At 63.2% G+C, this 56018-nt stretch carries 50 protein-coding genes and 2 pseudogenes (1 of these 52 cut by a window edge); 27 read left to right on the top strand and 25 right to left on the bottom strand.

Translation table 11 applies throughout. The annotated features are described in order from the left end of the window. Together moaB and L1P09_RS07820 are read left to right on the top strand one after the other, a co-directional pair. Nucleotides 1–397, top strand: partial view of a molybdenum cofactor biosynthesis protein B gene (moaB, locus tag L1P09_RS07815; protein WP_009686260.1) — the 3' portion only. 143 nt of this gene lie to the left of the window's left edge; only the last 397 of its 540 coding nucleotides appear in the window; its start codon lies beyond the left edge, outside the window; it ends in the stop codon at nucleotides 395–397. Continuing rightward, nucleotides 381–1607, top strand: a complete 1227-nt coding sequence (locus L1P09_RS07820; protein ID WP_054904154.1) for a molybdopterin molybdotransferase MoeA — start codon at nucleotides 381–383, stop codon at nucleotides 1605–1607. Before moaB ends, L1P09_RS07820 begins: the two co-directional genes overlap by 17 nt. On the opposite strand, the gene L1P09_RS07825 is transcribed toward L1P09_RS07820, so the two are convergent. After that, the gene (locus L1P09_RS07825) at nucleotides 1596–2840 is read right to left on the bottom strand and encodes a glycosyltransferase family 4 protein (protein WP_054904155.1); all 1245 of its coding nucleotides are present in this window, start codon (nucleotides 2838–2840) and stop codon (nucleotides 1596–1598) included. The genes L1P09_RS07820 and L1P09_RS07825 overlap by 12 nt on opposite strands. 364 nt (nucleotides 2841–3204) lie before the next feature. Here L1P09_RS07825 and yegS point away from each other — a divergent pair, with 364 nt between their 5' ends. Continuing rightward, nucleotides 3205–4092 carry a lipid kinase YegS gene (gene yegS / locus L1P09_RS07830; RefSeq protein WP_054904156.1) on the top strand — a complete coding sequence of 296 codons (888 nt, stop codon included), beginning with the start codon at nucleotides 3205–3207 and terminating at the stop codon, nucleotides 4090–4092. Here yegS and L1P09_RS07835 read toward each other — a convergent pair. The 3 genes from L1P09_RS07835 to L1P09_RS07845 all read right to left on the bottom strand — a co-directional run bounded on the left by L1P09_RS07835 (nucleotide 4076) and on the right by L1P09_RS07845 (nucleotide 6496). Next, complete coding sequence (locus tag L1P09_RS07835; RefSeq protein ID WP_054904157.1) at nucleotides 4076–4735, bottom strand: response regulator; 660 nt, start codon at nucleotides 4733–4735, stop codon at nucleotides 4076–4078. The genes yegS and L1P09_RS07835 overlap by 17 nt on opposite strands. Further along, nucleotides 4725–5621 carry a sensor histidine kinase gene (locus L1P09_RS07840; protein ID WP_054904158.1) on the bottom strand — a complete coding sequence of 299 codons (897 nt, stop codon included), beginning with the start codon at nucleotides 5619–5621 and terminating at the stop codon, nucleotides 4725–4727. The genes L1P09_RS07835 and L1P09_RS07840 overlap by 11 nt, the downstream gene beginning before the upstream one ends. 365 nt (nucleotides 5622–5986) lie before the next feature. Beyond that, a complete protein-coding gene (locus L1P09_RS07845) occupies nucleotides 5987–6496 on the bottom strand; it encodes a hypothetical protein (RefSeq protein ID WP_054904197.1) in 510 nt (169 codons plus the stop codon). Nucleotides 6497–6822: 326 nt separating this feature from the next. Between L1P09_RS07845 and L1P09_RS07850 the strand changes: the two genes are divergently transcribed. Next, on the top strand, nucleotides 6823–7758 hold the full coding sequence (locus tag L1P09_RS07850; RefSeq protein WP_192439809.1) for a chemotaxis protein CheV: 936 nt from the start codon (nucleotides 6823–6825) through the stop codon (nucleotides 7756–7758). A 55-nt stretch (nucleotides 7759–7813) separates the two neighbouring features. Beyond that, nucleotides 7814–8617, top strand: a complete 804-nt coding sequence (locus L1P09_RS07855; RefSeq protein ID WP_054904160.1) for an MOSC domain-containing protein — start codon at nucleotides 7814–7816, stop codon at nucleotides 8615–8617. A gap of 64 nt (nucleotides 8618–8681) precedes the next feature. Here the strand turns inward: L1P09_RS07855 and L1P09_RS07860 are convergent, their stop codons facing one another. After that, on the bottom strand, nucleotides 8682–10607 hold the full coding sequence (locus L1P09_RS07860) for a transglycosylase SLT domain-containing protein (protein ID WP_232892062.1): 1926 nt from the start codon (nucleotides 10605–10607) through the stop codon (nucleotides 8682–8684). Between the two features lie 222 nt (nucleotides 10608–10829). On the opposite strand from L1P09_RS07860, the gene L1P09_RS07865 reads away from it, so the two are divergent. Continuing rightward, entirely contained in the window at nucleotides 10830–12758 is a 1929-nt protein-coding gene (locus tag L1P09_RS07865; RefSeq protein WP_110679572.1) for an ATP-binding cassette domain-containing protein, read from the top strand. A 125-nt stretch (nucleotides 12759–12883) separates the two neighbouring features. Here L1P09_RS07865 and L1P09_RS07870 read toward each other — a convergent pair whose 3' ends face one another. Next, on the bottom strand, nucleotides 12884–13324 hold the full coding sequence (locus L1P09_RS07870) for a universal stress protein (RefSeq protein WP_009686273.1): 441 nt from the start codon (nucleotides 13322–13324) through the stop codon (nucleotides 12884–12886). Between the two features lie 110 nt (nucleotides 13325–13434). On the opposite strand from L1P09_RS07870, the gene L1P09_RS07875 reads away from it, so the two are divergent. The 7 genes from L1P09_RS07875 to L1P09_RS07905 all read left to right on the top strand — a co-directional run bounded on the left by L1P09_RS07875 (nucleotide 13435) and on the right by L1P09_RS07905 (nucleotide 21847). Then, nucleotides 13435–13872 carry a hypothetical protein gene (locus L1P09_RS07875; RefSeq protein WP_235768713.1) on the top strand — a complete coding sequence of 146 codons (438 nt, stop codon included), beginning with the start codon at nucleotides 13435–13437 and terminating at the stop codon, nucleotides 13870–13872. A gap of 692 nt (nucleotides 13873–14564) precedes the next feature. Continuing rightward, on the top strand, nucleotides 14565–16712 hold the full coding sequence (fadB, locus tag L1P09_RS07880) for a fatty acid oxidation complex subunit alpha FadB (protein WP_029887012.1): 2148 nt from the start codon (nucleotides 14565–14567) through the stop codon (nucleotides 16710–16712). A gap of 31 nt (nucleotides 16713–16743) precedes the next feature. Beyond that, on the top strand, nucleotides 16744–17919 hold the full coding sequence (gene fadA, locus L1P09_RS07885; RefSeq protein ID WP_003248768.1) for an acetyl-CoA C-acyltransferase FadA: 1176 nt from the start codon (nucleotides 16744–16746) through the stop codon (nucleotides 17917–17919). A gap of 76 nt (nucleotides 17920–17995) precedes the next feature. After that, on the top strand, nucleotides 17996–18247 hold the full coding sequence (locus L1P09_RS07890) for a DUF1653 domain-containing protein (RefSeq protein ID WP_025754461.1): 252 nt from the start codon (nucleotides 17996–17998) through the stop codon (nucleotides 18245–18247). Between the two features lie 101 nt (nucleotides 18248–18348). Beyond that, complete coding sequence (topA, locus tag L1P09_RS07895; protein ID WP_054904164.1) at nucleotides 18349–20958, top strand: type I DNA topoisomerase; 2610 nt, start codon at nucleotides 18349–18351, stop codon at nucleotides 20956–20958. Between the two features lie 89 nt (nucleotides 20959–21047). After that, nucleotides 21048–21563: a DUF6586 family protein gene (locus L1P09_RS07900; RefSeq protein WP_054904165.1), complete on the top strand. Its 516-nt coding sequence runs from the start codon at nucleotides 21048–21050 to the stop codon at nucleotides 21561–21563. Nucleotides 21564–21613: 50 nt separating this feature from the next. After that, on the top strand, nucleotides 21614–21847 hold the full coding sequence (locus L1P09_RS07905) for a hypothetical protein (RefSeq protein WP_009686280.1): 234 nt from the start codon (nucleotides 21614–21616) through the stop codon (nucleotides 21845–21847). A gap of 56 nt (nucleotides 21848–21903) precedes the next feature. Here L1P09_RS07905 and sulA read toward each other — a convergent pair whose 3' ends face one another. Continuing rightward, the gene (gene sulA, locus L1P09_RS07910; RefSeq protein ID WP_009686281.1) at nucleotides 21904–22380 is read right to left on the bottom strand and encodes an SOS-induced cell division inhibitor SulA; all 477 of its coding nucleotides are present in this window, start codon (nucleotides 22378–22380) and stop codon (nucleotides 21904–21906) included. Between the two features lie 13 nt (nucleotides 22381–22393). Then, nucleotides 22394–23002: a transcriptional repressor LexA gene (lexA, locus tag L1P09_RS07915; protein ID WP_029887015.1), complete on the bottom strand. Its 609-nt coding sequence runs from the start codon at nucleotides 23000–23002 to the stop codon at nucleotides 22394–22396. Nucleotides 23003–23219: 217 nt separating this feature from the next. Between lexA and L1P09_RS07920 the strand changes: the two genes are divergently transcribed. Continuing rightward, nucleotides 23220–23927 carry a TetR/AcrR family transcriptional regulator gene (locus L1P09_RS07920; RefSeq protein ID WP_009686283.1) on the top strand — a complete coding sequence of 236 codons (708 nt, stop codon included), beginning with the start codon at nucleotides 23220–23222 and terminating at the stop codon, nucleotides 23925–23927. 83 nt (nucleotides 23928–24010) lie between these two features. After that, nucleotides 24011–25009, top strand: coding sequence for a beta-N-acetylhexosaminidase (gene nagZ, locus L1P09_RS07925; protein WP_172828394.1), 999 nt, complete (start codon nucleotides 24011–24013; stop codon nucleotides 25007–25009). Between the two features lie 100 nt (nucleotides 25010–25109). On the opposite strand, the gene L1P09_RS07930 is transcribed toward nagZ, so the two are convergent. The 3 genes from L1P09_RS07930 to mfd are packed head-to-tail and all read right to left on the bottom strand — an operon-like array spanning nucleotide 25110 to nucleotide 32463. Beyond that, nucleotides 25110–28427, bottom strand: coding sequence for a DEAD/DEAH box helicase (locus L1P09_RS07930; RefSeq protein ID WP_235768714.1), 3318 nt, complete (start codon nucleotides 28425–28427; stop codon nucleotides 25110–25112). Nucleotides 28428–28431: 4 nt separating this feature from the next. Beyond that, nucleotides 28432–29004, bottom strand: a complete 573-nt coding sequence (locus L1P09_RS07935; protein ID WP_235768715.1) for a CsiV family protein — start codon at nucleotides 29002–29004, stop codon at nucleotides 28432–28434. A gap of 9 nt (nucleotides 29005–29013) precedes the next feature. Continuing rightward, nucleotides 29014–32463: a transcription-repair coupling factor gene (gene mfd / locus L1P09_RS07940; protein ID WP_235768716.1), complete on the bottom strand. Its 3450-nt coding sequence runs from the start codon at nucleotides 32461–32463 to the stop codon at nucleotides 29014–29016. A 167-nt stretch (nucleotides 32464–32630) separates the two neighbouring features. Here mfd and L1P09_RS07945 point away from each other — a divergent pair, with 167 nt between their 5' ends. The 3 genes and pseudogenes from L1P09_RS07945 (at nucleotide 32631) to sthA (ending at nucleotide 35982) form a co-directional block, all read left to right on the top strand. Then, nucleotides 32631–34094, top strand: coding sequence for a glyceraldehyde-3-phosphate dehydrogenase (locus L1P09_RS07945; RefSeq protein ID WP_009686289.1), 1464 nt, complete (start codon nucleotides 32631–32633; stop codon nucleotides 34092–34094). A 76-nt stretch (nucleotides 34095–34170) separates the two neighbouring features. After that, nucleotides 34171–34384, top strand: a pseudogene (locus L1P09_RS26205) (FAD:protein FMN transferase); the annotation flags it as partial. Between the two features lie 203 nt (nucleotides 34385–34587). Then, nucleotides 34588–35982: a Si-specific NAD(P)(+) transhydrogenase gene (gene sthA, locus L1P09_RS07950; RefSeq protein WP_173890493.1), complete on the top strand. Its 1395-nt coding sequence runs from the start codon at nucleotides 34588–34590 to the stop codon at nucleotides 35980–35982. A gap of 42 nt (nucleotides 35983–36024) precedes the next feature. On the opposite strand, the gene L1P09_RS07955 is transcribed toward sthA, so the two are convergent. Continuing rightward, nucleotides 36025–36747 (bottom strand): glycerophosphodiester phosphodiesterase, encoded by a 723-nt coding sequence (locus L1P09_RS07955; protein ID WP_009686291.1) that lies wholly within the window; start codon nucleotides 36745–36747, stop codon nucleotides 36025–36027. A gap of 30 nt (nucleotides 36748–36777) precedes the next feature. After that, nucleotides 36778–37362 (bottom strand): PilZ domain-containing protein, encoded by a 585-nt coding sequence (locus tag L1P09_RS07960; RefSeq protein WP_054904167.1) that lies wholly within the window; start codon nucleotides 37360–37362, stop codon nucleotides 36778–36780. A gap of 93 nt (nucleotides 37363–37455) precedes the next feature. Here L1P09_RS07960 and L1P09_RS07965 point away from each other — a divergent pair, with 93 nt between their 5' ends. The 3 genes from L1P09_RS07965 (at nucleotide 37456) to L1P09_RS07975 (ending at nucleotide 40700) form a co-directional block, all read left to right on the top strand. After that, a complete protein-coding gene (locus tag L1P09_RS07965; RefSeq protein WP_047149820.1) occupies nucleotides 37456–38706 on the top strand; it encodes a lipoprotein-releasing ABC transporter permease subunit in 1251 nt (416 codons plus the stop codon). Nucleotides 38707–38713: 7 nt separating this feature from the next. Then, nucleotides 38714–39397, top strand: a complete 684-nt coding sequence (gene lolD, locus L1P09_RS07970; protein ID WP_172828393.1) for a lipoprotein-releasing ABC transporter ATP-binding protein LolD — start codon at nucleotides 38714–38716, stop codon at nucleotides 39395–39397. 61 nt (nucleotides 39398–39458) lie between these two features. Next, nucleotides 39459–40700 (top strand): lipoprotein-releasing ABC transporter permease subunit, encoded by a 1242-nt coding sequence (locus tag L1P09_RS07975; protein WP_235768717.1) that lies wholly within the window; start codon nucleotides 39459–39461, stop codon nucleotides 40698–40700. Nucleotides 40701–40744: 44 nt separating this feature from the next. On the opposite strand, the gene L1P09_RS07980 is transcribed toward L1P09_RS07975, so the two are convergent. Further along, nucleotides 40745–42097, bottom strand: coding sequence for a heavy metal sensor histidine kinase (locus L1P09_RS07980; RefSeq protein WP_054904169.1), 1353 nt, complete (start codon nucleotides 42095–42097; stop codon nucleotides 40745–40747). Next, on the bottom strand, nucleotides 42094–42774 hold the full coding sequence (gene cinR, locus L1P09_RS07985; protein WP_009686297.1) for a two-component system response regulator CinR: 681 nt from the start codon (nucleotides 42772–42774) through the stop codon (nucleotides 42094–42096). Before cinR ends, L1P09_RS07980 begins: the two co-directional genes overlap by 4 nt. A 199-nt stretch (nucleotides 42775–42973) precedes the next feature. On the opposite strand from cinR, the gene L1P09_RS07990 reads away from it, so the two are divergent. Both L1P09_RS07990 and queF read left to right on the top strand, forming a co-directional pair. Beyond that, nucleotides 42974–43519 carry a cupredoxin domain-containing protein gene (locus L1P09_RS07990; RefSeq protein WP_009686298.1) on the top strand — a complete coding sequence of 182 codons (546 nt, stop codon included), beginning with the start codon at nucleotides 42974–42976 and terminating at the stop codon, nucleotides 43517–43519. A gap of 68 nt (nucleotides 43520–43587) precedes the next feature. After that, entirely contained in the window at nucleotides 43588–44418 is an 831-nt protein-coding gene (gene queF / locus L1P09_RS07995) for an NADPH-dependent 7-cyano-7-deazaguanine reductase QueF (RefSeq protein ID WP_009686299.1), read from the top strand. A gap of 43 nt (nucleotides 44419–44461) precedes the next feature. On the opposite strand, the gene L1P09_RS08000 is transcribed toward queF, so the two are convergent. Further along, the gene (locus L1P09_RS08000) at nucleotides 44462–44725 is read right to left on the bottom strand and encodes a DUF4404 family protein (RefSeq protein ID WP_009686300.1); all 264 of its coding nucleotides are present in this window, start codon (nucleotides 44723–44725) and stop codon (nucleotides 44462–44464) included. 122 nt (nucleotides 44726–44847) lie between these two features. Continuing rightward, nucleotides 44848–45411, bottom strand: a complete 564-nt coding sequence (locus L1P09_RS08005) for a hypothetical protein (protein WP_054904170.1) — start codon at nucleotides 45409–45411, stop codon at nucleotides 44848–44850. Nucleotides 45412–45610: 199 nt separating this feature from the next. Here L1P09_RS08005 and L1P09_RS08010 point away from each other — a divergent pair, with 199 nt between their 5' ends. Then, nucleotides 45611–46318, top strand: a complete 708-nt coding sequence (locus L1P09_RS08010) for an MlaA family lipoprotein (protein ID WP_235768718.1) — start codon at nucleotides 45611–45613, stop codon at nucleotides 46316–46318. 60 nt (nucleotides 46319–46378) lie between these two features. Here L1P09_RS08010 and L1P09_RS08015 read toward each other — a convergent pair whose 3' ends face one another. Further along, nucleotides 46379–46678: a PilZ domain-containing protein gene (locus L1P09_RS08015; protein ID WP_009686303.1), complete on the bottom strand. Its 300-nt coding sequence runs from the start codon at nucleotides 46676–46678 to the stop codon at nucleotides 46379–46381. A 280-nt stretch (nucleotides 46679–46958) separates the two neighbouring features. Here L1P09_RS08015 and rssB point away from each other — a divergent pair, with 280 nt between their 5' ends. Then, entirely contained in the window at nucleotides 46959–48140 is a 1182-nt protein-coding gene (gene rssB, locus L1P09_RS08020) for a two-component system response regulator RssB (protein WP_029885859.1), read from the top strand. Then, nucleotides 48137–48619, top strand: a complete 483-nt coding sequence (gene rssC, locus L1P09_RS08025; RefSeq protein WP_009686305.1) for an anti-sigma factor antagonist RssC — start codon at nucleotides 48137–48139, stop codon at nucleotides 48617–48619. The genes rssB and rssC overlap by 4 nt, the downstream gene beginning before the upstream one ends. Before the next feature lie 82 nt (nucleotides 48620–48701). On the opposite strand, the gene L1P09_RS08030 is transcribed toward rssC, so the two are convergent. The 3 genes from L1P09_RS08030 to dusA all read right to left on the bottom strand — a co-directional run bounded on the left by L1P09_RS08030 (nucleotide 48702) and on the right by dusA (nucleotide 52748). Then, complete coding sequence (locus L1P09_RS08030; RefSeq protein WP_054904172.1) at nucleotides 48702–50552, bottom strand: alkaline phosphatase D family protein; 1851 nt, start codon at nucleotides 50550–50552, stop codon at nucleotides 48702–48704. A 71-nt stretch (nucleotides 50553–50623) separates the two neighbouring features. Beyond that, nucleotides 50624–51550 (bottom strand): transaldolase, encoded by a 927-nt coding sequence (gene tal / locus L1P09_RS08035; protein WP_054904173.1) that lies wholly within the window; start codon nucleotides 51548–51550, stop codon nucleotides 50624–50626. A 187-nt stretch (nucleotides 51551–51737) separates the two neighbouring features. Then, nucleotides 51738–52748, bottom strand: coding sequence for a tRNA dihydrouridine(20/20a) synthase DusA (gene dusA / locus L1P09_RS08040; protein ID WP_154211437.1), 1011 nt, complete (start codon nucleotides 52746–52748; stop codon nucleotides 51738–51740). Between the two features lie 435 nt (nucleotides 52749–53183). Here dusA and L1P09_RS08045 point away from each other — a divergent pair, with 435 nt between their 5' ends. Then, the gene (locus tag L1P09_RS08045) at nucleotides 53184–53372 is read left to right on the top strand and encodes a DUF1737 domain-containing protein (RefSeq protein ID WP_235768719.1); all 189 of its coding nucleotides are present in this window, start codon (nucleotides 53184–53186) and stop codon (nucleotides 53370–53372) included. A gap of 23 nt (nucleotides 53373–53395) precedes the next feature. Here L1P09_RS08045 and L1P09_RS08050 read toward each other — a convergent pair. The 4 genes and pseudogenes from L1P09_RS08050 to L1P09_RS08065 all read right to left on the bottom strand — a co-directional run bounded on the left by L1P09_RS08050 (nucleotide 53396) and on the right by L1P09_RS08065 (nucleotide 55763). Beyond that, nucleotides 53396–53703 (bottom strand): annotated as a pseudogene (locus L1P09_RS08050) (chorismate mutase). A 185-nt stretch (nucleotides 53704–53888) separates the two neighbouring features. After that, the gene (locus L1P09_RS08055) at nucleotides 53889–54587 is read right to left on the bottom strand and encodes an anti-sigma factor (protein WP_054904186.1); all 699 of its coding nucleotides are present in this window, start codon (nucleotides 54585–54587) and stop codon (nucleotides 53889–53891) included. Next, nucleotides 54584–55132: a sigma-70 family RNA polymerase sigma factor gene (locus L1P09_RS08060; protein WP_009686313.1), complete on the bottom strand. Its 549-nt coding sequence runs from the start codon at nucleotides 55130–55132 to the stop codon at nucleotides 54584–54586. Before L1P09_RS08060 ends, L1P09_RS08055 begins: the two co-directional genes overlap by 4 nt. A gap of 103 nt (nucleotides 55133–55235) precedes the next feature. Further along, nucleotides 55236–55763 (bottom strand): DUF3455 domain-containing protein, encoded by a 528-nt coding sequence (locus L1P09_RS08065; RefSeq protein WP_235768720.1) that lies wholly within the window; start codon nucleotides 55761–55763, stop codon nucleotides 55236–55238. Nucleotides 55764–56018 lie beyond the last annotated feature (255 nt).

The raw sequence follows: 56018 nt of genomic DNA on the forward strand, positions 1-56018 counted from the left end.
GGTATTGCTCAAGGACGACCTGTACAAGATCCGTGCACAGGTTGCCACCTGGATCGCCGACGAGCGCGTGCAGGTGGTGCTGATTACCGGCGGCACTGGCTTTACCGGCCGCGACAGCACGCCGGAGGCGGTGGCCTGTCTGCTGGACAAGCAGGTCGATGGCTTTGGCGAGTTGTTCCGGCAGATCTCCGTGCCGGATATCGGTACGTCCACGGTGCAGTCGCGGGCCTTGGCCGGCCTGGCCAATGGCACCCTGGTGTGCTGCCTGCCGGGCTCGACCAATGCCGTGCGCACCGGTTGGGACGGCATTCTTGCCGAGCAACTCGACGCCCGCCATCGGCCGTGCAACTTTGTCCCGCACCTGAAGCAGGCAATGGCCTGTGACAGCCGTGGCTGAGGTCAGTCAGCCACGGCCGCTGATGCCGGTAGAGCAAGCCCTGGAACAATTGCTGGCATTGGCCGAGTCGGCACCGATTCAGGAAACTGAAAGCCTGCCCCTGGCCGAAGCCGAAGGCCGGGTACTGGCGACCGACCTGGTGGCCTCGCTCGACCTGCCGCCCTGGCCGAACAGTGCCATGGACGGCTATGCCCTGCGCCTGGCCGACTGGCAGGGCCAGCCGTTGCCCGTCAGCCAGCGCATCTTCGCCGGCCATGCGCCACAGCCTCTGCAGCCGGGCACCTGTGCCCGCATCTTTACCGGCGCCCCGGTGCCGGCAGGTGCCGATTGCGTCGAGATGCAGGAAAACACCCAGGTGCTGGAGGATGGCCGGGTACGTTTCGTCGAGGCGCTGCGCGCCGGGCAGAACATTCGCCCGCAGGGCCAGGAAACCCGCAAGGGCGAGCAGGTGATGAACGCCGGCACGCGCCTGGGGCCGATCGAACTGGGCCTGGCGGCGACCTTGGGCCACGCCCGGCTCGAGGTGGTACGCAAGGTCAAAGTGGCGGTACTGTCCACCGGCGACGAACTGGTCGAGCCCGGGCTGCCGTTGGGGCCCGGGCAAATCTACAACAGCAATCGTCGGCTATTGGTCAGTTGGTTGCAGCGCCTGGGGTGCGAGGTGGTCGATGCCGGCATCCTGCCGGATGACCTGGCGCAGACCCGCGCCTGCCTGGCCGGACTGGGCCACGTCGACCTGATCCTGTCCACTGGCGGCGTGTCGGTGGGCGAGGCCGACTACCTCGGGGCGGCACTGCGCGAAGCGGGCGAGCTGGCGCTGTGGAAGCTGGCGATCAAGCCGGGCAAGCCGCTGACCTTCGGCCATTACCAGGGCGTGCCGGTGATCGGCCTGCCGGGTAATCCGGCCTCGACCCTGGTCACCTTTGGCCTGCTGACCCGGCCCTATCTGCTGCGGCGCCAAGGGGTGGGCAATGTCACGCCGCTGCGCTTCGACATGCCGGCGGGGTTTGACTGGCCCAAACCCGGTAGCCGCCGCGAATACTTGCGTGCGCGCATCGAGGACGGCCAGGTGCGCATCTACAAGAACCAGAGTTCGGGTGTGCTGCGCAGCGCAGCCTGGGCCGACGGGCTGGTGGAGGTGCGCGAAGGCAGCACGCCGAAAACGGGTGACAGCGTGCCATTCATTCCCTTCAGCGAACTACTTGGCTGAACGCCCCAGCCAGGCATCGGCCAGTGGCCCTGGCACCGGTGCTGCCTGGGTCAGGCGCATGTGCACGGTTTCCAGTTGATGAGCCGCCACGCTCCAGTCGTGGCGCTGGCGGGCGAACTGGCGCCCGGCCGCGCTCAACTGGCTCATGCGCCAGGGCTGGTTGAGCAACTGGGTGATCAGCAGGGCCAGTTGATCACTGTCATCGCTGCCCAGGTAATGCTCGCCGTTGTTCACCGCCAGGCCGGAAACGCCCTTGCCGGTACTGATGATCGGCAGGCCGGCAGCCATTGCTTCAAGGATTTTCACCTTCGAGCCACCGGCATAGCGCAGCGGCGCAAAAAACAGGGCTGAGCGGCTTTGCAGTTCACGCAGATCGGGGCGATAGCCGAGCCATTCGATCCGCGGGTCATTCCAGTGCAGCTTCCAGCTGGCCGGCATCGCATGCCCGGCAATCGCCAGGCGCACGGCCGGGTTGCTCAGCCACACCTGCGGCATGATGTCTTCCAGCGCCCACTCGATGGCTTCCAGGTTGGCGCCGTATTCAAAATTGCCGACAAACAGCAGGCGCTGGCTGTGCAGCGCCGGCTGCACCTGCTGGTAGAAATCACATTCCACGCCATTGACCACCACATTCACCGGGCGCCTGCTGATCTGCCCGATCAGCTCGGCGTCGTGAGCGCTGACGGCTACCAGCTCGGTGGGCTGGCCCAGCACGCGCTGTTCCCAGCGCCGGTAGCGCCAGCGGTCGAAGGCATTGAGCGGGCGTAGCCATAACGGCAGGCGGTCATGGCAGGCGCTGCCGGTAACCGACTCCAGGTTGTGTTCGCTGAGCATGAAGGGCAGGCCGCGGGCCTGCAGGGCCTTCTCGAACGGCTGGAAGCTATAGCTGTGCTCGATCTGGATCACGTCCCAAGGTTCCTCCAGCAACTGCTCGAAGCGGTGCCGCAACGCTGCGCAAAGGCCGTTGATGATCGCCCGCATGGGGTAGTCGATGATCGGCGAGGCCAGCAGGTTCAGCGGGCTATGCAGCGGCCTGCGCGGCAGGACTATCAGCCGTTCGAGGTACGGTTCGAGCGCCTCGCGTGCGGCGTCGCTGAGGGGTATCTTCGATTGCACCAACAAGGTGATGCGGTGGCCGCGCTGGGCCAGTGCCCGGATCAGGTGGTATTGGCGAGTCTTGCAGCCACTGGTGGTCGGCCAAGGCAGGTAAGGCAGTGTCCAGAGAATACGCATGACCGTGGTCCTCGCTGACGGCTGCAGAGGGCAAGACGCACCTGTCGGCCGGTTGCAGGTGAGGGCCGGGAGGAACGTCCGTGGCGGGCAAGCCAGGGCATTTTACAGTCAAAATGCTGACTCGCCTGTGCTCATTCGCTTGTAGGGTCAAAAACCTGTCAAAAGTGTCTCGACTCAGCATAGCCGGGCATTGTCGGCTGTGGAAAAAATGCCATTATCTTCACTACCAGCCGAGCCGGCGCTGCTGCTGGGAACACCGCCTGCCACGCGCGACACGCCGCTGGCTGTTTTTGAACGCGGCATGCAACGATCCACGCGTGCATGTGGTCGAGATAGGGTTGGTCAACCTCAGGGAGATGCGCCTATGCAAGCGCGCAAGGCAATGCTGGTCCTGCACGGCAAGCAGGCGATGAACGACGAACTGCGCGATGCCGTGCACGACATGCGCGACAGTGGCTGGGTGCTGGATGTGCGGGTCACCTGGGAGGCGGGCGATGCCCAGCGCCTGGTGACCGAGGCGCTGGCGGCAGGTTACAGCCACATTGTCGCCGGTGGCGGCGACGGGACCCTGCGCGATGTGGCCGAGGCCATGGGGCAGGCCGGGACCGATGCCAGCCTGGTATTGCTGCCGTTGGGCACCGCCAACGATTTTGCCAAGGCTGCCGGCATTCCGCTGGAGCCTGCCGCTGCGCTGGCCTTGTTGAATGAGGCGGCACAGCCCATAGACCTGGGCCAGGCCGGCGACCAGCTGTTCCTCAACATGGCCACCGGCGGGTTCGGTAGTCAGGTCACGGCCAATACGTCCGAAGACCTGAAGAAGGTCCTGGGCGCCGCGGCCTATCTGTTCACCGGCCTCACACGCTTCAGCGAACTGCAGGCGGCCTCGGTCGAGCTGCAAGGGCCGGATTTCCACTGGCAAGGGGATCTGCTGGCACTGGGTATCGGCAATGGCCGCCAGGCGGGAGGCGGGCAGGAGCTGTGCCCGGATGCGGTAGTCGATGATGGCTTGCTCGATATCGCCGTGTTGCCTGCCCCACAGGAAATGCTGGGCACGTTGCGTGACCTGCTGGCCGGTGATGGCCTGTTCGTCCGTGCCAGGTTGCCCTGGGTCGAGATCAAGAGTGCTCAGGGCCTGGACCTCAACCTCGATGGCGAGCCCTTGCAGACTACCAACTTGCGTTTCGAAGCCCGGCCCGCAGCGTTGCGCCTGCACCTGCCTGCCGGGTCGCCGCTGCTCAGTCGTCCAGGCTGATGATCTTTTCGCGCACGGCAAACAGTACCAGGCCAGCCACGTCATGAATTTGCAGGCGCTTCATGATTTGCGAGCGGTGGGTTTCCACGGTCTTGATCGACAGGCCAAGGCCAGTGGCAATTTCCCGGGTCGACTTGCCGCGCACGATCAGGCGCAGGATCTCCAGCTGGCGCGCCGTGAGGTTATGCCGGTCGCTGCCGCCCTGTGCGCCCGGCCTGTTGCGCTGCAGCGCCTGGTTGATGACGGTGTGGGCGATGGCCGGGCTCAGGTAGCGCTCGCCGTGGCGTACTGCCTCCAGGGCCTGCTCCAGCTCGGTGGCACTGGTGTCCTTGAGCAGGTAACCGTGGGCACCGCTTTCCAGGGCACGCATGATCAGGTCCGGATCGGTGTGCATCGACAGGATCAGCACCTTGCAGTTGCTGCCGCAGGCTCGCAATTGGGTCAGGGCGTCCAGGCCACTGGTCGAGCGCATGGAAATGTCCAGCAGGACAATGTCCGGCGCCAGTGCGCGCACCTGCTCAAGCAACTGGCTGCCATCCTCGGCCTCACCGACCACGCTGTAGCCGGGAATGTCGCAAACCAGCGCACGTACGCCGGCGCGGATCAGCGAGTGGTCGTCGACCAGCAGCAATCTACAGGTCATGGGCAACAGTACTCCTGGCGCGTTGCTGGGTGCGCGGTGGCCACGGGAACATCGCTTCTATCCGTGTACCCTGGCCAGGCTGGCTGGTGATCTGCAGGCTGCCCTGCAAGGCCGTTACCCGCTCCTGCATGCCGGCCAGGCCGCGCTGGCCGGCCTCGGCCGGGTGCCGGGCGGGAACGAAGCCGCGGCCATCGTCGTGAATCGACAACGCCAGCCCGGCAGGGGTGCGTTGCAGGCGCACAACCAGGTTGTGTGCCTGGGCATGGCGCAGCATGTTGGTGACTGCTTCCTGGGTGATGCGGAACACTGCCATGGCCACTGCATCGTCAATGCCGCCCAGGCGTTGGTTGCACGCCAGGCTCCAGTGTACGCTGCTGCTGCCCAGCGTGCGGACCAAGTGCGCGCGCAAGCTGGCTTCCAACCCAAGACTCGCCAATTGCCTGGGGTTGAGCAGGCTCGACACGTTGCGTACCGTGCCCAGGGTGTCATCCAGGGTGCTGTGCAGCGCATCGCAGTGGCCCTGCAACTCGGCCGGCATGCGCCGTTTCAGCCACTGCAGTTGCAGTTTGGCGGCAGTCAGCAATTGGCCAATGTCGTCGTGCAACTCCCGGCTCAGGTGTTGCCGCTCGTCTTCCTGCACCTTCAGCATGCGCTCGGCCAGTTCAGCCGGCCGCAGGCTGATCGACCTGGCCCCCAATCCCAACTGCAGGGTGGCGGCCAGCGTTGCGGCCAACTGCAAAAGCAGCAGGCCAGCCGGGATAGCAAGGTTGGCCAGGTACAGCATCAGGTTGGTAACCAGCGAGGCCACACACAGCCCGACCGTCAGCCAGCGCAGCAGGGCAACGCGGCAGCAGCTACGCATGTAGAATTTCAAGCGTGGGAGCATAAATAGGGAAGCCACTGAAGTATTGCTGATAGAGGCCTTGCACAATGCGGGTCAGAGGCTTTGGCGCAGTACTTCCGCTGTTTGGTCGAGCACCTGATGTGCAAACTTTTTTGTGATTGCAAGTGTTTGTGGGGGCGCATATTACCACTTCGTACGGTGTCGGTCGCGGCTGGGTGACGCTCCGAAACGCCTGTTGGCAGGGCGGTGCCGGGTGGCAAAGTGCCACCCGCGGATCCCGCTGCTCGCACCCGCGCTGCAACTAAGGCGGTAATGATTCAACTTGGCCTTCCTGAAACTTTGCGAACTTTGCAAGTTCGACCAGCGCAGGGCTTGAGTGCATGTAGTTAGTTGCACTTCTGGTCAGGTTAATGCGCGCGGTACGGCCGGCTGCCATGGCTGCCGGAGCGCATGACATCATGCGGGTGATCGCACGTTTTGCCTGCTTCATCGCAAGACGCGCAAGCAGGGGCAAGGGGTTGCTGCACGACCTTGGCCAGCTCGCCCAGCAGCACCAGTTGCTCGCCGATATCCAGGTTCAACCGCCCGGTTCGGCTGTCGAGCAACTCCAGTTGCCAGGCCAGCAGGGTCAGGCACGCCTCGATCGCAGGCAATGCCTCTGGCTGCAGGCAGCCGCTGTAGCAGGCCGGGGCCAGCAACTGGTGAAGCGCGGTGGCGTAATGGGCAACTTCGCGCGCGCCCAGGCGGGTGGCCTGCCCGGCGAGGCTGGCCAAGGTGCTGTCCAGGCAGCGGCAGGCGTCTGGATCGTTGTCGATCAATTCCAGATGCTGCAGGCATTCCTGGGCCTGGGTCAGCAGTACCTGGGCATCCAGCAGGAAGCCCTGCAGTGCGTTATCGAACGCTAAGGCAGTGTCCATGATCAGGTCCCCGCGCGTGGGGTAGGCGCAGGTGACGGGCACGCCGCAACGATAGCTAGCAAAAGCCTGACTCCATTCATGCAATGAGAATGGCGTCACATTAATGGCTAAAGGATATCGCGAATATCAGGTTCCACCTGACTGCCCCTAGGGGTTTCCCTGATGCGGGCTGCCGAATTCGAGCGGGGTGCCGGCAGTAAAGCATGATGGTAAAGTGATATCAATTGCCGGGTCGGCATTTTCCCGCAAGGGTCAAGGTGTGCGGGAAGCCGCCGATACAGGGAGGATCAATTCACCTTTTTCGACTCAAGCCTGGGGGCTTTCCAATGGCTGGCATTCTCGACACGGTAGACCAACGCACGCAACTGGTAGGTGAGAACCGCCTGGAAATCCTGATGTTCCGCCTGGCGGGCCGCCAATTGTTCGCGATCAACGTGTTCAAGGTTCAGGAAGTGCTGCAACTGCCCAAGCTCACCCTGATGCCCCAGCGTCATGCGTTCGTCTGCGGTGTGGTCAACCTGCGTGGGCAGACGTTGCCGGTGATCGACCTGTCCCAGGCCATTGGCATGCGCCCGCTGCAACCCACGCCCGACAGCACCATCATCGTCACCGAATACAACCGCTCGGTGCAGGCTTTCCTGGTAGGAGGGGTCGACCGCATCGTCAACATGAACTGGGAGTCGATCATGCCGCCGCCGTCCAGCGCCGGGCGCCAGCATTACCTGACTGCCATCACCAAGGTCGATGAGCAACTGGTCGAGGTCATCGACGTGGAAAAGGTGCTGGCTGAAATCGTGCCTTACAACGCCCGGGTTTCCGGCGACAAACTGGCCGACCCCGTGCTGGCACGGGCGCAAGGCCGCGAGGTGCTGCTGGTGGACGACTCCAGTGTGGCCCTGGCGCAGTTGCGCGACACCTTGTCCCAGTTGGGCATGAAACTGCATGTGGCCAGTGATGGCCTGAAGGCACTGCGCATGCTCAAGGGTTGGGCTGATGCAGGCGAGGACGTGTGTGAAAAGCTGCTGATGGTGTTCACCGACGCCGAAATGCCGGAAATGGACGGCTACCGCCTGACCACTGAGATTCGTAGCGATGCGCGGCTGCGCCAACTCTACGTGGTGCTGCACACATCGCTGTCGGGCAGTTTCAATGAATCCATGGTCAAGAAAGTGGGTTGCGACAACTTCCTTTCCAAGTTCCAGCCCGATCGCCTGGTCGACGTGGTCAAGCAGCGCCTGCTGCTGGATACGGCCACCGCGTGATCGCCACGCCTGCCCGGTATAAGCTTGGCATTTGCCAAGACGCGAGGCGGCAGGGATGTTTCTGAGTGAGTTGTACCGATACCCGGTGAAGTCGTGCCAGGCGCAGAGCCTGCGCGCTTCGCCGGTGGGGCTGCTGGGCCTGCAGGGTGACCGGCGCTGGATGGTGGTCGAGGCAGAAAACGGACGCTTCCTGACCCAACGTGCCTGGCCACGCCTTGGCCAGATCGCGGCGCACGATGACGGCTGCGGCCAGCTGCTGTTGCAGGCGCCTGGGCGCGCCTCGCTGAGGGTGGCAGTGCCACCTGCCGATGAGGGCCTGCGTGGCGTGACGATCTGGCGCGATACCTTGCGCGTGCCAGACGCCGGCGATGGCGCGGCGGCCTGGCTGAGCGAGTGGCTGGGCAAGGCTGTGCGCCTGGTGCATTGCCCGGAGCAGCGTGCCCGTTATTTGCCCAACGGTTATGGCTTCAACAGCGATCGCGCGGCTTTTCCGGATGGTTTCCCCTTGTTGCTGATCGGCCAGGGCTCGCTTCACGAGCTTGACCGCCGTGTGGGGCGGCCCATGGAGATGCTGCGTTTTCGACCGAACCTGGTGGTGCAGGGCGCCGAGCCTTTCGCCGAGGATGGCTGGAAGCGGATCCGCATTGGCACCCTCGAATTCCGGGTGCTCAAACCGAGTGTGAGGTGCATCTTTACCACTATCGACCCCGCCACCGGCGAGCGCAGTGAAGACCGTGAACCGATGGCCACGCTCAGGACCTTCCGCGAAAAGGATGGCGATATCCTGTTCGGGCAGAACCTGGCGGTGGATGGCAGCGGGTGGCTTGAGGTCGGGATGGGCGTGGAAATCCTGGAATAGCTGTGTGCTGGCACCGGCCTGTTCACAGGTGCCCGTGAACAGGCCGGCAAGGGCTCAGCGAACTTTACATGTCATCGAAATACCGCTCATGCCAATCCACCAGCGGCTGCGGTGCATTCAGTTTCTGCCCGTAGATCACTGAATACGACAGCACGTTCTGCACGTATTGGCGGGTTTCGTCGAACGGGATCGACTCCACCCACACATCGAAACTCAGGTGCTTGGCGCCCCTCAGCCACTGTCGCACGCGCCCGGGCCCGGCATTGTAGGCTGCTGAGGCCAGGACCCGGTTGCCGTTGAACTGGCTATGCACCTGGCTCAGGTAGGCGGCGCCCAGCTGGATGTTCTTGTCCGGGTTGAGCACTTGTGCCGGTGAGGCAAGCGGAATGCTGAACTTGCGGGCCGTTTCCTTGGCGGTAGCCGGCATCAGTTGCATCAGGCCGCTGGCGCCTACCGGGGAGCGTGCGTCTTCCATGAACGCGCTTTCCTGGCGGGTAATGGCGAATACCCAGCTCGAATGCAGGCCGCGCACATTGGCTTCGCGCACCAGGGTATCGCGGTGGGCCATCGGGAAGCGGATGTCCAGGTCGTCCCAGTACTGGGCCTGGCTGATGGTGCGGATGGCCGGGAAGTACCAGCGCAATTCATAACCCAGACGCGCCTGGGCCACCATTTCATCGCGGTTGAAGTGCCGGCTGACGTGGTACCACTCGCGGCGGCCTTCGACGATCTGGCCGCGGGCATGGAATTCCAGCGCCCGCTGGATGCCGGGTGTATTGCGTACTTTCTTCACCAGTTGCGGGCTCAGCAACAGGGGTTTGTTGTTCAGTTGGTACGGTGTCTTGGCCCGGTCGGCGGCGAGGAAACCATAGAAGTCACGCTCGCGCGCCACGTTCTTGTACAGCAGTGGGATCTGCGGGTTGTTCGGCTGTGCCAGCTCCAGGCTGCGCGCTTGCCAGTACTTCCAGCGGCTGCTGCTGGCCAGGTCCTGAGGCAGGCGGCGGGTCAGCTCGTAGGCGTCTTCCCAGCGGCCCAGGCGCAGCAGCAGGCGCAGGCGCCATTCACTGACGGTGTTGTCGCGCAGCTCAGGGTCGTAGCGGGTCATCAGGTCGAGCGCACGCGGGTCGTAGCGGCGGGCCAGGGTCAGGCCTATTTCGCGGGCGATGGCCACCTTTTCGTCGCGGGAGAAATGCATGCGCTGGGCGTAGTCGTCCAGCAGCGCCATGGCCCGCTCCGGGTCCTGGCGCGCCAGGCGGCGCAGGCCCAGGCTGACCACATCGGCCATCGCCTCGTTGGCCGGGGCAAAGCGCGATGGCTGGTTGAGCAGCTCAGGCTTCTGTGCCACGTCGACCAGCAGCCGGCCTTGCGGGCCGAGGGTGGTCAGGCCATTGATCAGGCTGTTGGCCAGGCTGTAATTGCGCGCCTGGGCCGCCAGCTTGATGCGCTGCCAGCGCTTACTCTCGGTCAGTTGGCCTTCAGCGGCCCACATGCCGAACAGTGTGTCGCACGCGGCAGGTTGCGACTTGCCCACGTTCCACAGCTTTTCGGCGGTGGCGTTGCCTTCGGCACGCAGGCCATGGCTGAGCTGGTACTGGCCGTTGAGGCAATCGAGCTCGGTGAAATTGAGCTTGGGGTCGTAGTACTTGACGAAGGTGTCCCACTCCCCGCGTTCGGCCAGCCAGCGCAACCAGCGCAGTTTCATCCAGTTGGCCTGGGGCAGGTCACCATGCTTGGCGAGGAACGCCTCGATTTCCTGGTTGCTGGCGCTTTTCAGGCGGGCAGTGAGCTCGTCGTAGGCCAGGTACGGGGTCAGCGGGTAGTCACTCAGAGCCTGGGCATAGCGTAGGTAAGGGCCTTTGTCGCCCTTGGCCAGCGCGCGCTTGGCTTCGTCGTAGTACTGGCGCTGCAGGGTGAGGTCGGTGGCCTGTGCCGCGCTGGTGGCAGCGGTCAGCAGCAGGCAGGAAGCAATTTGTAACAGGCGGCTGCGCATGATACGTCCGGGCAGTTGAACCATGGGAAAGTGACGGCGGAGCCAGCACTGTTGGAAGCTATTGGCTTAGCTTAGCCGTTTGCCGGCAGCGGGTGAAAGCACTGTGCTTGTATCGGCATATTAACGTCGACCGGATGTCGCCACGGGTGCATCGATTGGCCTGGCAGCTGCCGTCGGGGGCCCAACTCAGGTAGAATGCGCGCCCGATTTATGGAGACCAACATGACCCTGCTCAAATTCAGCGATGTGTCCCTCGCATTCGGCGCCATGCCGCTGCTGGACAAAGTGTCCTGGCAGATCGCTCGTGGCGAGCGGGTGTGCATCATCGGCCGCAACGGCACCGGCAAGTCGAGCATGCTGCGCCTGGTCAAGGGCGAGCAGAAGGGCGACGACGGGGAAATCTGGCGTGCGCCGGGCCTGAAGATCGGCGAACTGCCGCAGGAACTGCCGGTGGCCGATGAGCGCACGGTGTTCGACGTGGTCGCGGCCGGCCTCGACGGCGTGGGTGAACTGCTGGCGCAGTTCCACCACCTGAGCATGAACATCCAGGGCGACGATGACCTGGAAAAGCTCATGCATGTTCAGCACGAACTGGAAGCCCGCGACGGCTGGCGCCTGCAGCAGGTGGTGGAAAGCACCCTCAGCCGCCTGCAACTGCCTGCCGACAAGACCCTGGCCGAGCTGTCCGGTGGCTGGCGCCGCCGCGTGCTGCTGGCCCAGGCGCTGGTGTCGGAGCCCGACCTGCTGCTGCTCGACGAGCCGACCAACCACCTGGACATTGGCGCCATTGCCTGGCTCGAAGAGGCCCTGCGCGGGTTCAACGGCGCGGTGCTGTTCATTACCCACGACCGGTCGTTCCTGCAGAACCTGGCCACCCGCATCCTTGAACTGGACCGTGGCGGCCTGATCGACTGGAACGGCGACTACGCCAGCTTCCTGGTGCACAAGGAGGCCGCACTGGCCGCCGAAGAAACCGCCAACGCGCTGTTCGACAAGCGCCTGGCCCAGGAAGAAGTGTGGATTCGCCAGGGCATCAAGGCCCGCCGTACCCGCAACGAAGGTCGCGTGCGTGCCTTGAAGGCCCTGCGGGTAGAGCGTGGCGAGCGCCGCGAACGCCAGGGCAAGGCCAATATCCAGATCGAGGCGGCGGAAAAGTCCGGCAAGCAGGTCATGGTGCTGGAAAACGTGAGTTTCCATCATCCCGAAGGGCCGATGCTGGTCAAGGACTTCTCCATGGTCCTGCAGCGCGAAGACCGTATCGGCCTGCTGGGTGCCAACGGTACCGGCAAGACCACCTTGCTGAAGTTGATGCTCGGTGACCTGGAGCCCACTTCAGGCAAGGTCGAGCGCGGCACCAAGCTGGAAGTGGCCTATTTCGACCAGATGCGCCACCAGCTCGAGCTGGAAAAGACGGTGATCGACAACCTCGCCGAAGGCCGTGACTTCATCGAGATCGATGGGCAGAACCGCCATGTGCTCAGTTACCTGGGCGACTTCCTGTTCAGCCCCCAGCGTGCGCGCACGCCGGTCAAGGCGCTGTCGGGGGGTGAGCGTGCCCGCCTGCTGCTGGCCAAGCTGTTCAGCAAGCCGGCCAACCTGCTGGTGCTCGACGAACCGACCAACGACCTGGACGTGGAAACCCTCGAACTGCTCGAAGAGGTGCTGTCCAACTACAAGGGCACCGTGCTGATCGTCAGCCACGACCGGGCCTTCCTCGACAACGTCGTCACCAGCACCCTGGTGTTCGAAGGCGAGGGCAAGGTGCGCGAGTATGTAGGGGGTTATGAGGACTGGATTCGCCAGGGCGGCTCGCCGAAGCTGCTGGGCGTGACCGAGAGCAAGGGCGGCAAGTCGGCCCTCAACAGCGCGGTGGTGGAGAAGGTCGAGGCCAAGCCTGCGCCTGTTGCTGCGCCGGTGGTGGAAGAGGCATCGAAGAAAAAGCTCAGCTACAAGCTGCAGCGTGAGCTGGAGATGCTGCCGGGGCAGATCGACGCGCTGGAGCAGCGCATGGCTGAAGCCCAGGAAGAAGTGAATGCGGTGGGCTTCTATCAGCGGCCGATTGCGGAGACTTCGGCGGTGCTGGCCAGGATCGAGAAGCTGCAGGGTGAGCTGGATGTACTGGTAGAGCGCTGGGCTGAGCTGGAAGGCTGATAGTTGTTAGCCTGGTCCGGCCCTATCCCCGGCAAGCCAGCTCCCACAGGGACACCATAAGGCTTGAAATCCATGGTGCCTCTGTGGGGGCTGGCTTGCCGGCGATAGGGCCGGACCAGGTCGGCTCAGTCTTTCTTCTGCAAGCGTACCGCCAGCACGTCACATGGCGCACCGTGCAGCACGTCATTGGCCGTGGAACCCAACAGCAACGCCAGGCCGTGGCGGCCATGGCTGCCGACCACGATCAGGTCGCAGTGTTGTTCCTTGGCAAGCTGGTGAATTTCCTGGCGAGGTTGGCCGTAGGTCAGGTGCGAGTCGCCTCGATTAATGTCCGGGTACTTGTTGAACAACCGGTCCATGCGCTCTTTGGCCTGGTCGAACTGCTGTTGTTGCAGTTGCGACAGGTCCATCGGCACATCGCCGCCAAACGCCATGGCCATTGGCTCGACGATATGCACCAGCGATACCTTGGCGTTCGATGGGGCAGCCAAGGCCATGGCGCGCTTGATTACCGGGTCGCATTCTTCGGTCAGGTCGACCGCGACCAACAAATGTTCGTAGGGCATGAGCAGTACTCCTGACAATCGCGATAAAGGAAGTATGGTCGCTTTCGGGCGGGTCTTCCGTGAAAAGTGGCTAACCAGCTCATTTGCAACGCTTTATGGAATCTACTGATATGACGGTATTGCTGGTGGTGTCAATCCTTGCGCTGATTCTCAGCCCGTTTTCCTGGTTGCGCAGTTCGCGCAAGCAGAGCGAGCAGATGAAGCTGCGCCTGGAGGCCCGACGTATGGGGTTGGCCATGCAGCTGGCGCCACAGCAGTGGCCGCACTGGCTGGAGAAGGAGCCGCCAAGTCCTTGTCCGCAGTACCACCGGGCGCGCCGCCGTGGGCACCAGAACAGCTTCAGCTACTGGCAGGTCAGCCCGGGGGTGTGGTGGAACCAGTACCGCGAACCCTGCGAAGACCCGCGTTTCGTGGAGGCGCTGGCGCGCTTGCCGGCGAGCGTTTACAAGGTAGAGGCCGATGCCCGGATGATCGCGTTGTATTGGACTGAACGGGGCGATATGGCTGTATTGCAGGATGTTGCCTACGTCCTCGAAACCCTCGCCTGAGTTCAGCTAAACATGATCCCTTTAGGAGCAACTCTCTTTCTCAAAATTTGAAAAGCCTGCGCGATTCACCTGTAGGAGCGGGCAAGCCCGCGAAGCAGGCGACGCGGTGTCTGGCACCGGCTTTGCCGGTGTTCGCGGGCAAGCCCGCTCCCACAAGTGGAACGGTGAATGACCAGGTCTAATCCCCTCTCAAGACACAATGCCGCTCCTACAACGACAAAGCGGCGGCTTGGCATACCCCTGAAGGGGTGGGGTGCCAAGTCGCCGCTTTGCGTTCTGCTTTCGCAGAAAAGGCCAGGCAGGCCGGGTATTCATTCACGCAAGTGGCAGTGTAGCCATACCCGCTCGGCGCGCAAGCGAAAATGTGCAGCGCCTGTGCAATCGCGGGGGTCGATCGCTGGCATGAATGACCGGTGATCACTGTCATCATGATTTGCTGCGCGCACGGTACAAAATGACCACAAAGTCGCGTTTTCTTCGTGCTCGTGAGCATTTGACAACGCAGATCTTTTCGGAGAATGTGTGCACACCCAAATCAAACGGGCGTATGAATTGAGCGTTTGTATGTCACCACGCCAAGCCATACTTCCGACTAGCGCGCTGACGGGTGTGCCTGGGCGGGGCAGCTAGGCCTGCTTCCGCTGCAGCGATCGGCGTGTACAGTTCAGCTTCCATATCGTGGAGATCAGTTGATGATTTACGAAGGTAAAGCCATCACGGTTAAGGCTCTTGAAAGTGGCATCGTCGAGCTCAAGTTCGACCTCAAGGGTGAGTCCGTCAACAAGTTCAACCGCCTGACCCTGAACGAGCTGCGCGAGGCCGTAGGCGCCATCCAGGCCGACGCCTCGGTCAAGGGCGTCATCGTCAGCAGTGGCAAGGACGTGTTCATCGTCGGCGCCGACATCACCGAGTTCGTCGACAACTTCAAGCTGCCCGAGGCCGAACTGGTCGCCGGCAACCTGGAAGCCAACCGCATCTTCAACGCCTTCGAAGACCTCGAAGTGCCGACCGTCGCGGCCATCAATGGCATCGCCCTGGGTGGCGGCCTGGAAATGTGCCTTGCCGCCGATTACCGTGTCATGTCCAGCAGCGCCAAGATCGGCCTGCCGGAAGTCAAGCTGGGCATCTACCCGGGCTTTGGCGGCACCGTGCGCCTGCCGCGCCTGATCGGTTCGGACAACGCCATCGAGTGGATCGCTGCCGGCAAGGAAAACCGCGCCGAAGACGCCCTCAAAGTCGGCGCCGTCGATGCCGTGGTTGCGCCCGAGCTGCTGCAGGCTGGCGCCATCGACCTGATCAAGCGCGCCATCAGCGGCGAGCTCGACTACAAGGCCAAACGCCAACCCAAGCTGGAAAAACTCAAGCTCAACGCCATCGAACAGATGATGGCGTTCGAAACTGCCAAGGGCTTCGTTGCCGGGCAGGCCGGGCCGAACTACCCGGCCCCGGTCGAAGCCATCAAGAGCATCCAGAAGGCCGCCAACTTCGGCCGCGACAAGGCGCTGGAAGTCGAAGCGGCCGGGTTTGCCAAACTGGCCAAGACCTCGGTTGCCGAGAGCCTGATCGGCCTGTTCCTGAACGACCAGGAGCTCAAGCGCAAGGCCAAGGCGCACGACGAAATCGCCCACGACGTGAAGCAGGCTGCCGTGCTTGGCGCCGGTATCATGGGTGGCGGCATCGCCTACCAGTCCGCGGTCAAGGGCACCCCGATCCTGATGAAGGACATCCGCGAGGAAGCCATCCAGCTGGGCTTGAACGAGGCCTCCAAGCTGCTTGGCAACCGCGTCGAAAAGGGCCGCCTGACCCCGGCCAAGATGGCCGAGGCGCTCAATGCCATTCGCCCGACCCTGTCCTATGGCGACTTTGCCAATGTCGACATCGTGGTCGAGGCCGTGGTCGAGAACCCGAAAGTCAAACAGGCGGTGCTGGCGGAAGTGGAAGGGCAGGTCAAGGACGATGCGATCCTGGCCTCCAACACTTCGACGATCTCCATCAACCTGTTGGCCAAGGCGCTCAAGCGCCCGGAAAACTTCGTCGGCATGCACTTCTTCAACCCGGTGCACATGATGCCGCTGGTAGAAGTGATCCGTGGCGAGAAGTCCAGTGAAGTGGCTGTGGCCACCACCGTGGCCTATGCCAAGAAAATGGGCAAGAACCCGATCGTGGTCAACGACTGCCCGGGCTTCCTGGTCAACCGCGTGCTGTTCCCGTACTTCGGCGGCTTTGCCAAGCTGGTCAGCGCCGGTGTCGACTTCGTGCGCATCGACAAGGTCATGGAAAAGTTCGGCTGGCCAATGGGCCCGGCCTACCTGATGGACGTGGTAGGCATCGACACCGGCCACCACGGCCGTGACGTGATGGCCGAAGGTTTCCCTGACCGCATGAAGGACGAGCGCCGCTCGGCGGTGGATGCCCTGTACGAGGCCAACCGCCTGGGGCAGAAGAATGGCAAGGGTTTCTACGCCTACGAAACCGACAAGCGTGGCAAGCCGAAGAAAGTGTTCGACGCTACCGTGCTCGACGTGCTCAAGCCGATCGTGTTCGAGCAGCGTGAAGTCACCGATGAAGACATCGTCAACTGGATGATGGTGCCGCTGTGCCTGGAGACCGTGCGCTGCCTGGAAGACGGCATCGTCGAGACCGCTGCCGAAGCCGACATGGGGCTGGTCTACGGCATTGGTTTCCCTCCCTTCCGCGGTGGTGCGCTGCGCTACATCGACTCGATCGGTGTCGCCGAATTCGTTGCCCTGGCCGATCGCTATGCCGACCTGGGGCCGCTGTACCACCCGACCGCCAAGCTGCGCGAAATGGCCAAGAATGGCCAGCGCTTCTTCAACTGAGCGGTCAACGAGCTAGAGCGAGAGATTTGATATGAGCCTGAATCCAAGAGACGTGGTGATTGTCGACTTCGGTCGCACGCCGATGGGCCGCTCCAAGGGTGGCATGCACCGCAACACCCGCGCCGAAGACATGTCGGCGCACCTGATCAGCAAGCTGCTGGAGCGCAACGGCAAGGTCGACCCCAAAGAGGTCGAGGACGTGATCTGGGGCTGCGTCAACCAGACGCTGGAGCAGGGCTGGAACATCGCCCGCATGGCTTCGCTGATGACGCAGATCCCGCACACTTCCGCTGCGCAAACCGTCAGCCGCCTGTGCGGCTCGTCGATGAGCGCGCTGCACACCGCCGCCCAGGCCATCATGACCGGCAACGGCGATGTGTTCGTGGTCGGCGGCGTGGAGCACATGGGCCATGTCAGCATGATGCACGGCGTGGACCCTAACCCGCACCTGTCCTTGCATGCCGCCAAGGCTTCCGGGATGATGGGCCTCACTGCAGAAATGCTCGGCAAGATGCATGGCATCACCCGTGAGCAGCAGGACCTGTTTGGCTTGCGTTCGCACCAGTTGGCCCACAAGGCTACGGTCGAAGGCAAGTTCAAGGATGAAATCATCCCGATGCAGGGCTACGACGAGAACGGCTTCCTGAAGGTATTCGATTTCGACGAAACCATTCGCCCGGAAACCACCCTCGAAGGCCTGGCGTCGCTCAAGCCGGCATTCAACCCCAAAGGGGGCACGGTTACGGCCGGTACTTCGTCGCAGATCACCGACGGCGCGTCGTGCATGATCGTCATGTCTGGCCAGCGCGCCATGGACCTGGGTATACAGCCGTTGGCGGTAATCCGCTCGATGGCGGTGGCAGGTGTGGACCCGGCGATCATGGGCTACGGCCCGGTGCCATCGACCCAGAAAGCCCTCAAGCGTGCCGGGCTGACCATGGCAGACATCGACTTCATCGAGCTCAACGAAGCCTTCGCTGCACAGGCCTTGCCAGTGCTGAAAGATTTGAAAGTGCTCGACAAGATGGATGAGAAGGTTAACCTGCACGGCGGCGCCATCGCTTTGGGGCACCCGTTCGGTTGCTCTGGGGCACGTATTTCCGGCACCCTGCTCAATGTCATGAAGCAAAATGGCGGTACCCTCGGGGTGGCGACCATGTGCGTCGGCCTCGGCCAAGGTATCACCACTGTCTTCGAACGCGTCTGATCGCGCCGCTGGACAGCAACCGGGGCCTTGTGCCCCGGTTTTGTTTTTTCAGGTTTTATTCAGGAGGGTGTGCAACATGCAGATACAGCCAGGCGTCTACCGGCATTACAAAGGGCCTGAGTACCGTGTCTTCAGCGTTGCGCGGCACTCCGAGAGCGAAGAGTGGATGGTTTTCTACCAGTGCCTGTATGGTGACTACAGCTTCTGGGTAAGGCCACTTTCGATGTTCCAGGAGTCCGTCGAGGTTGACGGCGAGCAGGTGCCACGCTTTGCTTTGGTCAAGGCCGAAGAGGGGCTGCCCGGGTTGCTGGGCAAGTCGCACGCATGATCGTTCGAACTTGACCTCACACTTTTGCCACTATATATAGCGGTGCCGCGTGTCGGCACCTGACGCGTTTTTCATCTTCAGATTCAGGAATACTCCGATCCATGGGCAAATCGCTGGTCATTGTGGAATCCCCGGCCAAGGCCAAGACCATCAACAAGTACCTGGGCAACCAGTACGTGGTGAAGTCGAGTATCGGCCATATCCGAGACCTCCCCACCAGCGGTTCGGCCAGCGCAAGCAAAGAGCCGGCCGCCAAGCGTGGTAAGGCTGCGGGTGAGGCCCCGGCGCTTTCACCCAAGGAAAAGGCCCGTCGCCAGCTGGTGTCGCGCATGGGTGTCGACCCCGACCACGGCTGGAAAGCCAAGTACGAGATCCTGCCTGGCAAGGAAAAGGTGATCGAAGAGCTGCGCCGCCTGGCCAAGGATGCCGACACCATCTATCTCGCAACCGACTTGGACCGCGAAGGGGAAGCCATTGCCTGGCACCTGCGCGAGGCCATCGGTGGTGACGACGCCCGCTACAAGCGCGTGGTGTTCAACGAAATTACCAAGAAGGCGATTCAGGAAGCCTTCTCGCAACCGGGCGAGCTGGACATCGACCGGGTCAACGCGCAGCAGGCTCGGCGTTTCCTTGACCGTGTGGTGGGCTACATGGTGTCGCCGCTGTTGTGGGCCAAGATTGCCCGTGGCTTGTCTGCCGGTCGCGTGCAGTCGGTAGCGGTCAAGCTGGTGGTAGAGCGCGAGCGTGAAATTCGCGCGTTCATCCCGGAAGAATACTGGGAAATCCACGCCGACCTCGGCACCGCGAAAAACGCCAAGGTGCGTTTCGAAGTGGCGCGCGAAAATGGCGAGGCGTTCAAGCCGCTGAACGAAGCCCAGGCCATGGCCGCGCTGGAGAAGCTCAAGGCTTCCAGCTACAGCGTGGTCAAGCGCGAAGACCGCCCGACCAGCAGCAAGCCGTCGGCGCCGTTCATTACCTCCACCCTGCAGCAGGCCGCCAGCAACCGCCTGGGCTTTGGTGTGAAGAAGACCATGATGATGGCCCAGCGCTTGTACGAAGCTGGCTACATCACGTACATGCGTACCGACTCGACCAACCTGTCGGCCGATGCCCTGGACATGGCCCGCAGCTACATCGAGCGTGAGTTCGGCAAGCAGTACCTGCCGGATGCACCGCTGGTCTACGGCAGCAAAGAAGGCGCCCAGGAAGCGCACGAAGCGATTCGCCCGTCGGACGTGAATACACACCCGACCAAGCTCAGTGGCATGGAGCGCGACGCCGAGCGCCTGTACGAGCTGATCTGGCGCCAGTTCCTGGCTTGCCAGATGCCGCCGGCGCAGTACCTGTCTACCAGTGTCACCGTGGCTGCCGGCGATTTCGAGCTGCGCGCCAAGGGCCGTATCCTGAAGTTCGACGGTTATACCCGTGTGCTGCCACAGCAGAGCAAACCGGGTGAAGACGACGTACTGCCGGAAATGGTCCAGGGCGAAGCGCTGAAGTTGCTGCAGATCGACCCGAGCCAGCACTTCACCAAGCCGCCGGCACGCTTCACCGAAGCCAGCCTGGTAAAGGAAATGGAAAAGCGCGGCATCGGTCGCCCGTCGACCTACGCGGCGATCATTTCCACCATCCAGGATCGTGGTTATGTGACCCTGCACAACCGCCGCTTCTACTCCGAGAAAATGGGCGACATCGTCACCGAGCGCCTGTCGGAAAGCTTCTCCAACCTGATGGACTACGGCTTTACCGCCGACATGGAAGAGAACCTCGACGACGTGGCCCAGGGCGAGCGTGACTGGAAGAACGTGCTCGACGAGTTCTATGGCGACTTCAGCAAGAAGCTGCAGACGGCCGAGTCGAGCGAAGACGGCATGCGCGCCAACCAGCCGACCATGACCAACATTCCGTGCAAGGAATGTGGCCGGCCAATGATGATTCGTACCGCTTCCACTGGGGTATTCCTTGGCTGCTCTGGCTACAGCCTGCCGCCGAAAGAACGCTGCAAGGCGACCGTCAACCTGGTGCCCGGCGATGAGATCGCTGCGGACGACGAGGGCGAGTCCGAGTCGCGGGTGCTGTTGGGCAAGCACCGTTGCCCGATCTGTGCCACGGCGATGGATGCCTACTTGCTGGATGAGAAGCACAAGCTGCACATCTGCGGTAACAACCCGGACTGCGCTGGCTACGAAATCGAAGAAGGCAACTACCGCATCAAGGGTTACGAAGGGCCAAGCCTGGAATGCGACAAGTGCGGTAGCGAGATGCAACTGAAGACCGGCCGGTTCGGCAAGTTCTTCGGCTGCACCAACCCGGCTTGCAAGAACACCCGCAAACTGCTGAAAAGCGGTGAGGCAGCGCCACCGAAGATGGACAAGGTGGACATGCCTGAGCTCAAGTGCGAGAAGGTGGACGACACCTACGTACTGCGCGATGGCGCCTCGGGGTTGTTCCTGGCGGCCAGCCAGTTCCCCAAGAACCGCGAAACCCGGGCACCACTGGTCATGGAAATCGTGCCGCACAAGCACGAGATCGACCCGAAGTACCACTTCCTGTGCGATGCGCCGCAGAAGGACCCGGACGGCCGCCCTGCGGTGATCCGCTACAGCCGCAAGACCAAGGAGCAGTACGTGCAGTCCGAGGTCGATGGCAAGCCTACCGGCTGGAAGGCGTTCTACGACGGTGGCGCGTGGAAGGTAGAAGACAAGCGCTGAGCCTTCAGTGCTGTAATTGGGGCCGCTTAGCGGCCCCAATCATTTATGATGCAGAAACTTGCCTTGCAGCCTGAAGGGAGGGCACAGAAATGGCCCAGGAAACCTACACCCGCACCAACCAGAAACTGTTCTTTGCCGGCCTCGCCCTCGAGGCCATGGCCAAGGCCGAGCAAAGCCAGGCCATGAATGCCCAGGGCTTGGTACAGGCCGAGCGCGAGTCGGCGCTGTTTCACCTGTACGGCGCGCTACTGGGCATGTGCCATGAAATTGGTGCTTTCTACCGCCTGCCGGTGGTGGCAACTGTGGAGCAGGCACTGGCCGACGACAGCCTGAACGGTATTGCCATCCCCGAGGTGGCCGAGCTGCTGGAGCTGGCGCGCCAGCGTGAAACCTGGCTGGCGCAAATGCTCAGTGGTTATGCCGATTTGTTCCGACCACCTGTCGCCAGGAAAGCGCCAAAAACCGATGTTACTCAGCCGCTGATCCAAGCCGTGAACCTTGACGAGCCCGAGCAGCCAGCATTGTCCCGCGCCGAGCTGGAAAGCTGGCGCAATAACCTCAAAGGCCTGGTCAGGCGTTTTCGCGACGCGTTGAGTGAGTGCTGATCGCGGCAACGGCTGATACAATACTGGCCTTTCGCGGAGAACTGCCATTTATGTCTACGTCTTTTCTGGAAATTGTCGAGTTGCCTGATGGCCGCATCGAACTGCGTCGCGCCGAGGATGAAGGCTCACTGGTAACCTTGGATTTCTCGGAAGACGCCAAGGTATTTCTGCAGGGTCAGCATGTTGAAGTGGCCAAGGCCATGCTCAGCGTGGGTGTGCAGATGGCCGGTCGCCTGATGGAAGGTGAGGCTGAGCGTGATGAAGGGCCGCGGGTGCTGCACTGAACCCTGAGGGTGCAGCAGGTGGCTGGCGTTTTGAAGTAACAGGCAAAGCCTGAACATCAGCCGAGGCGGATGTTCAGGCTTTGTGCATTTCCGGTAGTGGCTGCCCGTAGCAGTTGCTGGCGGGCAGTGGCATTCACGCTACCCAGCCAGCTGACCACTGTGTGGCTAAGGCCCAGGCGCAGGGCTTCGCAGGCCAGCTGCAATGGGCTCTGATTGCTACGGGGTTGCAGCAGCAGGATCCGTTCACGGTTGAGGCCTGCGTCGCGCAGCCAGGCCTGGGTCAGGCTCGACGGCGGCGCGATCAGGGTCAGCCAGCGGGTCTCGTCTTCTTCGCTCAGCTCACGCAGTACGGGTGCCAGCAGGTTTTGGCAGTGCCCTTGGGCGCCACGCAGCGACAGTTCGCTGAAAAGCTCGGGGTCGCTGTGCTTGCGTGCCAGTTCGCTGGCCTTTAAGCCAGGAAGTACGGGTTGGGCAAGGAATGCTTCGAACAACGGCAACTGGGCTTGCTCGGGTACGTGAATGAACTGCTGCATGACGCCTCCTGGATCAGCGGCGAATGACGCCGACGCTCAAGCCCTCGATCACCAGTTCCTGTTCTTTCAGGTCGACTTCGATGGGGGCGAATTCGGGGTTTTCGGCCAGCAGCCAGACTTTGCTGCCTTCGCGCTTGAAGCGCTTGACGGTCACTTCGTCGCCGATGCGGGCCACCACGATCTGGCCGTTGCGTGCTTCACGGCAGGTGTGTACTGCCAGCAGGTCGCCGTCCAGGATACCGACGTCCTTCATGCTCATGCCGTGCACGCGCAGTAAATAGTCGGCCTGGGGGTGGAAGAAGGCGGGGTTGATGTTGCACGATTGCTCGATGTGCTGCTCGGCCAGGATCGGTGCACCGGCAGCCACACGGCCGATGATGGGCAGGCCGCTTTCTTCGGCCTTGGCTTCGAAGCCCGGGATGCGGATGCCGCGGGATGCACCTGGGGTCATTTCGATGGCACCCTTGCGGGCGAGGGCCTTGAGGTGTTCTTCGGCAGCGTTGGGCGATTTGAAGCCCAGTTCCTGAGCGATCTCGGCACGTGTGGGCGGGAAACCGTTGTCTTCCAGGCAACGCTTGATGAACGCGAGAATTTCGGCTTGGCGTGGCGTCAGTTTCAGCATGTTGGGTGCTCTGGCTTTTTGTACAGTGACTGGGATTATATACAGTACTGGATAAGCTTCAAGCCACACGTTGCAAGAAAAGTCGCACGCCCCCTCCCGGAGGCACGACGCGCGCTGTTTTCCAACGGCGACCGCCCGGTCACCGAGCCTTGACAGATGCAGGGCTGAAACGTATGTTTCAAACAACTGTTTGTCTGGCGGAGTAGTCGGAGTAGTCATGGCCCAATCGGAAACCGTTGAACGCATTCTCGATGCTGCCGAGCAGCTGTTCGCGGAAAGGGGGTTCGCTGAAACCTCGCTGCGGCTGATTACCAGCAAGGCCGGGGTCAACCTGGCGGCGGTCAACTATCACTTCGGTTCCAAAAAAGCGCTTATCCAGGCTGTGTTCTCGCGCTTCCTGGGCCCGTTCTGCGCCAGCCTCGAGCGTGAACTGGAACGCCGCCAGGCCAAGCCCGAGCACAAGCCAAGCCTGGAAGAGCTGCTGGAAATGCTGGTGGAGCAGGCATTGGCCGTGCAGCCGCGCAGCAACAACGACCTGTCGATCTTCATGCGGCTGCTGGGCCTTGCCTTCAGCCAGAGCCAAGGGCACTTGCGGCGCTACCTGGAAGACATGTACGGCAAGGTGTTCCGCCGCTACATGCTGTTGGTCAACGAGGCGGCTCCCCGTATTCCGCCGCTGGAGCTGTTCTGGCGCGTGCACTTCATGCTGGGGGCGGCCGCGTTCAGCATGTCCGGCATCAAGGCCCTGCGGGCCATCGCCGAAACCGACTTCGGTATCAATACGTCCATCGAACAGGTCATGCGCCTGATGGTGCCGTTCCTGGCGGCCGGCATGCGGGCGGACAGTGGCGTCACCGACCCGGCCATGGCCACTGCACAACTGCGGCCACGCACCAAGAGCAGCGCCGCCACGGCCAAGGCCTGAAAGCTGGGCGCGGCGGGGCGCTTGGGCTAAGCTAGCGCCGCTTCTGTTCAGTCTTCAATTAAGGAATACCCATGACCGTCAGTCTGCAAGGCTCCCTGATGGTGGACATCGCCGGTAAATGGCTGACCGCCGAAGACCGTCACCTGCTGCGCCAGCCCGAAGTGGCCGGCCTGATCATCTTCGCCCGCAATATCGACAGCCCGCGCCAGGTGCGTGAGCTATGCGCATCCATCCGCGCCATACGCCCCGATCTGATTCTGGCGGTGGACCAGGAGGGCGGCCGTGTGCAACGCCTGCGCCAGGGCTTTGTACGCCTGCCCGCCATGCGCGCGCTGGCCGACAACGACAACGCTGAATACCTGGCCGAGCAGTGTGGCTGGCTGATGGCGACCGAAGTGCTGGCAGTGGGCCTGGACCTGAGCTTCGCTCCGGTGCTTGACCTTGATCACCAGCGCAGTGCCGTGGTGGGCAGCCGCGCCTTCGAGGGCGACCCGCTGCGTGCGACGCAGTTGGCCGGGGCGTTCATCCGCGGCATGAATGCCGCCGGCATGGCGGCCTGCGGCAAGCACTTCCCGGGGCATGGCTGGGCCGAGGCCGATTCGCACGTGGCCATTCCCACCGATGAGCGCAGCCTTGCGCAACTGCGCCAGGCCGACCTTGTACCGTTCAGCCGCCTGAGCGGGCAATTGGCGGCGGTGATGCCGGCGCATGTCATCTACCCGCAGGTGGACGACCAGCCGGCCGGCTTCTCGCGCCGCTGGCTGCAGGACATTCTGCGTGGCGAGCTGGGCTTTGACGGGGTGATCTTCAGTGATGACCTGTCGATGGCCGGTGCCCATGTGGTGGGCGATGCGGCCAGCCGTATCGAGGCGGCATTGTCTGCCGGCTGCGACATGGGCCTGGTTTGCAATGACCGCGCGGCCGCAGAGCTGGCACTGAGCGCAGCGCAGCGCATGCAGGTCAGGCCCTCGCCGCGTATCGCCCGGATGCGCGGGCAGGGCTTTGCACGTACCGACTATCGCCAGCAGCCACGCTGGCTGGCGGCGTTGGGCGCGTTGAAAGAGGCGCAGCTGGTCGACTGACCTGTCGCCGCTGGAGCGGGTTTCTGGTTGCCAGTGAGATCGCCGCCGGCGCGGCGCTCGGCCTCACTGCCAGCCAACCCTCACGGCCGACCCGAGGGCATCAGCGCCCACGCTTGCCTGGCAACGGTGCAAACAGGGCATCGATCTCTTCATCCCCCAGCCGCCACTGCCCAGCCTGGCCGCCATCGAGCAGGCTCGCCGCCAGCGCGGCCTTCTCCTGCTGCAGTGCCTGTATTTTCTCTTCCACCGTGCCGCGGGTAATCAGCTTGAACACGAACACCGGTTTGTCCTGGCCTATACGGTAGGCGCGGTCGGTGGCCTGGTTTTCGCTGGCCGGGTTCCACCAGGGGTCGAAGTGGATCACCGTGTCTGCCGCCGTCAGGTTCAGGCCCACGCCGCCGGCCTTCAGGCTGATCAGGAACACCTCGCTGTCACCCTGCTGGAACTGCTGCACCGGCGTACGCCGGTCGCGGGTATCGCCGGTGAGCAGGCTGTAGCGGATCTGGCGCTTTTGCAGTTCCTGCTCGATCAGTGCAAGCATCGACGTGAACTGCGAAAACAGCAGTACCCGGCGGCCTTCGCTGAGCAGCTCATCGAGCATTTGCAGCAGTGCCCCCAGCTTGCCCTTGTCGGCCTGGTTACCCTTGCTCTCCACGCCTTTTACCAGGCGCAGGTCGCAGCACACCTGGCGCAGCTTGAGCAGCGCGTCGAGGATCACGATCTGGCTGCGCGCGGCACCGTTGCGGGCAATTTCATCGCGGACTTTCTTGTCCATGGCCACGCGTACCGCTTCGTAGGTGTCGCGCTGGGCGTCGCTGAGCTCGACCCAGTGCACCATCTCGGTTTTGGCCGGCAGCTCGGTGGCCACCTGCTCCTTGGTGCGGCGCAACAGGAACGGCCGGACGCGGTTGGCCAGGTGGGCCATGCGCTCGCTGTCACCGTGGCGCTCGATCGGCGTGCGGTAGTCCTGGTTGAAGCGCTTCAGTTCACCCAGCCAGCCGGGCATCAGGAAGTGGAAGATCGACCACAGTTCGCCCAGGTTGTTTTCCATCGGCGTGCCGGTCAGGCACAGACGCTGGGTGGCCTGCAGTTCGCAGGCGGCCAGGGCCGCCTTGCTGGTACTGCTTTTGATGTTCTGTGCCTCGTCCAGCACCAGCACGTGCCACGCGTGCGCGCGCAGGTGCTGCAGGTCGCGCGGCAGCAGCGCATAGGTGGTGAGGACCAGGTCGTAGTCGCCCAGCTTGGCAAAATGCTTGCTGCGCCCTGGCCCGTGCAGGGGCAGTACACGCAGGTCGGGGGCGAAGCGTGCGGCTTCGTCCAGCCAGTTGGGTATCAGGCTGGTCGGCATCACGACCAGGGCTGGGCTGACGAGGCGCCCGCTTTCCTTTTCCAGCAGCAGGTGAGCCAAGGCTTGCAGGGTCTTGCCCAAGCCCATGTCGTCGCCCAGAATGCCGCCGGTACCCATTTCGCGCAGGGCCTGCAGCCAGTTCAGGCCTTGCTGCTGGTAGGCGCGCAAGCTGGCCCGCAGCGCGACTGGCGGTGCGACCTGCAGGTCACGCGCGTCACGCAGGCGGCGCCCCAGGTCGCGCACATGCTCGCCACCTTGCCAATGCAGCGGCATGCCTTCGATCTGGTTCAGGCGCGCGGCGTCGGCGCGGTCCAGGCGCAGGGCCGGGCCTACGCTGCCTTCGTGCAGGTACAGCTCGCCCAGGGTGCCCATCACTGCCTTGATACGGCCATAAGGCAGGGCGACGCGCAAGGGCGAGGCATCCAGGCGGCCGCGGTTCAGGTCGATCAGCAGGTGCTCGTCGTCACTGCGCCGGGCCAGTTCGCTGGGGCGTAACAGCTCTGGGCTGCTGCGCAGCAATTGCAGCACGATCGGCAACAGGCTGTGGCGCTGGCCATCGACCACGATGCCCAGTTCCAGGTCGAACCATTCATGGCCCGGCGCTTCGTCGATGGTCGCGTACCAGTCTTCCACCTCTTGCAGTTCGAAGGCGAAATCGCGGTGGGTATCGATGGCCCAGCCGGCTTCGCGCAGGCGTGGCAGGCCTTCGCGGGCAAAGTGCAGCCAGGCTTCGTCGTCGGGCAGTTGATACATTTCCCCGGCACTGTCGGGCAATGCCTTGCTCTGCCGGGTTGCAGGCCTGAAGCCGAAGTCCCGCAGCACCTTGCGCAGGGCTTGTTCAGCCTGGGGCTGGCGGCGGATGCGCTGGCTGGTGTTGCCTGCAAGGCGGGTCAGCGGCTTGTCGTCGCTACCGCTGGCTTGCAGGCCGTCATAGTCGAATGCCAATGCGGCGCGATGTTGCATCTGCCGTTGCATGCGCCCGGTTTTCGGCATGTAGGCGGTGTACTCGAGGCTGCCGAGGGCCATCAGGGCCTGTGGCTGTATGTCCTCGATCACTTGCTCTCGCACGGGGGCTGGGGTCGGCACCTTGTGGCTCAGGGCATTGAGCTTGTGGCTCAGGGGGACGACAAGGTGTTCCGGCACATCGGGGGCGATGGTCAGTTGCACGGCCACATGCGGGTCAAGGGTGTGTTCGACCTTGCCCACCTCTTGCGCCTGCACATCGAAGTAGTACAGCGGCAGCAGCGGGATGACGCAGCGCAGCGGTTCCTCACCGCTGTACCACAGCCCGCGGTAGTTGCCATTGTCCTGGCGTACCCAGCGGAACTCGGCTGGGCGCGTCGGGCCTTCGTGCAGCAGGGGCATGTTGACGTCGAACAGCATGCGCCCGGTTTCCAGTGCGCGCTGGAACAGTTCGCCGCCTTCCTGGCCTTTGAGTTGGTAGCCGCGGTCCTGGCCGGCCCCCTGGTTCAATGCCGCAAGCAGGCGCAGGATGCGCGTGTCCTGGTCGGTGACGAAGCGCGGCGGCTCGTAGAGAAAATCGTAAAGCGACTGCACCCGGCTGAAGCGGATGCCGTCCTCGCTGCGTGTGCCTTTGCGCACCAGCAGCGAGCAGCCGGCAGTATCGGTCAGTTGCAGCTGGTAGCAGACCATGCGCCCGCGTTTGTCATCGGCTGCGCCGGCATGGGCCGGCGGCTGCTCCAGGCCACTGAGCCAGTGCTGCAGTTCGGCCGACAGCGTACCCGGCGGGCTTTGCACAGGCTCGGTACTGATGGTGGGGCCGCTGAGGGTGAACAGTACCGCAGCGCAATGCTTGCAGTTTTGCCGTACCGGGCAGTCGCACTCACCCTCGACGTGGCAGCGGCCGCCTGCAATGTGCAGTTCGATGGTTTGTTGGTAGACATTGTCACCGCTGCCTTCGCACCGGGCGGTGATGATCTGGCGGTAGATACCGTCCAGTTCCACCCGGCCTTCGTCGGCATAGCGTTCTGCGCGCTGCAGGGTGGCCTTGCTGAACGACTGGGTCCAGTTCGGGTATTGGTTCACCAACTCGGCGGCATCTGGCTTCATGCGCTTACTGCTCCATCATCTCCGGTTCCATGGCCGGCATTTTCGGCGTGCCCGGTGGCGTGATCTTCAGCAGCACCGCCAGGTGCCCACCGTCGAGGAAGGTCAGCTGCCCACCTTTGACGTTACTGTTGCTTTGCTTGAACTGCTCGCTTTGCAGCACGCTGCCGTTGCCATCCAGCTGGTTGACCCAGAAGTTGGCATCCACCGCGATAAAGCGCCCTTGGGCAATGCTCAGGTTGCCTTCGATAGGGAAATGGCCGAATTGCTCGGCGCCTTCGCCCAGGGCGATACGGCTGGGTTGGTCACCCACCTGCTGCTGCCAGGCCTTGTGCATCAGCACGGTGTAGTCGGCGGTCGCCTCCAGGCGGGTGGCTTCGTCTTCCAGCGCCGGGCGTTGCTCGGCGTCTTTGTGCAGGCGCGCAGCACCGCCGCTCCAGTCTTCCGGTGCGAACGGGCTGGTAAAGGCGGGCACGCTGTTCTGCCGCACCAGAATCATTTCTACCTGATACAGGCCTTCGGCGAAGGCGGCTGGCGCGAACAGCGCCAGCAGCAGGGTCAGGCAACGGATGGCACGCATGAATCTTCCTTAGGCAGGCTGTGGGGTCAGGCGCTCGAACAGCGCCTCCAAGGTGTTGAAGCGTTCGTCCGGGCGCTCCATTGGCACCAGGAAGCGGAACTGGGTCGCGCCTTCGAACTTGTAGCGTTTGGGCTGGCCCTGAATCAATTTGATCAAGGTCAGTGGGTCTACCGGGGTTTCGGCCTCGAACTCGAGCTTGCCGCCATTGGGGCCGGCATCGACTTTCTTGATGCCGAGCTTTTCCGCCTGCAGCTTGAGCGACGTCAGGCGCATGAGATTCTTGGTGGGTTCCGGTAGCAGGCCGAAGCGGTCGATCATTTCGACCTGCAGGTCCTTGAGGCCCTCTTCGTCGGCCGCCGAGGCAATGCGCTTGTACAGGATCAGCCTGGCATGCACATCGGGCAGGTAGTCTTCGGGGATCAGCGCCGGCAGGCGCAGGTTGATCTCCGGGCCGCCGCCCAGTGGCTGTTCCAGGTTGGGCTGGGTGCCCTTGCGAATGGCCTTGACTGCGCGCTCGAGCATTTCCATGTACAGGGTGAAGCCAACGGCCTGGATCTGCCCACTCTGGCCTTCGCCCAGCAGCTCGCCGGCACCGCGGATTTCCAGGTCGTTGGTCGCCAGCACGAACCCGGCGCCAAGGTCCTGGGTGTTGGCGATCGCTTCCAGGCGCTTTTCGGCGTCGGCGCTGACCTTCTGCCGGGTGGGCGTGAGCAGGTAGGCGTAAGCCTGGTGGTGGCTGCGGCCAACCCGGCCGCGCAGCTGGTGCAGCTGGGCCAGGCCGAACTTGTCGGCGCGTTCGATGACGATGGTGTTGGCGCTGGGCACGTCGATACCGGTTTCGATGATGGTCGAAGCCACCAGCACATTGAAGCGCTTGTGGTAGAAATCGCTCATCACCTGTTCCAGTTCACGCTCGCGCATTTGCCCATGGCCGATGCCGATGCGTGCCTCGGGTACCAGTTCGGCGAGGTCGGCTGCGCATTTCTCGATGGTTTTCACATCGTTGTGCAGGTAGTACACCTGGCCGCCGCGCAGCAGTTCGCGCAGCAGCGCCTCTTTGACGGTGCTCTTGTTCTGCTCCATGACGAAGGTGCGCACTGACAGGCGGCGCGCCGGCGGCGTGGCGATGATGGACAGGTCGCGCATGCCCGCCACCGCCATGTTGAGCGTGCGCGGGATGGGGGTGGCGGTGAGGGTGAGGATGTCGACTTCGCTGCGCAGGGCCTTGAGCTGCTCCTTCTGGCGTACGCCAAAACGGTGCTCTTCGTCGATGATTGCCAGGCCCAGGTCCTTGAAGCGTACGTCGTCCTGCAGCAGCTTGTGGGTGCCGATCAGGATGTCGATCTTGCCCTCGGCCAGGTCTGCGGCGGCGGCGGCGACTTCCTTGGCGGACTTGAAACGGCTCATCACTTCCACGGTCACCGGCCAGTCGGCGAAGCGGTCGCGGAAGCTGTTGTAGTGCTGTTGGGCGAGCAGGGTGGTCGGCACCAATACCGCCACCTGGCGGCCGCTGTGCACGGCAATGAACGCCGCGCGCATAGCCACTTCGGTCTTGCCGAAGCCCACATCGCCACAGACCAGGCGGTCCATCGGCTTGGGCGCAAGCATGTCGGCGCGCACGGCTTCGATGGCGGCCTGCTGGTCGGGGGTTTCCTCGAACGGGAAGCCGGCGCTGAACGTGGCGTAGTCGGCGGACGGGTCGGCGAAGGCGTAGCCTTTGCGCGCGGCACGCCGGGCGTAGATGTCGAGCAGTTCGGCGGCCACGTCGCGGACTTGTTCGGCAGCCTTGCGCTTGGCCTTTTGCCAGGCTTCCGAACCCAGCCGGTGCAGCGGTGCCAGGGCGTCGTCGCTGCCGGTGTAGCGGGCGATCAGGTGCAGGTTGGCGACCGGCACATAAAGCTTGGCGTTTTCGGCATATTCCAGGGTCAGGAATTCTGCAGCCTGGCCGTCGATTTCCAGCGTGGCCAGGCCCAGGTAGCGGCCTACGCCGTGGTCAATGTGCACCACCGGTGCGCCTTCGCGCAGTTCGGTAAGGTTCTTGATTACCGCGTCATTGGCGGTTTCGCCACGTTTGTCACGGCGCCGGCGCTGCATGACGCGCTGGCCGAACAACGGGCTTTCGGCGACCAGGGCAATGGCCGGGTCGTCCAGCAGCAGGCCTTCGTCCAGTGGGGCGATGGCGATGGCCAGGCGCTCGGCACCGGTGATGAAATCGTGCCAGCCATCAACGGTGTGCGGGCGCAGCTTCAGCCGTTCGAGCAGCTCCAGCAATACCTCGCGTCGGCCCGCCGATTCAGCGGTGAACAGCACGCGGCCGGGGAACTGGTCGAGGAAGCTGGCCAGCTCGGCCAGTGGCTGGTTGGCCTTGGCCTCGATCGCCAGGTTGGGCAGGGCGCGCGCCGGGAAGCGCTCGCGCCCTGCGCCGGCTTCCAGGTCGTCGCTGCTGACAACCACCCGCGGCCACTGCTTGAGCCGGGCGAAGCAGTCTTCGACCGGCAGGAACAGCTCGGCCGGTGGCAGCAGTGGCCGGCTGAGATCGCCACGGCGGTCTTCATAACGCCCGCGCACGTCGTTCCAGAAGTGTTCGGCGGCCTGTTCCACCCCCGGCAGCGAAAACACCTGGGTGTCCGCCGGCAGGTAGTCGAACAGGGTGGAGGTTTCTTCGAAGAACAAGGGCAGGTAGTACTCGATACCGGCGGGGATGATACCGCTGGCCAGGTCCTGGAAGATCGCGCTGCGGCGGAAGTCGACGTCGAAGCGTTCGCGAAAGCGTGCCTTGAAGCGGGTCACTTCGTCCTTTTGCATGGGGAATTCGCGCGCAGGCAGCAGGCGCACGGAATCCACCTTGTCTATCGAGCGCTGGGTCTCGGGGTCGAAGGTGCGCAGGGTCTCGATCTCGTCATCGAACAGGTCGATGCGGTAGGGCAGCTTGCTGCCCATGGGGAACAGGTCGATCAGTGCACCGCGCACGGCGAACTCGCCATGCTCATAGACCGTGTCGACGCAGCGGTAGCCGGTGGCTTCCAGCCGCGTGCGCATCTGCTCCACGTCGAGGGTCTGGCCCACGTCCAGCACCAGGCTGCTGCCCAGCAGAAAACGCGTGGGTGCCAGGCGGTGCAGGGCGGTGGTCACCGGCACCACGAGGATGCCGTGGCTCAGCTCAGGCAAGCGGTAAAGGCTGGCGATGCGCTGGGAGATGATGTCCTGGTGCGGCGAGAACAGGTCGTAGGGCAGGGTTTCCCAATCGGGAAACGGCAGCACCGGCAGGTCGGGTGCGAAGAAACGCAGCTCCTGTTCCAGGCGGTCGGCGGCCTGGCTGTCGGCCGTCAATAACAGGGTGAAGCGGCCAGCGCTGCTGGCGGCCTCGGCGATGGCAAGGCTGAGGGCGGCACCGGGCAGGTTGCCCCAGGTTTGTTTGCCGGCCGTGGCCGACATTTGCGGTAGGCGCAGAACTGACACGGGAGATTGCACTCCAAGCGTTGCGGCAAAGAGACCGATTGTACCGGTGACGGTGCCGGCTGTCAGGCTCCAAAGGGCATGAATGCTGGCTTGGCTCACTGCGACAGGCGCTCATTGCCGGTTCTGTGTTGGGGCGTCATAATGTAGCCCCTTTTTTCTGTCCCTACATGTGGAAGGTTCCCGTGACTCAGAAGCCCGACCAGTGTCTTGGTGAGTGGATCGATCGTGAAGCGCTGGCTGAAGCGATGATCCCGCTTATCGGTCAGCTCTACCGCAACAACAATGTGGTGAGCTCGATTTATGGCCGCAGCCTGATCAACCGTTCGGTTATCTCGATCCTCAAGGCGCACCGCTTTGCGCGTCATCGCCAAACCGACGAAACCGAACTGTCCGTCCACGAGACATTCCCCCTGCTCAAAGCCATGAGCGAGCTGAAACTGGGCGCCGCTTCGGTCGACCTGGGCAAGCTGGCCAACAAGTTCAAGCAGGAAGGCAATGGCCGCACTGCCGAGCAGTTCGTCCGTGAAGAGCTGGCCGACGTGGTTGGCCAGCAGAACGCTTCGGCACGCAAAGGCACTGACGTGGTGCTGTACGGCTTCGGCCGCATCGGCCGCCTGCTGGCGCGCATCCTGATCGAGAAGACCGGTGGCGGCGACGGCCTGCGCCTGCGCGCCATCGTTGTGCGCAAGGGCGCCGAAAACGACCTGGTCAAGCGTGCCAGCCTGCTGCGCCGTGACTCGGTGCATGGCCCGTTCGATGGCACCATCACCATTGATGAAGCCAACAACACCATCACTGCCAACGGCAACCTGATCCAGGTTATCTACGCCAAGAACCCAAGCGAAGTCGACTATACCCAGTACGGTATCGAAAACGCGCTGATCGTCGACAACACCGGTGTATGGCGTGATGCCGACGGCCTGGGCCAGCACCTGGCCTGCCCGGGCGCTGCCCGCGTGATCCTCACCGCACCTGGCAAGGGCGCGCTGAAGAACATCGTGCATGGCATCAACCACGGCGATATCACGGCCGATGACAAGATCATCTCGGCAGCTTCCTGCACCACCAACGCCATCGTGCCGGTGCTCAAGGCCATCAACGACCAGTACGGCATCGTCAACGGCCACGTCGAAACCGTTCACTCGTTCACCAACGACCAGAACCTGATCGACAACTTCCACAAGGGCAGCCGCCGTGGCCGCGCCGCGCCGCTGAACATGGTCATCACCGAAACCGGTGCCGCCACCGCTGCTGCCAAGGCACTGCCAGTGCTCAAGGGCAAGCTGACCGGCAACGCCATCCGCGTACCTACGCCGAACGTTTCGATGGCCATCCTCAACCTGAACCTGGAAAAGGCAACTACTCGCGACGAAATCAACGAGTACCTGCGCCAGACCGCAATGCACTCGGAGCTGCACAAGCAGATCGACTACGTTGCCTCGCAGGAAGTGGTTTCGACCGACTTCGTTGGCTCGCGCCATGCCGGTGTGGTGGACGCTGAAGCGACCATCGCCAATGACAACCGTGTTGTTCTGTACGTGTGGTACGACAACGAATTCGGTTACAGCTGCCAGGTGGTTCGCGTGATGGAAGACATGGCCGGTGTGAACCCGCCTGCATTCCCACGCTGATTCGCGGGTAAGGCAATGAAGAAACGGGAACCTTCGGGTTCCCGTTTTTTTTGCCTGCTTTTCATGTTGCTGCGGCCTTTGCAGGTGCGTACGCCCGGTAAATCACTTGGGCTCGGATGACGAGCGGCACTATTTCGAGGACAATGGCCGGCGCTATTGGCACCCCCTTTCGATGCCCGTGTCCGGCGCCCGGTGCGCATGACCGTGCCGCCGTTCGGGTGACTCGGGCCGGGGGTGGCTGCGTCTTCCTAGCTACGCCCGCGTTTGCGCAGGCGGTGAAAGGCGAATGAAAGCGCAAGCAGGGATGATTGCCGCCAGGGATCGGTAAAGCATATGTAGTGCGGGCGAAATTGGCCTACGACGCGACCAAGGGTTAATGTGCGCGGCGTTCACGCTTGATTAGACTGCACCCGAATTTTCTCATGGCGCCCCGGCGGCATGATCGCGTCCCGCGAGCGACCGTGGCTTGCGGGCCAGTTCTGAAGGAGTACGCATGGCTGTCTACAACTACGACGTAGTGGTGCTGGGTTCCGGCCCGGCCGGTGAAGGCGCGGCAATGAATGCCGCCAAAGCAGGGCGCAAGGTTGCGATGGTCGATGACCGTCGCCAGGTCGGTGGTAACTGCACCCACCTGGGCACCATCCCGTCCAAGGCACTGCGTCACTCGGTGCGGCAGATCATGCAGTTCAACACCAACCCCATGTTCCGTGCCATTGGCGAGCCGCGTTGGTTTTCGTTCCCGGACGTGCTGAAAAGCGCCGAGAAGGTCATCGCCAAGCAGGTGGCTTCGCGCACGGGCTACTACGCCCGCAACCGGGTTGACGTGTTCGTCGGTACCGGCAGTTTTGCCGACGAGCAGACCGTGGAAGTGGTGTGCTCGAACGGCGTGGTGGAAAAGCTCAATGCCAAGCACATCATCATCGCGACCGGTTCACGCCCCTACCGCCCGGCCGACATCGACTTCCACCACCCGCGCGTCTACGACAGCGATACCATCCTCAGCCTCAGCCACACCCCGCGCAAGCTGATCGTTTACGGCGCCGGCGTTATCGGTTGTGAATATGCTTCGATCTTCAGTGGCCTGGGTGTGCTGGTAGAGCTGGTGGACAACCGCGGCCAGTTGCTGAGCTTCCTCGACTCGGAAATTTCCCAGGCGCTGAGCTATCACTTCAGCAACAACAACATCACCGTGCGCCACAACGAAGATTATGAGCGCGTCGAAGGCCTGGACAACGGTGTGATCCTGCACCTGAAGTCGGGCAAGAAGATCAAGGCCGACGCCTTGCTGTGGTGCAACGGCCGTACCGGCAACACCGACAAGCTGGGCCTGGAGAACATTGGCATCAAGGTCAACAGCCGGGGCCAGATCGAGGTCGACGAGGCCTACCGTACCACTGTGCCGAACATCTACGGCGCCGGTGACGTGATCGGCTGGCCAAGCCTGGCCAGTGCCGCCCATGACCAGGGCCGCTCGGCCGCTGGCAGCATCGTGGACAACGGCAGCTGGCGTTTCGTCAATGACGTGCCGACCGGCATCTATACCATTCCGGAAATCAGCTCGATCGGCAAGAACGAGCAGGAGCTGACCCAGGCCAAGGTGCCGTACGAAGTGGGCAAGGCGTTCTTCAAGAGCATGGCGCGGGCGCAGATTGCCGGCGAGCCGCAAGGCATGCTGAAGATCCTGTTCCACCGCGAAACCCTGGAAATCCTGGGTGTTCACTGCTTCGGCTACCAGGCCTCGGAGATTGTCCACATCGGCCAGGCGATCATGAACCAGCCAGGTGAGCAGAACAACCTGAAGTATTTCGTCAACACCACGTTCAACTACCCGACCATGGCCGAAGCCTACCGGGTAGCTGCCTACGACGGCCTGAACCGGCTTTTTTGAGCGGCTCCGACCGGTGGCCTGAGCCGGTCGGAGAGACCGATTTCAACCCTGCCCGAGGGTGGTCTTGGCCAAACCGGGAAAGTCTGTAATCAGGCTGTCCACGCCAAAGTCAGCCAGCCGGCGCATCAGTGCCGGCTCGTTGACCGTCCACACCGACACGTGCAAACCCTGGGCCTGTGCTTTGAGCAGGCGTTCGGGGGTGCATAGCGTCCAGTTCAGGGCCAGCAAGTCGCAGCCGTAGTTCTGGGCGACCTTCAACGGGTCGAGCCAGGCGTACTCCGCCACCAGCCCACGCTTCACGTCTGGCACCAGCTCCTGGGCTGCACCCAGTACTTCGCGCGAGCTGGAGGTGATGGTGACCTTGTCCAGCAAGTTGTACTGCTGGGCCAGCTCGCGGATGGCCAGAACGGTGGTGGCAGCGCGCGTGCGCGAGGCGCTTTTCACCTCCAGTTGCCAGTGCTCGAACGGGCATTTCTGGAACAGCTCTTCCAGCGTGGGAATCGGGCAGGGCTGCACGTGGCCTGGCCCGCCCTTGCGGGCATCGACCTTGACCAGGTCGGCGGCCGGGTGTTCGACCACCTTGCCGCGCCGGCCGGTGGTGCGCTTGAGGGTGGCGTCGTGGATCACCATCAGCTGGTTGTCGGCTGACAGGTGCAGGTCCAGTTCGCAGCGGGTCACGCCGTGTGCCAGGCACTGCTGGAAGCTGGTCAGGGTATTTTCGGGTGCTTCGCCCTTGGCGCCGCGATGGCCGTAGATCAGGGTCACGTTCGTTCCTTCAGATCAGAGAAAACAGGTTCAGGATGCAGGGCTGTTCTGTTCCAGTTGCTGGCGCCGTTGCTGCTGCTGGCGCTGCAGGATGTAACGGGCCAGCAGTTGCCGTTGGGCGTCGGTCATGTCGATGAACTCGGTGCCGACGTCGTAACCGCCCCCCGTGCGCTGGTCGCAGTGGGTGACTTTACCGCGCAGCAGCAGGCCGTGGGCACGTGGCATCAGCACCATTTTCACCTTGACCCGGGTGCCGGGGGCAAGCGGGTTGCGCTGGGTGAATTCGATACCGCCTTCGGAAATGATCACTGGCTGGGGTTGCCCGACTTCGCCGAGCAGGGTCTGGGCAACCACTGCGCTGAGCAGGTCGAGGCGTTTGTTCTGCGCACGCAGGAAGGCGGCCAGGGTGCGGTCCTTGTCGCTCAGCTGGCGCAGCAGGTGCTGCGCCTCGAAGTCCGACAGGTGCAGCTCGCTGAGCAGGTTGAACAGTGGGGAATCATCTTGCAATACATCTGGGTCAAGGGCTTCGGCCGCGCTGAGGGGGCTTATTTGAAGTGCGATCCGATCGTCGATGCGGTAGTATTCGCGGCGATCTTCTTCGTCTAATGTCGTCATGGCGAACCCAAGGTAGCGGCGGTGGTCCGAGTGTAAAGCCGCCGTAGGCGCCTCGCCACAAGGACGTTCCCTTTCATCCGAACAAGCCCCGACATGTTCAGACCTCTTTTCGCATTTATCGGTACGCGTTATACCCGTGCCAAACGTCGCAATCACTTCGTCTCGTTCATTTCCCTGACCTCGATGATCGGCCTCGCCCTGGGCGTGGTGGTGATGATCGTGGTGCTGTCGGTGATGAACGGTTTCGACCACGAGATGCGTACCCGCGTGCTGGGCATGATCCCGCATGCCACGCTGGAGAGCGGCCAACCCATTGCCGATTGGCAGGCCCTTGCCCAACAAGTAAAGCAGAATCCGCAGGTGGTGGCGGTTGCGCCGTTCACCCAGATGCAAGGCCTGCTGACCCATGATGGCAAGGTGCAGAAAGTGCTGCTCAATGGCATCGACCCGGCCCGCGAGCGCGAGGTGTCGATCATCGACAACTTTGTCTTGCAGGGGCGCCTGGACCAGTTGGCGCCGGGTGAGTGGGGGATCATGATCGGTGACAAGGCGGCGGCCAAGCTGGGTGTGGCCATCGGCGACAAGCTCACCTTCGTCGCCCCCGAGGTCAGCGTGACCCCGGCCGGCATGTTCCCGCGCATGAAGCGCTTCACTGTGGTCGGCACCTTCCACGTTGGCGCGGGCGAGATCGACGGCTACCTGGGCTTGACCAACATCAGCGACCTGTCGCGCCTGCACCGCTGGAAGCCCGACCAGGTACAGGGCCTGCGCCTGAAATTCGACGACCTGTTCCAGGCGCCGCGGGTGGCCTGGAGCATCGCCCAGCAGTTGGGTGACCAGGCGTTCTACAGCCGCGACTGGACCCGTACCCACGGCAACCTGTACCAGGCGATCCGCATGGAAAAAGCCATGATCGGCCTGCTGTTGCTGCTGATCGTGGCGGTGGCCGCGTTCAACATCATTTCCACGCTGGTGATGGTGGTCAACGACAAGCGTGGCGACATCGCCATCCTGCGCACCCTCGGCGCGACGCCCGGGCAAATCATGCTCATCTTCATGGTCCAGGGCACGGTGATCGGGGTGATCGGTACCCTGATCGGCGCCGTGGTCGGCATTCTTGCCGCACTGAATGTCAGTGCCGCCATCGCCGGCATCGAGAAACTGATCGGGCACAAGTTCCTCAATGCCGACGTGTATTTCATCGATTACCTGCCGTCGCAGATCCAGGCCCAGGACGTGTACATGGTCTGTGGCGCGGCGCTGGTCCTGAGTTTCTTCGCCACCTTGTACCCGGCCTGGCGTGCGGCCCGCACCCAGCCTGCCGAGGCGCTACGTTATGAGTGAGTCGCGCATGAGTGATAAAGCCGTTCTGAGTTGCCGCAACCTGGGCAAGTCCTACGACGAGGGCCCGGAGTCGGTGCAGGTGCTGTCCGGCCTCAACCTGGAGCTGCACGCCGGTGAGCGCATTGCCATTGTCGGCAGCTCGGGCTCTGGCAAGAGCACCTTGCTGAACCTGTTGGGCGGCCTTGACCGGCCCACCCAGGGCAGCGTCTGGCTGGCGGGCGAAGAGCTGTCGGCGCTGGGTGAGCGTGCCCGCGGCCTGCTGCGCAATCGTGAATTGGGCTTCGTCTACCAGTTTCACCACTTGCTGCCGGAATTCACCGCCATCGAAAACGTGTGCATGCCATTGCTGATCGGCCGCACGCCCATCCCCGAGGCCCGCGAGCGGGCCGAAGCACTGCTCAAGCGCGTAGGCCTGGGCCACCGCCTCAACCACAAGCCGGCCGAGCTGTCGGGTGGCGAGCGCCAGCGTGTGGCCATTGCCCGGGCCCTGGTCAACCGCCCTGGCCTGGTCATGCTCGACGAGCCTACCGGCAACCTCGACCACCATACAGCCCAGGGTATTCAGGAGTTGATGCAGGAGCTGTCCAGTGCTTCGCGCACAGCGTTCCTGGTGGTAACGCACGACCTCAGCCTGGCGCGCCAGATGGACCGTGTATTGAAGCTCGACGACGGCCACCTGGTGGCAATCTGAGCGACTGTACGGGGCAACAGGCGTTGCCCCGTTTTCCTGTTTTCATTGGGTGATTTTGTACATGTTCAGACCCTTGCCCATTTTCATCGGCGCGCGCTACACCCGAGCCAAGCGCCGCAACCACTTCATCTCGTTCATCTCGATGACCTCGATGGTCGGCCTGTCGCTGGGCGTGCTGGCGATGATCGTGGTGCTGTCGGTGATGAACGGCTTCCAGCGCGAAATGAGCTCGCGCATCCTGGGCCTGGTGCCGCATGCCGCCATCCTCGGGGTGCAGCCACTGGACGACTGGCACAAGGTTGCCGATGCGGCGCTGCAGAACCCGGCAGTGATGGCCGCCGCGCCCATTACCGAAATGGAAGGCATGCTCTCGTACAAGGGCGCGATGCAGCCGATTCAGGTGAGCGGTATCGACCCGATCGAGGAGAGCAAGGTCTCCATCGTCGGCCAGCACATCGTCCAGGGCCGCTTGCAGGACCTGCAGCCCGGTGAGTTCGGCGTGGTCATCGGTGAGCTCACAGCCCGCCGTTTCCGCCTGAATACCGGCGACAAGCTGACCTTGATCGTGCCAGAAATCAGCAAGGAGCCGGGCGGTATCACCCCGCGCATGCAGCGCCTGACCGTGGTCGGCATCTTCAAGGTCGGCGCCGAACTGGATGGCTCGCAGGCCTATATCCATATGGCCGATGCTGGCCAGATGCAGCGCTGGGCGCCGGGCCAGGTGCAAGGCGTGCGCCTGAAGCTGCACGACCTGTACGCCGCGCCGCAGGTGTCCAAGGCCATCGCCGCCGGGCTGGGCGATGCCTACCGTGCCGATGACTGGTCGCACACCCAGGGCAGCCTGTTCAGTGCGATGAAGATGGAAAAGACCATGATCGGCCTGTTGCTGATGATGATCATTGCAGTGGCGGCGTTCAACATCATCGCCACCCTGGTGATGGTGGTGAACGACAAAGGCCCGGACATCGCCATTTTGCGCACCCTGGGCGCCACGCCAGCGCAGATCATGGGTACGTTCATGGTCCAGGGCAGCCTGATCGGTATTGTCGGCACCCTGATTGGCGGGGTGCTGGGCGTGATTGCCGCGCTGAACGTCAGCCAGATCGTCGGCTGGCTGGAGCGGGTGAGCGGGCAGCACATCTTCACCTCGGATGTGTACTTCGTCAGCAGTTTGCCGTCGCAACTGGAGGGGAGCGATGTGCTGATGATCTGCACCGCCGGCCTGGTGATGAGCTTCCTGGCAACCATCTACCCGGCTTACCGGGCTTCGCAGGTGCAGCCGGCCATTGGCCTGGCGGTTTGAGCCACAGCTGAAGGCTTGCGCAGCGGGCTGCAAGGCAGCCTATTTCACCGGCCTTCAGTGAATTCGATCACGAAGCGCGTCCACCCCTGCGCGCACTCCGCGCGAATGCAGCCGCCATGGGCCTGCACGATCGACCGGGTAATCGCCAGCCCCAGGCCGGCATGCTCGCTACTGCCTTCACGCCGTGCCGGGTCTACCCGGTAGAAGCGGTCGAACAGCCGTGGCAGGGCCGCGGGCTCGATGGCCGCGCCGGTATTGGCCACGCTGATGCTGGGCCCCGCTGCCAGGGCCACCCGTATCTGCCCGCCTGCCGGGGTAAAGCGCAGGGCGTTATCCAGCAGGTTGGACAGGGCCCGGCGCAGCATGTGCCGGTCGCCGTGCAGCATGGCCTCACCTTCGCGCAGCATCTGCACGTCGCCGTCTTCGGCCAGCGGTGCGTAGTATTCCAGCAGCGCATCCACTTCCTCATGCAGTGCCAGTGGCGCTTGCCCAGGCACCAGCAGCCCATGGTCGGCCTTGGCGAGGAACAGCATGTCATTGATCATCTGTGCCATCCATTGCAGCTCCTCCAGGTTGCCATGCAGGGCCTCGCGGTATTCTTCCAGGCTGCGCGGGCGGGTGAGGGTGACCTGGGTGTGGGTCAGCAGGTTGGACAGCGGTGTGCGAAGCTCGTGGGCGATGTCGGCGGAGAACGCCGACAGGCGCTGAAACGCATCGTCCAGGCGCTGCAGCATGGCGTTCATGGTGCTGGCCAGCTCGGCCAGTTCTACGGGCATCTGGGCCACTGGCAGGCGGGTGGTGAGCGAGCGAGCCGACACCCCAGCGGCCACCTGGCCCATTTGCCGCAAAGGCCGCAGACCGCTGCGGGCCGCCCAGGCGCCCAGCAGCGCGGTGGCCAGCGCCGACAGGCCGACGGTCAGCCAGATCAGGCGCTGCATGCCTTGCAGGAAATGCTGGTGGTGCGTGATATCAAGGTACAACGCCAGTTGTGGCGATGCGTTGCTGCCCGGCGCCAAGGGCGCGGTCAGGCTGCGGTAGTCCGCCCCTTGGGCATGCTGGGTGCCCAGCCCGGTCGGCAGCACTGCCGGCGGCAGGCCGCTGCTGCTGGCGAACCAGGGCGTGCCGTCGGCGCCGCTGATGCGCAAGGCCAGGTCGGCTTGATGGCTCAGCGCTTCGCGCAGGGCGGGCAGGCGCGCCTTCAGCGCTTCGGCGGTAGTGATGCCGTCCAGTTGCGTGCGCAGCAGCGACAGCCGTGAGGCGAGTAGTTGTTGATCCAGTTCGATGAAGTGCTGCTCACTGGCCCGGTTGAACAACAGGCCGGCGCCCAGCGAAACAGCGGCGGTGCACGCGGCGAACAGCAGCGCCAGGCGGCTACCGAGGGATACCCGGCGCATCACGCTGGCCGCTCTTCGAGTACATAGCCCATGCCGCGCACGGTGTGGATCAACTTGTTGGGGTGCGGGTCGTCGATTTTCAGGCGCAGGCGGCGGATTGCCACTTCGATCACATTGGTGTCGCTGTCGAAGTTCATGTCCCACACCTGTGAGGCAATCAGCGACTTGGGCAGCACCTCGCCCTGCCGGCGCAGCAACAGTTCCAACAGGGAAAATTCCTTGGCGGTCAGGTCGATACGGCTGCCTGCGCGTTCGGCGCGGCGGCGGATCAGGTCCAGGCGCAGGTCGGCCAGGCTCAGGGTGGTGTCCTGGCTCGGGCTGGCGCCACGGCGCAGCAGGCTGCGCACCCGCGCCAGCAGTTCGGAAAAGGCGAACGGTTTGACCAGGTAATCGTCTGCGCCCAGCTCCAGGCCATGTACCCGGTCCTCGACGGCATCGCGCGCGGTCAGGAACAGCACAGGCGTATCCCGACCGGCCTGGCGCACGGCCTGCAGGATCTGCCAACCGTCGCGACCGGGTAGCATCACATCCAGGATCAGCAGGTCGTGGTCGCCGCTCAGGGCCAGGAACTGGCCGGTCTCCCCATCGCTGGCCAGTTCGGTGGCGAAGCCGGCCTCGTTCAGGCCCTGGCGCAAGTACTGGCCGGTACGGGCCTGGTCTTCGACGATCAGCAGTTTCATAGAGGCACCAAGGTTTCAGCTGGCTTGCGGTGGTGGTGGAGACGGCGCGCCCCGTGCGTAAGCCGCTGGGGCGGCTGAAATGATACGTGACGGTGTGTCTGCATGCCCAACCTGACAAAGTTGTAATCTTGCTGTCAGCCAGTTGCCAGTCACCGGTGACTAATGTGGCTGCACCCTGTCGTGTATTCCCGGAGTCATCATGAAACGCCTGTTCCTCGCCGCCACCCTTGCCATGGCCAGCCTGCCGGCCCTAGCCGGCCAGGCCGGCACCTTTGCCTTCGGCGAGCCAGCCCCGGCGGCCAAGGCCACCCGCACTGTAGAGGTGGTACTCAAGGACATCGCCTTCGAGCCCAAGCGCCTGCAGGTAAAAGCTGGCGAAACCGTACGTTTCGTGCTCGTGAATGAAGGCAAGCTGCCACACGAATTCAACCTGGGCGACAAGGCCATGCACGCCGAACACCAGAAGGAAATGCTTGCCATGCAAGGCAAGCTGTTCAATGAGGGCATGAACCACCAGGGCATGGACCATGGTCAGGCGATGGACCCTGGGCAAATGATGGGCCATGAACAGATGAACGATCACGGCGGTGGGCACGCGCACGGCGGCGGCAACACGGTGCTGGTGATGCCTGGCCAGCGCGCCGAACTGACCTGGACCTTCCGCAAGTCGGCGCCTATCGAGTTCGCCTGTAATGTGCCGGGGCACTACCAGGCCGGTATGGTCGGGGCTCTGACCATCGAGTGACGGGGCCTGCAAGGCGGGGTGCAAAACCGGTAGACTAGGGGCAATTCCGAACCTCCAGGTCAGTTTACATGCATCCCGCTGCCGAACACTCCCCGCTGGGCAAAGCCAGCGAATACGTCGCTACCTACTCCCCGGAGCAACTGTTCCCGATCCCGCGTACGGCCAAGTGGGCCGAGCTGGGTGTTACCGCTCAGACCTTGCCGTGGCACGGTGTGGATTACTGGAACTGCTTTGAGCTGAGCTGGCTGCTGCCTTCTGGCAAGCCCGTGGTGGCGATTGGTGAGTTCGCCATTCCGGCCGATTCGCCCAACATCATCGAGTCCAAGTCGTTCAAGCTGTACCTCAACTCGCTGAACCAGACAGTCTTCGCCACCCTCGACGAGCTGCAGGCATGCTTGGCGAAGGACCTGTCGGCAGCAGCGGGCAAGCCGGTTGGGGTGAAGGTGCGCACGTTGGCAGAGGTCGAGGCCCAGGGGGTGGTGGCGTTGCCCGGCCTGTGCATCGATGCGTTGGACGTTGCCATCAGCAACTACGCACAGCCGCAGCCAGAGCTGTTGCGCTGCAGCCCTGAGCGGGTGGTCGAAGAAACCGTACACAGCCACCTGCTCAAGTCCAACTGCCCGGTTACCGGGCAGCCGGACTGGGGCAGCGTGGTCGTCGAGTACAAGGGCAGGGCGCTGGACCACGCCAGCTTGCTGACCTACCTGATCAGCTTCCGCCAGCATGCCGACTTCCACGAGCAGTGTGTGGAGCGCATCTACCTGGACTTGAAGCACTTGCTGCAGCCGGAGCACCTGACCGTGTATGCACGGTATGTGCGCCGCGGGGGGCTGGATATCAACCCGTACCGCAGCACCGGTGCTATCAGCCCGGATAACCAGCGGCTGGTTCGCCAGTAAGGGCTGGGAACGCAGAAGGGGTGCAATGCACCCCTTCGTGGTGTCAGATCCCCATGCTGTGCAACGAGTTGGCAATGCTGCGCAGGGTGGCGGTAAGGTCGGGGTGTTCGGCCTCGAAGCGCTCGATCGCCAGGTTCACGCCGTCCACCAGGTTGTTGTCCGGGGTGGCTTCCTCCAGTTTCAGCTGTGCCTCGATCTGGCGCGCTTCTTCGTGCAGTGCGGCCAGCTCTTCTTCCGAAAGCGGTACGTTACGGTCCAGTTGCTCGCGCAAGGTGTTCAGGCGCTCTTGCAATTCGCGGGCAGGCATTGGCTTTTCTCCATCAATGGCTTGGCTAGCCATGGACCTCAGCGAAGCGGCAAAGGTTCTGGCCTGCTTTCAGCGTAATCCACCTGCCGGCGCTTTGCATGATCCGCGTCAACATGGCTGTATCAGGGTTTTTCACCTTTGGCACGGCGCCGGGCGATGTCCTGCAGGCAGGTATCCAGCGCTTCCAGGTGGTCGATCACCGAATGCACTCCCAGGCTGAACAACGCCAGGGTCGCCTTGCCGCGCGCCAGGTCCTGCTCCGCAGGGGGCAGCGCTTGCCATTGGGCGGAACCGGGTTCGCACAGTGGGCTGCAGGCAGCCAGGCCGATCGTCCACAGCCCGGCGTTGAGCCCCGCCTGCAGCAACCGCGGGTCGCCGCTGACCAGTACACAGCCTGCCAGGCGCTGGCTGCCCAGCTGCATCAGTGCTTGCCAGCAGGCATTGGGTGCTGGCAAGCCCGGGTCGATCACCGTAAGCCCCGGTAGCCAGTCAGGCAGCACCTGGGCCATGCGCTGGCTCGGCGGGTCGGCACGCTCATCCAGCCAGATACAGGGGACGTGGCGCTGATGCAGGTTGGCGAGGATGGCCAGCGCGCCGGGGGCCGGTGCGGGTGCGCCGTTGGCACTCTGTACCAGGCAACCGCGCAGGCCGAACAGCACAGCGGTGAGGGCGGGTGTAGCGTGCATGGCGGCGTCCCCAAATACGCCGCAGGCTATTGGCTGATTGTTACCGCCCTGTGACAGCGGGGGCTGGTGCAACAGTTGTTCACAAAATATTGAGCAAAAATGTGTAAAGCTGTCTAACAGCCCGTAAGCCTCTATACTGCCGCCTTAACGCCACGCGACCCGTGCGCTGGCGGTCGAGAAACCCGATGGAGAGACATCTATGCGTAGGATCGGTGCCAGTGTGATCGATCGAGTCACCCAGGCCTGTGTCTGTGCCGGCATGCTGCTGGCGCCCGTGGCCGCCACCCAGGCGGCCACCGAGGAAGATCCCTGGGAGGCGGTCAACCGCCCGATCTTCCGTTTCAACGATACGGTCGACACCTATGCCCTCAAGCCATTGGCCAAGGGCTATGAGGCCGTTACCCCGCAGTTTCTCGAAGACGGTATCCACAACATCTTCCGTAACCTGGGCGATGTGACCAACCTGGCCAACAACATCCTCCAGCTCAAGCCCCACGCAGCCGGCGTGGACACTGCGCGGCTGATCGTCAACACCACCTTTGGCCTGGGTGGGTTTATCGATGTGGGCACCAAGATGGGCCTGCAGCGCAGCGACGAAGACTTCGGCCAAACCCTGGGCTACTGGGGCGTGCCGAGTGGCCCGTACGTGGTCATCCCGCTGCTGGGCCCGAGCACCGTGCGTGATGGCGTGGCCAGGTACCCGGACACCTATACCAAGCCTTACCGTTACATAGACCACGTGCCGACCCGTAACTCGATCTTCGCCCTGGACGTGATCGACACCCGCGCCAGCCTGTTGTCGGCCGAGAAGCTGATCCAAGGCGACAAGTACATCTTCATTCGTAATGCCTACTTGCAGAACCGCGAGTTCAAGGTCAAGGATGGCGAAGTCGAAGACGACTTCTGACCGTTCATGCTGTGCACGGGCGCCCGGGCTACGCCGCCCCTGCCGGCTTCGGGCGCCGCTTCAATGCATTGCCAGTATCCTCAAGCCGAACTTCTGCTGCCCGCCTGGCTGGTCGGCGATCCACACCACCTCGGTGCTGGCGTGCAGCCCCTTCAAGGCCGGGTGGTCGGAGTCGATCCGCACTTCGAGCTGCTGACCTACCTGAAAATGCTCTGGCGCCTGCACCTGCATGCCGCCGCTGGACAGGTCCAGGCAGCGCGCGGCGATGACCTGGCCTTCGTGCAACAAGCTGACTTCGGCGTCGATGCGCATGCGGATGAAATCGCGTTTCTCGCTGTGGCTGGAGGGCGTGTGGGGCATGCTGCATCCTTCCCATCGGGTTGCGCTGGTCGACTTTCTTATAACTCCCGGCGATTTGCCCTGTAAAGAGCGATGAGGTCGACCCACGCATGCTTGAAACCCCTGGCGGATGGGAGTACCGTCTGCGCCTTACAAGGTTGCTCTCACAGTTGCCGACAGTTGCCGGGCAGGTGTTCTTGTCCTACAACTCAAGTAGAGTATGACCACAAAGAATTCCCGTAGCTGGCCGTCTGCCTTGCCGACACCGCTGCACCAACCTAAATCGGCGCCGTTCGCCCACATGCAGAATACCAGTGCAACGCTGCTGATCATCGATGACGACGACGTGGTCCGTGCGAGCCTCGCCGCGTATCTTGAAGACAGTGGTTTCAGCGTGCTCCAGGCCGGTAATGGCCAGCAGGGGCTTCAGGTCTTCGAAGAGCACCAGCCCGACCTCGTGATCTGCGACCTGCGCATGCCGCAGATGGGCGGGCTCGAACTGATCCGTCAGGTCAGCGAGCGTGCGCCGCAGGTGCCGGTGATCGTGGTGTCCGGTGCCGGCGTCATGAGTGATGCGGTGGAAGCACTGCGCCTGGGGGCTGCCGACTATCTGATCAAGCCGCTGGAAGACCTGGCCGTACTGGAACACTCGGTGCGCCGCGCCCTCGACCGCTCGCGCCTGGTGCTGGAAAACCAGCGCTACCGCGACAAGCTCGAAGCCGCCAACCGCGAGCTGGAGGCCAGCCTGCACCTGCTGCAGGAAGACCAGACCGCCGGCCGCCAGGTACAGATGAACATGCTGCCGGAAAGCCCATGGGCTGCCGGCGAGTTCGCCTTCGAGCACCAGATCATCCCGTCGCTGTACCTGTCGGGTGATTTCGTCGACTACTTCCGCGTCGATGACCGGCGTATCGCCTTCTACCTTGCCGATGTTTCCGGGCATGGCGCGTCGTCGGCCTTTGTCACCGTGCTGTTGAAATTCATGACCACACGCCTCATGTTCGAACTCAAACGCAACAAGATGCGTGAGTTCAAGCCCTCGGAAGTGCTCAGCCACATCAACCGCGGCCTGATCAACAGCAAGCTGGGCAAGCACGTGACCATGGTAGGTGGCGTGATAGACGAGGATTCGGGACTGCTGACCTACGCCGTTGGCGGCCACTTGCCGCTGCCGGTGCTGTACACCCCAGGCAACGCTCGCTACCTGGAAGGCCGTGGCCTGCCGGTGGGGCTGTTTGACGAGGCCACTTACCAGGACTTGGTCGTGGAGCTGCCGCCACAATTCAGCATCAGCCTCATGTCCGATGGCATTCTGGACCTTTTGCCGGGTGATACGCTCAAAGATAAAGAAGCCGCCTTGCCGGAGATCGTCAAGGCAGCAGGTGGTAGCCTGGATGGGCTGCGTCAACGTTTTGGATTGGCTACGCTTGGGGAGATGCCGGATGATATCGCCCTATTGGTGTTAAGCAGGAACCTTCAATGAGTACCGGTAGAATCCAGTTCGCCGAGCAGAGCGGTACCTTTGTACTGAAATTTGTCGGTGAAGTGCGCCTGACCTTGTGTTCGGCGCTGGATGCAACGATCGAGAAGATTTTCACGGCGCTGAACTTCTCGGCCATTGTCATCGACCTGACCGAAACCGAGAGCATCGACAGCACCACCTTGGGCCTGCTGGCCAAGCTGTCGATCCTGTCGCGCCAGAAGGTAGGCCTGCTGCCGACGGTGGTGACCACCAATCCGGACATCTCCCGGCTGCTGCAATCGATGGGCTTCGATCAGGTGTTCAATATCGTCGATCGGCCAATTCCCTGCCCCGAGTGCCTGACCGACCTGCCGTCGCAGGACCAGAACGAAGACGTGGTGCGTTCCAAGGTGCTGGAGGCGCACAAGATCCTCATGGGCCTGAATGACTCCAACCGCGAAGCGTTCCATGACCTGGTGAATGCGCTGGAGCGCAGCTAGGCACTGTGCCTTGAGGGGCGTGCGCGGTCGTCGCCGCGCCACTTCGCTAGAGCCTGGCCCACGCGCTGGCCACGCTGCCTGGCTACGGGCCCCCGATAAACTCGGTTGCCTGCGCGCCACCCGCATCCAGCTGATACACGCGTACCGGCCGCCCCTGCCGATCAAAAAACACCTGCCCCAGCCCTGCGCCGTTCCACAGCCGTTCCCCGGCCTTGCTGTGGCTGGGCGTGCGTGGCACGACCTCCATTTCCCGGCGTTTGGTGAACCAGTTAAGCGGCGAGCGCGGCGAGTACAGCCAGCGGTTGAGGCGGTCCAGCACGTCCAGCAGGCGCCGGGGGAACTCGTTCTTGATGCCGCTGCTGGTCACTTGCCACAAGTGCGGGCTGCGTTGGCGGTGGCGAATCAGCACTTCGTAGACGAACGAATAGTGCACATCGCCCGACAGCACCACGTAGTGCCCGGGTGTGCGCGAGTGGCGGAATATGTTGAGGATGACCTGCGCCGCCCCGCGGTGGGCCATCCAGTTTTCGGCGTCGACCAGCAAGGGGTAGCCCAGCCAGCTGAAGACCTTCTGCACCGTCTCGATCAGTTTCACGCCGAAAATCGGCGCCGGTGAAACGATGACTGCCGATGGGTGATCGAGCAGCGCCTGCTGCAGTTCACTCAACGCTTCCCAGTCCAGCAGGCCGGATGGCCTGGCCAGGTTGCTTTCGCTACGCCAGCGGCGGGTACGGGTGTCCAGCACCAGCAAGGGCGGCTCGGTAGGCAGGCTGAACTGCCAGCCCTGAAAGCGCAGCAGCTCACCGATCACTGCGTCCTGGTTGTCGCCGGTCAGTGCCTGGCACTGGCCGAGCAGCGGCTTGCAGGTGTCCGGGGCATTGCCCCAGGCCTGGCACAACAGGTAGCCGAGCAGGGCATTGCCGATGATCCGCCGTGAAAACGGGTGGCCGTAGGCGGTCTGCTCCCATTGTGCCGACAGGTTCCAGTCGTCGGTGATGTCGTGGTCGTCGAAGATCATCAGGCAGGGCAGGTGGGCCATGGCCCGGGCCACTTGGCCGAGGTTTTCGGCAAACCCGCGTACCAACGGCAACTCGTGCTGGTAACGGGCCTGGTGTTGGTCGCTGAGCCCTGCTGGCATGGCCAGGTCGACCAGCTGCCATGGCACGGGGGACCACACCAGCAGGTACATGGCCATGACTTCGGCGAAGGTCACCAGGTGGTTGTCAGCGTTGCTGGAAGAGAAGATCGGTTTGCGCTTGCCACCGAAAAACCGCTCGCGCAGGGTTTCGTTGAGCTTCTGTGCCGGCAGCAGGTCTGCGCGGTGATAGTAACTGGCCGGGTGCTGGTACAGCGCCTGGCTGTCGGTGACCACCGCACCTTCAAGTTGCTCGTCGAACAGGCCCAGGCGCGCGATCAGGCTGTGGATGGCACGCAGCATCGGCCCGGCCACGTCGTCGGCATACACCTGGTCGCCGGTCATCAGCAGCACGGCGGGGCGGTCTTGCGGGGTTGTGCAAGCCTGCAGCAGGCGGTCTGCGCACAGCAGGCCGTCGGCCGCAGGGTGGTGCGGTTTGCGGCAGGAGCCATGCAGCAGGTGGTCGAGGCGCTCGCGCAACACCAGGTTGGGGCGCTGGTTGCCGGGGTAGACCAGGTGAGGTGCCCAATCGGCGATGCCCTTGCCATTGATCAGCAGGTCATAGTCCAGCAACTGGTTGCAGGGCAGCGCATCGCTGAAATGGATATCCAGCAGGTGAATGAAGGCGTGCTTGCCTACGGCTATCACCTGGCAGTCTACCTGGGCGTCGCTGGCGGGGCAGACGAATTGCGCGTGCAGCGGTTCGGTGGCGACCAGCCAGATAGCCAGGCGCTGGGGTTCCAGGCGCCGCAGGACCGGGCCGGCGAGTACGAGGGGCAACAGTGTAGGGGCGGTCATCAACAGCTCGGGAAGGGTATGGGGCGCAAGGTGCTTGGCACTTTACGCCCGTCTGGCAAGGCCGAAACTACTCAGGCGTTTTCAGCCATCAGTTTTTCCAGCTTTTCCTGGTCCCGGGCAAACTGGCGGATGCCCTCGGCCAGTTTCTCGGTGGCCATGGCATCTTCGTTCATTGCCCAACGGAACTGGCTTTCGTTCAGCACCTGCTTGGCTTCGCCAGCATTGCCTGGCTTGAGCATGCGCGGCAACTCACCCTGGTCGCTGCTCAATTGGTCGAGCAGGTCAGGGCTGATGGTCAGGCGATCGCAGCCCGCCAGTTGTTCGATCTGGCCGATGTTGCGGAAGCTGGCACCCATGACGACGGTGTCGTAGCCATTGGCCTTGTAGTAGTTGTAGATGCGCGTGACCGATTGCACACCCGGGTCTTCGGCGCCCACGTAGTCCTGGCCGGTGCTTTTCTTGTACCAGTCGTAGATCCGGCCCACGAACGGCGAAATCAGGAACACCCCGGCATCCGCACAGGCCTGGGCCTGGGCGAACGAGAACAGCAGGGTAAGGTTGGTCTGGATACCTTCCTTTTCCAGCTTCTCGGCAGCGCGGATGCCTTCCCAGGTCGAGGCCAGCTTGATCAGCACGCGGTCACGGCCGACGCCGGCTTTTTCATACAGGTCGATCAGCGCCCGGGCCTTGGCCAGCAGGGCCGGTTCGTCGAATGACAGGCGGGCATCCACCTCGGTGGAGATACGCCCGGGAATGACCTTGAGGATGCCCGAGCCCACGGCCACGGCAAACTTGTCGCAGGCCAGGTCGACATTGCCCTTGGCATCTGCCTTGACCTGCTTGAGCAGGTCCGCGTAACCGGTGATGGCAGCGGCTTTGAGCAGCAGCGACGGGTTGGTGGTGGCATCGACCGGTTTCAGGCGGGTGATGGCGTCCAGGTCTCCGGTATCGGCGACCACGGTGGTGAACTGCTTGAGTTGTTCCAGCTTGGAGGTCATGGGCGTGCTCTGTCCTGTGCAATGACTCGACATTACCCGAGCCCCGACGGCCGCTCAAGGGCCGGTAGGCGCGGGTCTGCCACGAAGGGTGGTGTGAAGATGATATTCGAGTCCGGCGCCACCCCGAGGTTCCGCACACCACCGCGCGTGCTGGCGTCATCTGCACCCGCTGTCGCTACACAGCGCATCAGCGCCCCTGAAGCAGCTCCACTGCCTGGTCGAACACGGCCAGCGGCTGCGCCGCCTTGTGAATATCCGCCGACAGCAGCTGACGGAAGCGCCGGGCGCCCTTGAACCCCTGGGCCAGCCCCAGAATGTGCCGGGTAACATGGTGCATCGCGTCACCACTTTCCATGTGCGCCACGATGTACGGCCGTAGCTGCGCCAACGCCTCGCTGCGGCTGATCACGGCAGCTTCGCTGCCGAACAGTTGCTGATCCACCTCCGCCAGCAGGTACGGGTTGTGATAGGCCTCACGCCCCAGCATCACCCCGTCGAAGGTTTGCAGGTGCGCCTGGCACTCGCCGAGGGTTTTGATTCCGCCGTTGAGCACAATCTCCAGGTCCGGGAAGTCGGCCTTCAATTGCGCTGCCACGTCGTAGCGCAGCGGAGGGATCTCGCGGTTTTCCTTCGGCGAAAGCCCTTCCAGAATCGCGATGCGCGCATGCACGGTAAAGCTGCGGCAGCCCGCTTCGCGCACTTGGCCGACGAAGTCGCACAGCTCGGCGTAGCTGTCGCGCCCATTGATGCCGATGCGGTGCTTGACCGTCACCGGGGTGGCTACCGCATCGCGCATGGCCTTCACGCAATCGGCCACCAGCGCCGGGTGGGCCATCAGGCAGGCACCGATCATGTTGTTCTGCACCCGGTCGCTCGGGCAGCCGACATTGAGGTTGACCTCGTCGTAGCCGGCTTGCTCGGCAAGGCGGGCACAGGCCGCCAGGTCGGCAGGCACGCTGCCGCCCAGTTGCAGGGCCAGCGGATGCTCGGAGACGTCGTGGCGCAGGAAACGGTCGGCGTCGTTGTGCAGCAGGGCGCCGGTGGTGACCATTTCGGTGTAGAGCAAGGTTTGCTTGGACAGCAGGCGCAGGAAGAAGCGGCAATGGCGGTCTGTCCAGTCCATCATGGGGGCAACGCTGAAGCGGCGTGACGGCTCAGGGCGCGTGGTTTGTGGCTGGGAGCCTGATGTTGCAGTCATTTCGTTCAACGTGTTCTGTACCGGTTTCGGGGTTCGAGGCGTTTTTACCCAGGCGTTTGGTACAAAGTACCAACCGACATACGACATGTACCAATCGTGGAAAAGGGTCGATGGCAGCACCCGCTACCCCGTCCAGTTCCGCACTGATCGCGACAAGGCGACAGTCTACCAAGAGAGCCGGGTGTTCGCCTGCAAACACGTCGCGAGGGCCTGGGCGAAGCGACGGTACGCCGAGTTGAACGAGGCGAGGGTTATCGGGGGGCTGCCCCGGTAACGCGCCTCGACCAGGAAGGCTGAAACGCTGGCGCGATCCACCGATAGCCAAGCCCTGTTGGCCCGCATACAGTAGAGCACCGATGATCGATGCAACTGTTACAGAATCACCAGCACGATCATCAGCCACAACGCGCGCCGCGTGAACCAAGGAAGAAAGCGATGAGCCAACCCCTCAATGATCTGCCCATCTACCGAGTGCTGACTGGCCCCGACAACGCCGCCTTCTGCCGGCGGGTCAGCGAGGCCTTGGAAATGGGGTACCAGTTACATGGCTCACCTGCAGTCACCTTCAATGGCAGCGATGTGATCGTGGCGCAGGCCGTGCTCTGGCCTCGAACCGGTGACTGATCATCGGCCGCCTTGCATGCTTTTTAAGACGCCGAAGGTGCAGTGGCCAGCTTCGCGTGGGTGGTCAGTTCTTCATTGATGAAGGCCGCGATCATCGCCCGGTAAACCTGCTCCACCACCTCGGCTGACGCGCCGGTTTGCTCCGCCATTTCGCGAACCTTCATTATCACCTGCTCGACCCGCGCAGGCGCACGCACGTCATCGGTCGTCTTCTTGAAGGCGGCCGCTTGCGCCACGAGTCGGCCACGTTGGCGAGAAGCGAAACCAGGCTGCGGTCAATTGCATCAATCCCGTGGCGGACTTCTTCCAGTGAGGTGCAACGTACTTCCATTTGCGCGACTTCCTTTTCATGAGACTGCGGTTGATTGGGGGTATCACTTGCGCTTACCCGGGCCGGCCAGCGCTGCCGGCTACGGCAATAGAGCAAGGCCCACCATTTAACTCGCTCCGGCCCATGATTCCCAGGCTTTCTGTGGCGTACCGTTTCTGTCTCTCGCCGGCCGGCACGCAAACGGGTCAAATCACTTTCACCGCCCGGCCTATGAATTTGACCGGCCCCGTTGGCAGGCCGGTAGGCGAGCCGCCGGCTTTCTCCAGTGTCAGCTCGAACAACTGGTCGGCTTCCAGCGGTGGCAGGCTCTGCAAGGGGACCCTGTAGGGTTCGCCGGGTTTGACCAGGCCCAGTGATACTGGCGCCCCCCACTGCGGACCCTTGGTCCAGAACTGCAAGGCCATGCCTTCAGGGAGCGCATCCTTGCCGAGCGGGAGAAGCTCGATGGTGCGGCTGTCGCTGGTCTGCACCACCCAACCCGGGGCCTGGCTGCTCGGTGCCACCAGCACCACCACGAATTGCGTCGCGGGTGGGGGCGTTGTCAGCAAGGTGAACGCCAGCACTACACTGGCCGCCAACCCGGCGGCCGTCAGTGCTTGCCACAGGCCCAGGCGTTGCCACCACTTGGCTCGCCGCTCGCTTGCCGGGGGCTCCAGCTCGTTCAGGCTGCGCTGAATACGGCCCCACAGGCGCAGGCTCGGTGGCTGCGGCGCGGCCAGCGCGGCCAGTTCCAGCAGGCGCGACTCCCAGGCATCCACTGCGGCGCGCAGGGCTGAGTCGGTACGCAGGCGCTCAGCCACTGCCGTGTGTTGCTCCGGCGCCAAGGTGCCCAATACGAACTCGCCGGCGAGGGTGTCCAGCGCTTCGTCAGTCTCCGGCTTCATTCCAGGCACTCCCGCAGTGCTTTCAGGCTGCGCTTGATCCAAGCCTTGACGGTGCCAAGGGGGGCGCCCAGCAGAGTGGCGATTTCGGCGTGGCTGCAGCCGTCCACGTAAGCATGCAGGATGCAGTGCTGCGGGCCGGGCTGCAATTGTTCCAGGCAACGGTAAATCTTTGCCGAGCCTGACCACAGGGCCAGGTCATCCAGCCTGCCCGGCAAGGTGGGCACGGCAGCCATGTCGGCATCGTCCAGCACAGTTTCGCGCCGGGTATCGCGTATCGAATTCAATGCCAGATGGCGTGTGATGCTGTAGATCCAGCCGCGCGCCGAGCCGCGCGCGGGGTCGTAGCTGGCAGCGCCAGTCCAGATGCGAATGAACGCATCGTGGACGATGTCTTCGGCCGTGGCGTTGTCACGCGCGATACGCCGGGCTACGCCCAGCAGGCGTGGCCCTTCGTGATCGTACAGCGCTTGCAGGGCTCGCCGGTCACCCTGTGCGCAGGCCTCCAGGCAGTGGTGGAAGTCGAATGGGGTGACAGGCGAATTCAAGGTGTACGGCTTCCTTGTGTCTGGCGAGGTACCCCGGCCATCCAGCCGGGGGCTTGCCATCGAGCTTAGATCATCCGCTGCTGGATGTTGGCGCCGGCGCGCGTTACCTGGCTGTCCAGAACACATAGTCGGCCTGGTACTGGACGACCTGCCTGGCCCCCTTGTTCTGGGCCGTGCAGTCGCTGGTAGGGGCCACGCCGCCGCGGGTGGCCAGGCGCTGGATGTAGCTGACCCCATGCATGGCGCCTTTACCTTCGGCCGGGTTGGCCTTGACCAGTTGATAAGGAATGGCGCCTTTGTCTGCCGGGGCCAGCGCCAACTGGTTGCCGGTGACTTTCGAGCCATCCTTCGCTTGCCAGGTGGCGGGAGGACCAAAGTAGTCGCCCACTTGTTTGCCGCTACGGTCATTGAGCACGGCCTTGGGTCCAACGAAGGTCCATTCGGTCTGGCCGGCCGCATCGGCTTTGTCGCGGCACTCATAGGTGATCTCGCCGACCCCGACGGTCTCCAGCATAACGCGATGCCCCTCGGGCACCTGGACTGCTGTGGGCACGGCGGTTTGCGCGTGGGCGGTCTGCAGCGCCAGGGCAAGGCTGCAGGCGAGCAGGCAAGCGGAGTATGTATGGCTCATGGTAATGCTCCTGACAGGTCATTTGGCTGGGCGGTCATGGTCCACCCATCAGCAATACCCACCACGGGGTCTATTGGATGCACGGGGACAAAAAAATAGTTGCCTGCAAATGGCCGGCCGGCAGCGGGCAACCAAAGCCCGGGAGTAGGGTGGTGTCGTCTGGCGCGGTTACGTGGGTGGCCCTGCGGGCCAGGCGGGTCGCGGGGCATGTGCGCCAGGAAGATGCCAGGGGCGCGCAGTGGAGGTACAGACCTC

Source organism: Pseudomonas juntendi (assembly GCF_021560075.1).
Classification (GTDB): domain Bacteria; phylum Pseudomonadota; class Gammaproteobacteria; order Pseudomonadales; family Pseudomonadaceae; genus Aquipseudomonas; species Aquipseudomonas juntendi.

Bases quoted from the DNA above. Each gene is read 5' to 3' on its own strand.
- L1P09_RS07825 (WP_054904155.1), bottom strand. From the start codon at position 2,840: ATGCGTATTCTCTGGACACTGCCTTACCTGCCTTGGCCGACCACCAGT.
- yegS (WP_054904156.1), top strand. From the start codon at position 3,205: ATGCAAGCGCGCAAGGCAATGCTGGTCCTGCACGGCAAGCAGGCGATG.
- L1P09_RS07835 (WP_054904157.1), bottom strand. From the start codon at position 4,735: ATGACCTGTAGATTGCTGCTGGTCGACGACCACTCGCTGATCCGCGCC.
- L1P09_RS07840 (WP_054904158.1), bottom strand. From the start codon at position 5,621: ATGCTCCCACGCTTGAAATTCTACATGCGTAGCTGCTGCCGCGTTGCC.
- L1P09_RS07845 (WP_054904197.1), bottom strand. From the start codon at position 6,496: ATGGACACTGCCTTAGCGTTCGATAACGCACTGCAGGGCTTCCTGCTG.
- L1P09_RS07850 (WP_192439809.1), top strand. From the start codon at position 6,823: ATGGCTGGCATTCTCGACACGGTAGACCAACGCACGCAACTGGTAGGT.
- L1P09_RS07855 (WP_054904160.1), top strand. From the start codon at position 7,814: ATGTTTCTGAGTGAGTTGTACCGATACCCGGTGAAGTCGTGCCAGGCG.
- L1P09_RS07860 (WP_232892062.1), bottom strand. From the start codon at position 10,607: ATGCGCAGCCGCCTGTTACAAATTGCTTCCTGCCTGCTGCTGACCGCT.
- L1P09_RS07865 (WP_110679572.1), top strand. From the start codon at position 10,830: ATGACCCTGCTCAAATTCAGCGATGTGTCCCTCGCATTCGGCGCCATG.
- L1P09_RS07870 (WP_009686273.1), bottom strand. From the start codon at position 13,324: ATGCCCTACGAACATTTGTTGGTCGCGGTCGACCTGACCGAAGAATGC.
- L1P09_RS07875 (WP_235768713.1), top strand. From the start codon at position 13,435: ATGACGGTATTGCTGGTGGTGTCAATCCTTGCGCTGATTCTCAGCCCG.
- fadB (WP_029887012.1), top strand. From the start codon at position 14,565: ATGATTTACGAAGGTAAAGCCATCACGGTTAAGGCTCTTGAAAGTGGC.
- fadA (WP_003248768.1), top strand. From the start codon at position 16,744: ATGAGCCTGAATCCAAGAGACGTGGTGATTGTCGACTTCGGTCGCACG.
- L1P09_RS07890 (WP_025754461.1), top strand. From the start codon at position 17,996: ATGCAGATACAGCCAGGCGTCTACCGGCATTACAAAGGGCCTGAGTAC.
- topA (WP_054904164.1), top strand. From the start codon at position 18,349: ATGGGCAAATCGCTGGTCATTGTGGAATCCCCGGCCAAGGCCAAGACC.
- L1P09_RS07900 (WP_054904165.1), top strand. From the start codon at position 21,048: ATGGCCCAGGAAACCTACACCCGCACCAACCAGAAACTGTTCTTTGCC.
- L1P09_RS07905 (WP_009686280.1), top strand. From the start codon at position 21,614: ATGTCTACGTCTTTTCTGGAAATTGTCGAGTTGCCTGATGGCCGCATC.
- sulA (WP_009686281.1), bottom strand. From the start codon at position 22,380: ATGCAGCAGTTCATTCACGTACCCGAGCAAGCCCAGTTGCCGTTGTTC.
- lexA (WP_029887015.1), bottom strand. From the start codon at position 23,002: ATGCTGAAACTGACGCCACGCCAAGCCGAAATTCTCGCGTTCATCAAG.
- L1P09_RS07920 (WP_009686283.1), top strand. From the start codon at position 23,220: ATGGCCCAATCGGAAACCGTTGAACGCATTCTCGATGCTGCCGAGCAG.
- L1P09_RS07930 (WP_235768714.1), bottom strand. From the start codon at position 28,427: ATGAAGCCAGATGCCGCCGAGTTGGTGAACCAATACCCGAACTGGACC.
- L1P09_RS07935 (WP_235768715.1), bottom strand. From the start codon at position 29,004: ATGCGTGCCATCCGTTGCCTGACCCTGCTGCTGGCGCTGTTCGCGCCA.
- L1P09_RS07945 (WP_009686289.1), top strand. From the start codon at position 32,631: ATGTGGAAGGTTCCCGTGACTCAGAAGCCCGACCAGTGTCTTGGTGAG.
- sthA (WP_173890493.1), top strand. From the start codon at position 34,588: ATGGCTGTCTACAACTACGACGTAGTGGTGCTGGGTTCCGGCCCGGCC.
- L1P09_RS07960 (WP_054904167.1), bottom strand. From the start codon at position 37,362: ATGACGACATTAGACGAAGAAGATCGCCGCGAATACTACCGCATCGAC.
- L1P09_RS07965 (WP_047149820.1), top strand. From the start codon at position 37,456: ATGTTCAGACCTCTTTTCGCATTTATCGGTACGCGTTATACCCGTGCC.
- lolD (WP_172828393.1), top strand. From the start codon at position 38,714: ATGAGTGATAAAGCCGTTCTGAGTTGCCGCAACCTGGGCAAGTCCTAC.
- L1P09_RS07975 (WP_235768717.1), top strand. From the start codon at position 39,459: ATGTTCAGACCCTTGCCCATTTTCATCGGCGCGCGCTACACCCGAGCC.
- cinR (WP_009686297.1), bottom strand. From the start codon at position 42,774: ATGAAACTGCTGATCGTCGAAGACCAGGCCCGTACCGGCCAGTACTTG.
- L1P09_RS07990 (WP_009686298.1), top strand. From the start codon at position 42,974: ATGAAACGCCTGTTCCTCGCCGCCACCCTTGCCATGGCCAGCCTGCCG.
- queF (WP_009686299.1), top strand. From the start codon at position 43,588: ATGCATCCCGCTGCCGAACACTCCCCGCTGGGCAAAGCCAGCGAATAC.
- L1P09_RS08000 (WP_009686300.1), bottom strand. From the start codon at position 44,725: ATGCCTGCCCGCGAATTGCAAGAGCGCCTGAACACCTTGCGCGAGCAA.
- L1P09_RS08005 (WP_054904170.1), bottom strand. From the start codon at position 45,411: ATGCACGCTACACCCGCCCTCACCGCTGTGCTGTTCGGCCTGCGCGGT.
- L1P09_RS08010 (WP_235768718.1), top strand. From the start codon at position 45,611: ATGCGTAGGATCGGTGCCAGTGTGATCGATCGAGTCACCCAGGCCTGT.
- L1P09_RS08015 (WP_009686303.1), bottom strand. From the start codon at position 46,678: ATGCCCCACACGCCCTCCAGCCACAGCGAGAAACGCGATTTCATCCGC.
- rssB (WP_029885859.1), top strand. From the start codon at position 46,959: ATGCAGAATACCAGTGCAACGCTGCTGATCATCGATGACGACGACGTG.
- rssC (WP_009686305.1), top strand. From the start codon at position 48,137: ATGAGTACCGGTAGAATCCAGTTCGCCGAGCAGAGCGGTACCTTTGTA.
- L1P09_RS08030 (WP_054904172.1), bottom strand. From the start codon at position 50,552: ATGACCGCCCCTACACTGTTGCCCCTCGTACTCGCCGGCCCGGTCCTG.
- tal (WP_054904173.1), bottom strand. From the start codon at position 51,550: ATGACCTCCAAGCTGGAACAACTCAAGCAGTTCACCACCGTGGTCGCC.
- dusA (WP_154211437.1), bottom strand. From the start codon at position 52,748: ATGACTGCAACATCAGGCTCCCAGCCACAAACCACGCGCCCTGAGCCG.
- L1P09_RS08045 (WP_235768719.1), top strand. From the start codon at position 53,184: ATGAGCCAACCCCTCAATGATCTGCCCATCTACCGAGTGCTGACTGGC.
- L1P09_RS08055 (WP_054904186.1), bottom strand. From the start codon at position 54,587: ATGAAGCCGGAGACTGACGAAGCGCTGGACACCCTCGCCGGCGAGTTC.
- L1P09_RS08065 (WP_235768720.1), bottom strand. From the start codon at position 55,763: ATGAGCCATACATACTCCGCTTGCCTGCTCGCCTGCAGCCTTGCCCTG.